Source organism: Neochlamydia sp. AcF84 (assembly GCF_011087585.1).
Lineage (GTDB): Bacteria > Chlamydiota > Chlamydiia > Chlamydiales > Parachlamydiaceae > Neochlamydia.
In genome coordinates this window covers 1-57,671 of the sequence record NZ_VJOT01000040.1, presented here as the reverse complement: position 1 = coordinate 57,671, position 57,671 = coordinate 1, and the positions used below count along the sequence as shown (strand labels likewise).

The following is a 57,671-nucleotide window of genomic DNA, read 5'->3' as shown; positions in this document are numbered from 1 at the left end:
CTATTTGGGTAAACTCTGGCTGGCGATCTGCACGTAGATCTTCATCACGAAAACAAGGGGCTATCTGAAAATAACGATCCATGCCAGCTACCATTAATAGCTGCTTAAATATCTGCGGAGACTGAGGAAGAGCAAAGAAGGACCCAGGGTAAATGCGAGAAGGGACTAAATAATCGCGGGCTCCTTCAGGGGTGGATTTTCCTAAAAGTGGGGTAGAAATTTCAAGGAATCCATTTTCATCCAGATAATGCCTTGTCGCTAACATCGCTTGATGCCTTTTAACAAGCCTGTTGGCGATCTCACCACGTCGAATATCAAGGTAGCGATATTTAAGACGTAATTCCTCATTCACTTCAATCTGTTCATCGCAGATAGAAAAAGGAGGTGTCTTGGCTTTAGAAAGCAATTCAATTGTAAGAACTTGCACTTCAATTTCCCCTGTGGAAAGCTTTAAATTTGCCATGCCTTCTTGCCGGGGGATAACTGTTCCTTGAATGGCGATAACATACTCTGAGCGTAGCTTTTCGCTATCCCTATGAGCTTGAGGATTTTTTTCAGGATCAAAAACCAGCTGGGTAAGGCCAAATCGATCACGCAAATCAATAAATATTAAGCCTCCATGATCCCGGCGACGATGAACCCATCCGGCCAAGGTAACCGCCTGCCCAATATTTTCTTTTCGTAAGCTGCCACAATTAAATGTGCGGCGATAAGTAACCATATAACTCCTCTAACAATCAGTAATTTTTTTCATTTTTAACATTGTCTCTTTAAGGCCCTCTACCATTTCTTGAGTGCTTTCTACTTTATGCTCTAGTTTCTGGATAAAAAATTCCACAGCGTGAGAATTTTTTAAAGATTGACTAATATCCATTATTAATTTCAAAAAATCCTCATTTTTAAAATCAAGCCTTAAGATTTTTGCTAGGTTGTTTAAAGGAATTTTTACGCTTTCTCCTGAATGCATATTTTTAAGGTTAACTTCTTGGTTTTTAAGCTCTTCTTCCCCTATAATGACCACATGTTTTGCCTGTAGCTGATTCGCATAGTGCATGACCTTGGCTAATTTTTTACCGCTCAAATCCATGTCACTAGGAATGCCATGGAGACGCAAGTCCTGCAAAAGAGAAAAACACACTTCTTTAGCTTGTTCTCCCAGAGGGATAAGAAAAACCTCTAAAGCCGGAGCAGGTGGGATCCAAGTTTGTTGCTTTAACATGGTTTGTAAAATTCTTTCAAGGCCCGTTCCAAATCCTATAGTAGGCAGATCGGGTCCACCCAAGGTTTTCATTAAACCATCATAGCGACCTCCTCCTCCTACACTATTTTGAGCGCCTAACTCGCCAGAAGTAATTTCAAATACAGTTTTATTATAGTAATCAAGGCCACGTACAAGCCTTGGGTTAATAGAATAAGGAATGTGGAGCTTATTGAGGAGGCGTTTAACTGCTGCAAAGTGTGTAGCACTCTCTTCGTCTAAAAAGTCTAATATATGAGGAGCATCTTTTATAATGGCTTGGTCTTGAGGCTCTTTAGAGTCAAAAATTCTTAACGGATTGAGGGTAAAACGCCGCTGACTATCCTTAGACAACTGCTCATAACGGCCCTTTAGATAAGCTTGCAAAGAAGCTTTAAATAATTTGCGGCTTTCTGGATTGCCTAAAGAATTAATATGAACCTGTAGATTCTTTAATCCCAATTTTTGATAGACATTATAAACTAAATCGATAAGTTCGGCATCTTGCTCTGCCGCTGAAATTCCTATTGCCTCAGCACCAAATTGATGATGCTGACGATAACGCCCAGCTTGAGAGCGCTCATAACGAAACATAGGCCCTATATAAAACATCTTATGGATAGGGGCTTGAGTATGAAGTTGATGCTCAATAAAAGCTCGAATGACAGGAGCTGTTCCTTCAGGGCGTAAGGTAAGAGATCTATCTCCTTTATCTTGAAAGGTATACATTTCTTTGGAGACGATATCACTTGATTCACCTACTCCTCGTATAAACAGTTCAGTTCTTTCAAAAATAGGAGTACGTATCTCTTTATAACCATACGAGGTAGCAGTCTCCCGTATAATATTTTCAATATAATTCCATAGGTAGGAATTACGCCAAGGCTCTTCTATACTTATAGGCAAAATATCAAACACGCCGGGTGCTGAGGGAATGGTCATGGTAAAAGATCTCCTGATTAAGTGGGCGAAGTATAGTAGATAGGAAATAAAGCGTAAAGAGAGAATGAATGACTCTTTTTTTCTTGATTACTTCAATTGTTTAATCTTCATTTGTTATCTAAAATTAATAAATTTTAATTAAAATATATGAATTATGTTATAATAAATTTAGATGGTTTAATTTTTATAAAATAATTTAATTAAGCTTTTATAAATGGTAATGTTTGGAGAGATTTATGAATGATTTTCGTATTCCTAGCTTTGATCCAAAAGCTGCGCTTTTAACTCAAGAAAAAGCTTCTTTCAAGGAAAAAAAAGATCCAGCTGTACATATTCCTTCTCACCGACAAGCAGCCATGAAAGGAAAAGAGAGTGATTTTATTAAGCGGATGAATAACCATGTGATTAAAATCATAAATCTTGTTAAATCCATCTTCACAAGAGCGGAAAACAAAGGAGAGATAAAAAATAGTTCCGTAATAAATGGAGGTTCAAGAAGCATAGAAAAGCTTGTTAGGCCTTGGATTTCTGGTCAAGTAGAGGTAAAGGAAGGCTCTATCTCTATTTTAATAGGTCTTCGGGCACAACCGGTGGCCTCGCCATTTCTAGCAAAAGAAATCACAGCTTCGCCCCCAGACGATGAAAAAACCAGGGGTATGCAAAAACAAGAAGAGCAAGCAAATATCTCTTTACCTCCTGAAATCCATTCAATAAAGGAGCCTACTGCCCAAGAATTAGCCTTCACTCCCTCACCATCTTCCCTGCGCGAAGAAAGTTTAGCTAGCAACGTTCCTTTAGCGCCACCTCCTCCTCCCTCTTTACCAACAAAAGATACCCTGCAGACTAGCATAGCTATTCCTACTGCTCCTCCCCCTCCATCTTTTTTGAAAACCACGGAGATTACTCAATCGGTGGCTCACCAGAAGCTTTCTTCCTCAGGATTAAGTAAGGAAACAGTAAAGAAGCAAGATTACGACATCGTAGAGCACCTCATGAAACGTCGATTAGCCATGCATGATTCTGACGAAGAGGAAGAAGAGGTAGAAGAAGACATGGGAAGCCCAAAAGATAGCAGCCAGCCAATAAACTTAGAGGATAGCCAGCCGACCTTTGCGGTTAAAAAAGAAAAAAATTATCCTCACGAGGCTACACAAGTTAAAAAAGGGAATAGCTCCCAAGGGCAACCCATCGATAGGGCAGCCCTTATGCAACAAATTATAGAAGGCAAAAAGCTTAACTCTATTAAACCCAATGAAAAGCCTAGCAAACCCCAGTCTAGTTCTCCTCTAATGGAAGCTCTTTTTAAAAAAACAGAACAGGTGAAAAGCTCTTCTTCCCATTCATCTTCTTCAGAAAATATGACTGAGGCGGAAGAGGAAGAGTGGAAGGTTTAAAAAGGAGGCCTAAATTCACTGCCTTTTTAAAAATTTAGGCCTATAAATTAAAAACAAAATTTAATTCTTTCCTAAGTAGGCTCTCTTAAGTAAAAACTTGCCTTTAAAGAAAAGATCAGCTTTTAAAGAGCTGATCTATTTTTAGAGGATAGAGACAGCGCTTCTGTAGAGGCTACTATAGGCCTATGGAAAAAGTTTTAAGATTTTTTTAACTTTTCAAGCTCATCCATATAATATTTTTCATCATCAGAGGTGTCTAAAGTACAAAATTTTAAAACTTTAAATAGTGCCGCTGCCTGTTCTTCATTATTTAGCAAAGACAAAGGCCGAGGATGGGAGGAAAAAAGCAGGAAATTTAGTTGAGAGATTAGGGTGTTTTTGATGATTTTTTGATCCATTTCTAACTCGTCAAGATCGCTAAAGTTTTTTATAACGAGCCAAGAGGTAACAGCATCGACTAAGGTAGCAAGTTCGTTCATGTTTTCCGCTTGTTTTATTTTTTCTCTATATTTTTGCAAAAGGGCTTGATGATCATGATGAATGGCATTAAGCTTTAAATGGCTTAAGCCCGCCTTTTCTAGATAGCTTTTGAATTCTTTAACGGGCATTAATGGATATTCTTCTGTCAATTGAAGGATGGATTGAATCAGATGATGTCTTTGTTCTAGCTCTAAGGTGTAATATTTTTGAAATAAATCTTTAGCTTTTTTTTCAAATTCTTCCGTGGGATGCTCACTATTTTCTTTTATAAGATTGATCATTTGATTTTTAAGAGGGGTAAGCACTTCCTCGCGTGATTGGCGCAAATATTTTAATTTTGCTAACAAAGGATGAATGTTTAAGGAAAGAGCATGGGGGTTGTTAGAGTCCAGCTCTACCAAAAATTCATGATCAGCAGGCAAGGTAGAGCTAGCAACTTTTGACGAATCGTTAAAAGTTTTAGGTGAGCTTTCATCATCAATGATAAGATGGCTACTTAGGATCATGCCCTCAGGATTAAATTTTAAGTAGGCCGTCAAAAAGCTCCCAGGAGAAGTAAAAGCTGCAATGGCTTTTTGAGCTTCCAAGGTAAGTTGAATCCCGTCCGAAAAATAAAGCACCATATTTGACATCTTTGATAGAAGGCTTATTTCTTGCTTTAAGCGGGATAATTCATGCACATTACCTGGTGTTTGCATCAATTGGATAGCACGCTTGATGATCGTTTCGCCTAATTGGTAATAGCGAGGTGCATTGTAAATATAATTTTCTGCCCCAGGACGAAGCAGGATGAGAGCTTTAGGGGGAGAGAAGTCTGGGGCTTTACGTTTTTGAGCCAGTGTGCTTAAAAGAATTAGCTTACCCTGTTTCACAAGATTTGTTACTTCCACCGCATTAGAATTATCTAAATTATTGGAATTTACCAATAAACGATTAAGAGTTTTCATGTCAGCAACTTTCCGCAATTGCATGAGCTTAGAATCGATGACAATAGCAGTTTTAGGAATTAATGATTGAAGGACACTAGGTGCTGGTTGCGCGATAACGAGAAATTGCGAAAAATCGGTACTCGTATAAATCCTTAAAGAGTAAGAGGTTTCATTCAAATGCCCATGCTGATCGATGTTTGTTAAGGAGGGGTAGTCATGAGGAATGACTTGAGCAAGGCTCTTCTTGATAAATTCTGGATCGGACCAATTCTTTTTTTGAGGCTTAATATAATGTATTTGAGCATATTTAAGCGCCATAGCTATATCAGCCACACCTTCTGCAGCTTTCATTTCTTCTATTTCATTTTTGGCACTGATATTAAAATAAAGAGCGCCAGCGACAAGTCCAAGGATAAATAAAAGAGTCATTACAAGAGTCGTAAGAAATTTCCAATCAATGAGATTTTTTGTCTCTTCAATTTTTACCCCTGTAACCGCTGCTTCTTCTTTTTCTGTATTCCAAGTTTCGCCCTCATCGTCAAATTCACCTACTTGATATTCAGGGCGGCTTTTTGGCGCAAGCATGGTGGGGAGAGTAGGAAAGTGATCGACTGTATCTTCTTGCAAAAAGAGGGAAGAGCTATCATTTTCACTAGCTAAATAGGTAGACAAGCTCTCTTCTTTAAAGTGTTTGATTCCAAATTGCTCAATTTCATGCATTAAATCTTCTAATTCCCTTTCTTCAAGCTGGCTCTTTGCCCATTTTTTCTGCTCCAACAAGCTAACCTCTTCTTGAAGAGGAAATTTGCTACTCTCCTGAGGGGACATAGGGGAAGGATTAGAGATAAAGTTTGAGCTTTTTAAAGAGTTTTCAGAGATAGAAGAAGGGGGAAGGGGGAGCTTTCTTTCCAAAGCTTGCCATTCAAGTAGCCCTTCTAGCGTAACATTTAAAGGCTCATTTATAGAAGAAAGTGTCTTATCATCCTCTTTTACAGATTCTACATACTTGAGTTCTATCTGAATAAGATGGCTCCCAACCTGTAAGATGCCACTATCTTTTATACTTTTTTTACCAAAAGGCACATCATTTAAAGTTGCAAAAGGGTCATTTGCATAATTGATCACTTGGCATTGCTGCCCTTTGTGTACAATTTTTATATGAATAGGTTGTATAGCCGCATCAGCTAGAATTAGATCAGCTTTCATAGATCCTGTACCTGAACCAATAATTATGGTTTCTTGGTCAAAAATGCTAACGATTGGGCTCTCATGCGGATTTAAGGTAATTTTTATCATTATTATTTATTCTTAAAAATTCTAGATGGTAGAATTTAATTTTATGAGCTGCATTTCTAGCATATCTGGCAGCTAAGGTCAACCTAATTTATTGTTAACTAAATTTTTAATTGGATTAATAGCGTAGCTGCTGATAAAATGTTGCGCTTGTGTAAAATTGATCCCCCCGTTATAAGAATCCTTATCTATCAAAACAGTGAAAATTTCAAAAAATCATTTAAATTTTTAGGAGCATTGCGTGAATTGGTTGCTTAGATTATTAAGGCCTGCACCCTATCTACCGGAAATTCAAGATCAAGAAAAAGTTAAGCATCTTTATAATTATTGGCGTATACGAATTTTATATTCCATGTTTATAGGCTATGCTTTTTATTATTTTACCCGTAAAAGCTTCACTTTTGCGATGCCTGGCATTATTGCTGAATTAGGATTCGACAAAAGCCAGCTAGGAATTTTAGCAAGTATTTTTTCCATTACCTATGGCTTTAGCAAATTTGCCAGTGGCATTATTTCCGATCGCTCAAATGCTCGTTACTTTATGGCTTTTGGCCTTATTATTACAGGCATAATTAATATTTTATTTGGTTTATCTTCTAACCTCTTCTTGTTTGCCATTTTTTGGGGGCTAAACGGATGGTTTCAAGGTTTTGGTTGGCCGCCATGTGCACGTTTTTTAACTCATTGGTATTCTCAATCAGAAAGAGGCTCATGGTGGTCGACCTGGAACGTTTCTCACAATGTAGGCGCTTTTTTAATCCCTTGGATTGTAGGATTTTGCGCATATTATTTTGGTGGTTGGCGAGCCGCCATGTATGTGCCAGGAATGATTTGTATTCTAGGAGGTTTTTATTTAATTAATCGCTTAAGGGATACTCCTCAATCTTTAGGGCTACCTCCTATAGAAAAATTTCGCAACGATTATTCCGGGAATGGTAGCCAAGCAGAGGATGAACAGCTCTCAGCGCGTGAAGTTTTAGTGGAGTATGTTTTAAAAAATAAATACATTTGGATGCTAGCTATTTCTTATTTTTTTGTCTATTTTGTTCGTACAGGGATTAATGATTGGACTGCCCTTTATTTGATAGAAACCAAAGGGTATAATCAGCTGAGTGCCAATGGCTGTGTCTCCTTATTCGAAGTGGGTGGTTTTTTTGGCAGCTTAGCAGCAGGGTGGGCCTCTGACTATTTTTTCTCTGCTAAGAGAGGACCTGTTAATGTGCTTTTTGCTGTACTTATGTTTATTGCCATTGCTTTCTTTTGGTTTGTCCCCGCAGGTTATCCTTTAGTAGATTCAGCAGCCATGTTTACAATAGGTTTTGCTATCTTTGGCCCGCAGATGTTGATTGGGGTAGCATGCGCTGAGCTTTCTCATAAGAAGGCTGCAGCTTCTTCTACCGGGTTTGCAGGCACATTTGCCTATATGGGAGCTGCTGTTGCAGGCTATCCTCTTGGCAAGGTTACTCAGGAAATGGGATGGGATGGCTTTTTTTGGTGCTTAGGAATTTCTTGTATAATAGCTGTTCTTTTACTTCTCCCTTTGTGGGCGATTAGTGAAAACAAAAAACTGGTGACAGCAAAAAGCCGTTCCTAACAGAAATTCTTCCCCTTTAAATTTCTTAAATGGAATTGTTTTTTTTTGGGTTATTAAAAGCGTGAAAATTTTATCCATGCGTGTTTTTGGAAGATCCTTCTCTTGGATAAGCTTCCTGCAAAGAGCAAGAAATTGAGCGAAAAAAAAACAACCTGAGGGCCAGAACATGGAAGTAGGATGCAAGAAGATCTAGCTGTTCATTTACCCGCATGGATTTTTGCTAAGATAAAGAGGCTTTTTTTATCATTAACCTTCCTACTTTAGAAGTAACCGTAAAAATTTGGGCTCTTTTAAGTAGGTTTTTATAAATTCATCAGCAAGCGCTTTGAAAAAGAACTCAGCCCCTCTTAGAGAATAAATTTTAGCTTTCAAAGGATTTTATTTCTCATTCTTCCTGCTTTTCTTCTTACAAGGAGTTTACGCCATCATCCTATTTAAAAGGCCAAGCAGCCAAAAAGGAATCGCTCCTTGCTAAATTTCTGATAGCCTTTTATTTGCTTGTTTACTCGATCTCATAAGATACGGTATACTTGAACCTAAATTCTTAAATAATGGCTATAGATTATATTTATGTGGGTTCCCTTACATGTCCATTCTCAATTTTCCATCTTAGATGCTGCTGCTGATGTGCATGCTATTGCCAAAAAAGCAGCTGCTTTTCATATGCCTGCAGTGGCTTTAACAGATCATGGTAACATGTTTGGGGCCATTGATTTTTATAAGGCTTGTAAAGATGTGGGTGTTAAACCCATCTTAGGCTGTGAGTTTTATGTTGCACCCGAATCGCGATTTGACAAAAAAAAAGAATATGGAGCACGTACTAATTTTCATTTAACTATTTTAGCTAAAAATAAAGCTGGTTATCATAACTTATGTAAGTTAACTTCCATCGGTTATCTAGAGGGATTTTACTACCATCCACGCATCGATCACGAAGTGCTTAAGCTTCATAGTGAAGGATTGATTTGCCTATCAGGTTGCCAAAGTAGCTTAATCGCTTATGAAGCTTTGAATGGCACAAAAGATAGCTTAATGAGCAAAATCCGTTGGTATCAAGAGCTCTTTGGAGACGATTATTATCTTGAATTACAGCGCCATCGGATGACAGATCAAGATATTCGCCAGGATGGCTTGCATCAAGAAACTTGGCTTCAGCAATATTACCAAGACTATATACAAAAACAAGAAAAAATTAACGCTACTCTTATAGAAATATCAAAAGAGCTTAATATAAAGGTCGTGGCTACAAATGATAGCCATTACATTGAACGCGCTGATTGGCGCGCGCATGAGATTTTACTTAATATTCAGTCTGGGGAGCCTACTGAAATGTGGGAAAAAGACTCGTACGGCAATCTAAAATTTCGCGTGCCTAATCCTAAACGTCGTACTTATCCCTCTCATGAATGCTATTTTAAATCTCCTCAGCAAATGGCTGAGCTTTTTAGCGATTTTCCAGAAGCTCTATCTAATAGCTTGGAAATTGCTGAGAAATGTAATGTATCGATTGATTTCAAAACCAAGCATTATCCCATCTACTTACCCCCTGCTCTTGAGGGAAAAAATTACACTAAAGAGGAACAAGCCGAGGCCGTTAAAAATTACCTATGGCAATTATGTGAGGAAGGTATCACCAAGCGGTATACACCTGAACGTTTAAATAAAATCAAAGAAATCTTTCCTGAAAAAGATCCCCTTGACATTGTACAAGAGCGCTTGAAATATGAGATGGACATTATTGTTCCCAAAGGGATGAGCGATTACTTGCTGATTGTATGGGATTTTATCAATTGGGCCAAACGTCAAGGGATCCCTGTAGGACCAGGCAGAGGATCGGGGGCTGGTTCTATTGTGCTTTACCTGATTGGAGTGACCGATATTGAACCTCTGCGTTTTCATCTGTTTTTTGAGCGTTTCATTAATCCTGAACGGCTTTCTTATCCTGATATTGACGTAGATATTTGTATGGATGGGCGCAGTGAGGTTATTAACTATACCCTTCAAAAATATGGTAAAGATAATATTGCGCAGATCATTACTTTTGGCACCATGAAAGCTAAAATGACCATTAAAGATGTAGGACGGGTATTAAGTGTTCCTTTAGCTAAGGTGAATGCGATTGCTAAACTTGTACCTGATGACCTCAATATTACCCTCCAGAAAGCTTTAGAAAAAGATCCAGATTTACGGGCCATGTATGAGCAGGACGAAGATGCTCAACGCATCATCGATATAGGTAAGACTTTAGAGGGATCTATTCGTAATACGGGTATTCATGCTGCAGGCATCATTATCAGTGGAGAACCGCTGACTAACTTTATACCCGTTTGCCTTTCTAAAGATTCTGATATGCCAGTGACGCAGCTTTCCATGAAACCTGTTGAATTAGTGGGAATGCTAAAGGTGGACTTTTTAGGCCTTAAAACACTGACCGCTATCCATATATGTGTAAAGGCAATTTATCAAAGGGTTGGTAAAGCCATTGATTGGATTAATCTTCCTTTAGATGATCAGCCTACCTTTAATCTTTTAAACCAAGGAAAAACTTTAGGCATTTTTCAGCTGGAATCTGCAGGCATGCAAGATTTGGCACGCCAGCTCCATTTGGATAAGTTTGAAGAAATTATTGCCGTAGGAGCTCTCTACCGACCAGGCCCTATGGACATGATTCCCTCTTTCATTAATAGAAAGCATGGCCGTGAACCTATTGAATATGATCATCCATGGATGAATGATATTCTTGCAGAAACCTATGGCATTATGGTTTATCAAGAGCAGGTGATGCAGATAGCTAGTAAGCTTGCTAAATTTTCGCTAGGTGAAGGAGATGTCTTGCGGCGTGCTATGGGTAAAAAAGATAGGGATCAAATGCTTCAGCAACGAGAAAAATTTCGTTTAGGTTCGTTGGAAAACGGGATTGATGAAGAAACCTCGATGCAAATTTTTGATAAAATGGAAAAATTTGCTGCCTATGGATTTAATAAATCCCATGCAGCTGCCTATGGCTATCTCTCCTATGTGACTGCCTATCTGAAAGCTAACTACCCTAATGAGTGGATGGCTGCTCTTATGACGTGTGATAGTGATGATTTAACAAAGGTAACTAAATTTATTGGAGAATGCCAAGAAATGGGTATTGCCATTTTACAGCCAGACGTTAATGAAGCGCATGCCACCTTTTTTGCTACTCCTCAAGGAATTCGTTTCGCCATGGCAGGTATTAAAGGAGTGGGAGAAGGAGTCGTGGAAGCTATTATTAAAGAAAGAAATAAAGGCGGCCCTTATACAAGCTTATATCAATTTATTAAAAGAATTGATAACACTAAAGTGGGCAAAAAGGTTATTGAAAACTTGGTGGATGCAGGATGTTTTGATTTTACTAGCTGGTCGAGAGATAGCTTAAGGCAAAGTATTGATCCTATCTATGAGACTGTGCTAAAAGAAAAGCAAGAAGCTTCAGCTGGCGTCTTATCCCTTTTTGCTTTGATGGGAGAGTCCTCCGAATCTCGTTTTATGCATCCTCCCGAAGTAAAAAAGAAGACCTCCCGCTTGGATATTCTTTTGCGGGAAAAAGAACTTTTGGGCTTTTTTTTAACGGGTCATCCCATGGATGCTTATCGTGAGATTATCACGCGCCTTTCTTGCATACCTTTAAGCCATGTTCAGAATTTAGAGCACAATGCTGTCTTCCGAGCAGCTTTGATTGTAGAGACAGCTGAAATACGAGTCTCTTCTAAAACGCAAAAAAAATTTGCCATCTTGATGGTTAGCGATGGCATGGATCGGTATGAGATGCCTATATGGTCTGATTTGTTTGAGCAGAAAAACTTATTGTTAAAAGAAAATCAACTTTTATATGCAGTCATCCAAGTAGATAAAAAGGAAGAATCCCTTCGACTTTCTTGTAAATGGATTGATGATTTAACTAAAGCTAATGAAGCGATGGTAGAAGAATGCGATCGGGCTTTTGATAAGGCTAAATTACAAGCCGCTCGTTTTGCAAAAGCTATAGGAGAGGGGAGGGATAAAAAAGTGGAAAAATCAAAAGTTGTGCTAGAAAAAAAGAGAGAGGTAATGAGAGAGTCTAAAACTTTATCTTTAAAAATAGATTTGGACAATGTGCGTTTAACACAAATTATGCAACTTAAAGGGTTATTCATAGAACATCGTGGAACCACGCCTATTCAATTGGAGTTCCATTGCCAGGAAGATGTGCATGCCATTTTACATATTGAAAGCCGTTGGGGAGTAACTTTAACGCCTGAATTGGAATCTAAGCTTAAAACACTTTCCTTTATTATGAAGCATTCTTTAAATTAAATCATTGCGCTATTCTTTTTGACATATAACTTATCATAGCTAATAAAAGAAAGGCTGGACTAGCGTTTGGCAGGGCTCCATAAGTTTTGCTTGTTTTACGGCATAGTCCCAACCAGGCTAGACAAGTATTCTTGGTATAATCCATCTTTTTGCTTACAGATCAATCCTATTGGCTCTAGCTTTTTAGCCCATAATCAATCTTTTTTTGCTCTATGCATTATAAAAGAGAGATTTTTTCCATACTTCAGAATAAAAGAATTTTTGGTAGGGAGGCCTTTAAGCTTCTTAAGGATAACTCTATAGTGTTCTTTCAAATAATTAAACCAATCAAGAGCAATAAAGCCGATGATTGAATAGCGAGCCAGATGATTCTTTAAGCTGCTAAAGAGTAGGAAAAAACCGTCCATGGAGATAGCACTTAGGATAGCCAGGCTTCTTGCCAATCATCTTATGGAGGGTATAGATCCTGTAGCATTTCCATGAAGAAGAGGAAGGCTAAGCCAAGAGAGGGGTACTCCTTGGATGAAAAAAGAAAGGATGCTTTAAAAGTCATTCAAGGCTTAGAAAGAGACGATAAAGCTAGGTAGCTTTATAAGAATTCTGGCAGCGATCATGAAAGATCGCTTGCCGAAATGGCGAGGTATCGCTTTAAAAGAAGCTTTGGAAAATTTTTGCTCTTAGAAAGTAGCCAACTAGCAAGCAAAGCTTTTCATCAAAATTTTGGTTATGAAGAAGCCTAAGATGTCCAAAGGACTATAAGCATTAACAGGTGATAAGCCTAGTATAAGGCTGTGTTTTAGACGAGCTATTAACTCACTTATGCAATCAAGCTTAAAAAAATTATAAAATTTAAGGAAAAGCTCCTTACCCCATTCAATCACTCATCCTATATTGCTAAATTTTTTGTGCTTTATTATTTTTCTAGTCTTCTCTTTGAGTCTACGGTAAATCGCCTTTACCTTTTATTTAACATGGTTTAAACTTTCTGTTTTGTTTAAGGAGAGTATAATGAAACATTTAAGCATCTACGTGCGTTTGGTATTTTTTACATTTTGCTACTTAAGTAGCCCTTATGTAGAAGCAGCTTATACAATTAAAAATGGACGAATTGTTGATGTAGATAAGCTAGCCACTTTGCAGCCAGACCAACATTTTTCTTTGGGACAAACGGCTATGGATAATGGAGATTGGCAGGAAGCTTCTCGTCAGTTTGCTATTGTTTCTAATAACTTCCCTAACAATCCATATGGACAGCAGTCTCTATATTATTTAGGAATAGCGGAATTTAATCTAAAAGAATATGATTTTGCTAATAAAGCTTTTTCTGCCTATCTTAAATGCCAAAACAATCCTCAACATTTCCTAGAGGCAATTAAGTATAAATATGCTATTGCAGAACAGTTACGCGGCGGCGCTAAACGACGTCTATTAGGTACAAAACAGCTTCCAAAATGGTCGACAGGCAAAAGCCTTGCTTTGTCTATTTACGATGAAGTGATTACCGCCATGCCGAGCCATGAAATGGCAGCTCAGGCTTTATATGCTAAGGGATGCCTTCTTTGGGAAAAGCGTGAATATCGCTGCAGTATCGAATCTTTTCAGCTTTTATGCTCACGTTTTCCTAAAAATGAATTAACGCCTACCAGCTATGTCAATATAAGCTATATTTACTACGATTTATGCCAAAATGAGCCGCAAAATCCTGATGTTTTAGCTTTTGCAGAGCTTAATGCTAAGAAATTCATCCACGAATTTCCTAAAGATGAGCGGATAGATGAAGCCAGACATAATGTTCAACGTATAAAAGAGTGTTATGCCACAGCCCTTTATGAAACAGCTAAATATTATGAGAAGATTAAGCAGCCACGCGCTTCACTTATTTATTATAGTAATGCGATTAAGAACTTTCCAGATACTCTAGTGGCTCAGCGTTGTAAAGATAGATTAAAGCAGATGGGCTTTACTCATGATTCCGGAGCTTTAGCTCCTCTTGTTCTATAGGCGCCTTCAGATAAAAAGATAAAAATAGCTAATCATTCATGACACGTTGCTATCTATGGATTTTTTTTTCTCCTTTTTTTCTTATAACTGCTTGTGGTTATCATGTCGGCCCGGAGGAGGTTTTATCTTCATACCAAACAATCTGTATTCCCTATGTTAAAAATGATGCCAAAGGTCATTTGACTGCTAATCTAATAAAATTAGTCTCCACGCAAACAGGTTTGCAATATCAAGAATGGGGAGGCGATCTTACCCTACTAGTGGAGTTATTACCTATCGAAAATGAAAATGTGGGCTACCATTATGAACGTAAAAATAGTGGGAAATTAAGACATTCTATTATCCCTACTGAAACGCGGTTAACAGCAATAGCTCAAGTAACCTTGGTAGATAATATAAAGGGAAAACCGCTAGCGGGGCCCGCTAAGGTGATGGCTACGATTGAGTTTGACCATGAATATGAAAAAACGCGTGATGGGATCAATGTCTTTTCTTTAGGCCAGCTAACGAATTATGATGAAGCTTACGAGGCTGCTCATTCCCCTTTATATGATCACTTGTCTCAAAAAATTATCGACTTTATCGTGAACAGTGAATAAAAAAAATTAAGAAGGTTTTTTACAAATTTTTGCTAGGCTGCAAGTGATTATATAAATTAAACTTGTAAATTTTTTCTATCATGAGGTTAATAGTCTGAAAAATTTGAGGAAAGGCTAATTACTGATTTAGCTAATCTTAGACAAATGATTGAAAAAAAGCTTTTTTTATCTTTTAGCCAACATTCCAACCTTGCTACGTAAGCGGTCACGGGATATAAAAGGTTTTTTAGATAACAGAAGGCATGGGTTGCTTGGTACGAGCGGCATATATAGCGTCTGCTAGAAAATCTAGAATAGATTTTCCTTGTCGATAAAGAGTTTCGATACAGCTATGTAGTACTTCCCTCCATCTTTTGCCATAGGTAGACTGGCTGCCTAGACATAACTTACGTACAATGACTAGATTTCTTAAAGATTCTTCGGCAGCATTATTGGTCATAGGAATAGTAGGATCTGTTAAGTAAGCACGGAAATGTTTGATCTGTTTTAAAAGCTTGTGACAAAACTTCCGTAATTTCTTAATGCTACCCCAGCGCTCCAGCTCTTGTAATTCTTCTTGTATATAACGCCAGCTAAGATACCCATACTGCTGCCAAGTAGACTGGCTGATTTGTCCTTTTTCTAGGCGATGCTTATCTTTAAAAAGCTCTTGCAAGGTATCATATAGGGCTCCTAAACGCTGGGTATCCTCTAAAGATATATTGGGCTGTTCTGCTTGCCCTTGTATATTACGGAGTAGATGAGCTAGACAATACTGTTTGATCTTCACCTTAATTTGATGGATAGCTAAACCTCGATCACTCACTAAGCAATGAATCTGCTGGCCGACTAATGCCTTTAGAGTAGCACCATTTTGATAAGGTCTTAATGCATAAGCAATCACATTTCCTACACGTAATACTAGCAAATGTTCGTTAGTGGCGGCGTGGCGCCAGTTCGTTGCATCTATATGCAAAGGTTGCTGGGTAGTAGTAGCTGCTTTAACAAGTGTTTCATAAGACGAAAAAAGTAAAGCAGCGGTGCGAGCTTTAACTTTAGAAATAAAACCTTGGCTTAAAGCCACGTGAGGCAGTAAGGCACTAATCATGGTGCGCACCGCACGATGGCCTTGACGATATTGTCCCATCAGCAGATTAATAAAGCCTTCCAGCCTAGGGCCAAGTAAGAATTGCTCATTTTCTGTAAGTTCAGGTCTTGTTTCTAGATGGCAGCAAGGGCATCTGCTCGTTACTAAATCTATTTGATGCACCAAAGGCTTAATTTCAGGAAGCTCGATCTGCTGCCAGGAAAAAACCTTATCAGTGGCATGCATAGCAGAGTGACAATGGGGGCAAGCTTTTACACTACGAACTTCATGCGAGGTAACTGCGCTAGCAGGTAGGAGTTGACGGCTAGCACCAGGATGATAAGGTCGTTTTTCTGTTTTTGGAGTAGTTGAACGATTAGCTTTTTGATCAGTAGATGGTGGCTTGGAGCTATTCTTGGAATTTTGATTAAGCTGTGCCTCTAGCTGGGCAATGCGTGCTTCAAGCTTGGTGATTACCTTTTCTAGTCTATTCACTAAAGCTTTTAGCTGCGTATTTTCAGCTCGAAGCTGGATAATCTCAGCCCTTAGCTCTGCGTTCTCTTTAAATAGTTGCTCGTATGAGAGTTGCATACTACTCAATATATGATTAAGTAAATATAAACTCTAGAAATTATTTTATTTATCACAAAGTAATTGATAACCCCCGTGACCGCTTACATTCTCTCTTAAAGTTGTCTTTTTACTTTGAAAAAGCTTTCTTTACGCAAAAGCACTGCTTATACTTATAAAATTAACCGCCTAACTATGAGAGATTTAATTCAAAAGAAGAAAGAAAAGGTTGCCATTAAAGATAAAAGGTTAGCACTTTTGTTTCTCTTTGCCTCTTACTTTATTGACAGGCTATAAACACAATATTCACAAAAAATGGTGCTAAAAGTAAAGCATTTATGTAAATTGGCGTACAAAGAACGTACTTAAAAATTTTAGCCTCCTTTCTGCTCTATCTTTCGCGCTCTAAAATCTTTTTAGCATTTGCTCGCAATTTTTTATAGAAGCTGTGAGATTGACTAATTTTAGACAGGTTCATATGATCAGCCTTCTGCTAGGAGATGTATGAATAGCCAATTATTTCTCGAAACAAAATATTTAGATTTAGTCACTCCGGATGGCATAATTACACATTTAGGGCCTATCCATGAAAACACTAGAATAGCAACAGTTTTTATTAGTCAAATACCTTCACTCTTTGTTGGATTTGAGATAGATTTAAATCATCTTTTCTTTAATATCAAAAGCACGCTGGCACAATTAGGAGTGAATGGCATAGGCATCGAATATCAATTAGATAAGCAAAATAGCTGTGCTGAAGTTAAAGTTCATCTTTCCGCCCTAGGAAGGGTAGGTGCGGAAATGCTTAAACACATTGAAGTGGGAGCAGCAATTGGTCGCCTTTTTGCTGCGGATGAGCGCCGTCGCGTGCGTGATCCTGATTATCTCTTTCGCATGTTTGGGCGCTCTGATCGATGGGGAAGGCCTCTACTTTCGCTAGGAGGATTACATGGAAGTGATAATTTAATCCTCGATAAAGTAGATGGGCGGACGGTAGCCTACCTATCCTTACTAAAAGGGCGAGGTGGATATGCCTCGACCATTCATGGTTTCCTTCCTACCGTCGCAAAAGCATTAACATCCTCGCTTAGTATGCGGGAAATCTTAAAACTTCACCAAGAATGGGAGCTAGATCAGCCCCGAGAGGTAAACAAAAATGAGCTTTTACTTGTTCGTACTTTACCCTTACATATTAGAACAGTTTTCGGCCATGTAGCCCAAGAACTTCTTTCTACGGAAGTCCAGCACACGACAGCTTCGGTTCTCCAACCTGATACCTATGCTTCAGGTGACATCTATGAGCTGTATGGCAGTAGCCAAAGAGAGATTACCGATATTCCTCTAGAATTTTATACTTTAGAACCTTATCGTGAGCATGTATATTTTTCTGATCGCGATCAATTACAGGCTTGTCTAGAAGATACTAGCGTGCTTTTTGAAGCTTTTAAAACAGCACCTGAACCTATAGAAAATCGTGCGGCAGTGTTTGTGGTAAAAGGAGAGCAATTTCTCAATCTAAAACCGGAAGCCTGGATTACGCGCACGTCACGTTTTCAAGAATTTCCCAAATGGGGCCATGGAACTAGGAAAGCACTCATGGTCGAACGTTTCATTAAGCAGCAGCCCTCTTATCCCTTTTTAAAAGCTATCGATGATTCTAACATTACGAGCCAAGGTATCCTCCTTACCCGTTATTTTCCCTCTCCTTTCATGAAGCGTATGCTATTAAGCGATCAAGTGCAAAGATGCCTTAAAGGGATATATTTTCAATATGCCTCCCAATCACATCTAGGCTTTTTCTCTGCAGAAGATCGTGCTCTTTTACATGACCTGGACAAGTTTGCCATCCCTGTGTTTTGGGTAGATGAAACTAGCCATAAGGTTCTACAATTCGTGCAAAAGCCTGGCTATGACTCGGGACTCTTCGTTCCTCTGGGAAAAATCGAAGCTTTTCTAAATTCTACAGTATTCGGCATTTATGGCTCTAACCTACTCGAAGGAAATTTTGAAACTGAGTTAAGAAAACTTCTAAAAGGCGTCATAGAGATGCGCCAAGAAATGAATCATCCTTTGCTAAAAAAAGATACACCTCTTGCTTTAATTACGGGCGGCGGGCCTGGGGCTATGGAGGTAGGAAATCGTGTCGCACAAGAATACCAGATGCTTTCTTGTGCTAATATAGTAGATTTTAGAGCAGGCCCTCTGGCAGTAGTCAATGAACAGCGGCAAAATCCTTATATAGACGCTAAAATGACTTATCGCTTAGATAAACTTGTGGAGCGCCAAGCAGAATTTAATCTCGATTTTCCTATCTTTTTAGAAGGTGGAATTGGCACAGATTTTGAATATTCCTTAGAGGAAGTGCGCCGAAAAGTCGGTTCAGTTCCTTCAAATCCTGTGTTGTTATTTGGAGAACCCGCTTATTGGAAGCAAAAAATCACCAGCCGCTTTCAATTAAATTACAACACCGGCACGATCAAGGGCTCTGAGTGGATTACTAATTGCTTTTACTGCATCCAAAATGCCCAACAAGGATTGAAAGTTTATCGCGAATTTTTTCAGAATAAATTAAAAATTGGCAAAACTGGCCCTATTTATGAAGAAGGCTTTTGTATCGTCGAATAAAGGCCTTTCCTCCCAACAATAATGGATTTCACTAGATTTTTTAAACAGCGTTGTTTTAGCTCATCTTCTCACTGGCTTAAAAAAGCAGCTTTAAAAAATTAAAACAAATTTTTTAAGAAAAACCAAAAGGAAATAAGAGGAGCAAACAACTTATTTTCCTGTTTTTACTCATAAGCTTGTGTAAGTTAGCTTTTTCTTTTTTTTATCTTTTAAACTTGAATGATTAAGTCTCTTTTTGTTCATCTGAAAAAATGGAAGGATAAAGGGCAATAAGCTCGTGAGGAGGCATTTTTAATAGGCCTTTTTGGCGTAAATTTTTGACTAGCTCCTCCGAAGGCTCAAGAATAATACGCATTTCTATCAGGCGTACTTCCAAGCATTCTTGGACAGTCATCTCAGGAAAACCTTTCATATATTCTTCTTTTTCTACCTCAGGCATATCAGCTATCACTTGATTTAAACAGCCTACAAAGGGTGTTAAAGAAAAATTAGCAGGCCATGAGAAAAAAAAGCTACTAGCAAAACGTCGCTGCCGCGCATATAGACCTCCTGGATTGATAACTTGATGACGAGAGGCGCGCATCAATCCAGCAGTTTTATAGTATAACTGTTCTCCCGTATTGATCAGGATATAACCTTTAGGAATATTCACATGCTTCCATTCTCCTTCTTGGGTCATGACTTGTAATCCAGGGACTTTAGAAGAAGGAAATAAAGTTAAGACATTCAGGTCTTTGTGCGCACTCGCCCACACTGCTTGAGGATCATCTTCAGCTTTGAGGGCAGGATAATGAACTAACCGCAATAAATGATTTCCACTCCTAGCAGGCGTAAGGATATTTTTTGATGGCTCATTTAAATACTCAGCTAGATATCCCATGAACAAAGTGGCCAACTTGGTAAATTGCTGATGGTAAAGAGACATTATCTCTTGAAATTTTGAGCGATTCGCAGGCCACTCCTTAAAATGGGGAGGGATAGAAAAGGTCTCTTTAAGATCGGGATGGCAAGCTCCTGCAGCTGTCTCTCGCCCTTGGGGAGAAAAGCCTATGGAAGGGTCTTCCTGGCAATCTCTCATTTTATCTTCTAGAGGCTGATTAAAGTATTTTTCCATCTCAAGGTAGGCAGCTTCAATTAAAGGCTGTAGGGCTTCCACCTTAAATGCCACAAACCCTATATTCTTAAGTCCATCGCCAAATTGCTTGATAAGCTCTTTTCTTTTCTCTCCCTGAGCCTGCTCAAAGATACACAGATCAAATAAAGGGATAGGGGCATCATCGATTAAAACTTCCGTATTTACCACTAATCGGGAATCTAAGAATTCGTCGGCTTCACTTTTTTTCGCTAATGAATCCGTAAGGCTACTTTCTTCAGCCACACTTTGCACAACTAAAGAAGGATGAGGTAGATCTACCGGTGGAATGGTAGAGGGATCGCCTTGAAGATGGATGGGAGAGCTCATATTGCCAGCCTTAATAGCTTAAAATTTAGGTTTGTAGTAAATTTTAATAAATAGGCTAATTATTTTTTTCGGTCCTTGTCAACTACTTTTTCTTAACAATCATGCTGATATCCCACATACAGATCCTATTAGTAAGCATCAGTTTTGGCACTTGAGGGTGAAATATGTTAGAATCTGTAAATTAGAAAAGCCGTTCTATTATCTGTCTGAGGCATTTCAAAAATTTTTTTATTTTTTAACCTTGTTTTTCAATAGCAAAATTGCCTAAAGATAAGTAAACCCTTACTTTCAAGTCTAAAACATGAACATGTTTGCTTATGTTACTTAGTTAATTTACAAGGAACACTAGACCTAGACGAGGGGTAAGCGACCACGAGGTAGACCCAGCTTAAGGGTTTCTGAGAACATCTGCAAAATAAAAAATGCTTGCAAATAGCTGTCTTTTCTATTTATTGGACTTTCTGATTAACATTATTTTCTTAGCATCAAGGCCTTAGTTAATCCTCCCCTTTTCGATCGCTTACGACGAAGGAGAGAAATTCATTGAAATTCACTTCTTCACTCATCTAATTTAAATATAGTCTTGTGACCAAAAAAGTCTATTCTCATATTTCTAAAAATAGCCCTATTGTTTATAATTTCTCCTATTCACTTTAGGAAAACTTATATGAAAAAAATTCCTGTAGGCATTTTAGGTGCAACAGGTATGGTTGGCCAGCAATATCTACAATTACTGTCTAAGCACCCCTGGTTTGAAGTGGTTTTCCTAGCTTCATCCAAGCAGTCGGCTGGTAAAAGCTATGCAGAAGCAGTTCAGAATCGCTGGCTTCCTAATACGCCTCTTAGCGAAACACACGGAAAGCTTCCCGTCTATTCTATAGAGAATATTGAGCAATGCAAACGCAATTGTAGCCTCGTTTTTTCAGCTGTTGCCTCTCCTATTGCTAAGCTATATGAAGAGAGTTATGCGGCGGCTGGCTTACCGGTTATGTCTAATGCTTCTTATCACCGTAACACTCCTGATGTTCCCATTCTAATCCCGGAAATCAATGCTCATCATCTAAGCATGATTAGAAAACAGCAAAAGAATCGAGGTTGGGGGCAAGGCTGCATTGTTGTCAAACCGAATTGCTCCCTTCAAAGCTATATGATTCCTTTACAACCTTTACATCAAAAGTTCCAGGTTAAAAAACTAATGGTGACTACCCTGCAAGCCGTAAGTGGAGCTGGATATCCAGGGGTCCCATCCTATGCTATCCAAGATAATATTATTCCTTATATTGAAGGCGAAGAACAAAAATCTGAAAGCGAGCCTTTAAAAATCTGGGGAAACATTCAAGAGGATAAGATTGTCAATGCTTTAGGTATTTCGCTCTCTATAACCTGTAATCGCGTTCCAGTATTAGATGGTCATATGGCATGCGTTGCAGTAGAATTTGCTACTAAACCCTCCTTAGAAGATATTTTACAAGCTTGGCAGGCTTTTAAAGGGGCCCCTCAGGAGCTTCATCTACCCTCTGCTCCCCTTTGTCCTCTTGTTTATCATGATGAGAAAGATCGGCCTCAGCCGCGTTTAGATAGACTTGAAGGCAATGGAATGTCTGTAGTAGCAGGACGCTTAAGAGAATGCCCTCTTTTCCATTACCGTTTTACAGCTCTTTCTCACAACACGATTCGAGGAGCAGCTGGCGGTGGAATCTTAACTGCCGAGCTAATCTATCAACAAGGTTATATAAGAAGCTGATGATATGATAAAAAGAAACGCTAATTTGGCAAAGCTTAGTAACGGATATTTATTTCCTGAAATCCAGAAACGTAAGCTTAAATTTATTTCTGATCATCCTCAAGCAGAGGTGATCAGCCTAGGAATTGGTGATACAACAGAGCCCATTCCTTCTTCTATTGCCCATGCCATGTCCCAAGAAGCTATAAAATTGGGAACCATTCAAGGTTATAGTGGCTATGGGCCTGAGCAAGGACTTAATGAGCTTCGCGAGCGTATTGCTTCCCAACTTTATTTTAATCGCATTTCCTCTTCGGAGGTATTTGTTTCTGATGGTGCCAAGTGCGATATAGGCCGCCTTCAGATGCTTTTAGGAAAACATGTATCGGTAGCTATTCAAGATCCAGCTTATCCTGTTTATGTAGATGGCAGTATTATCCAAGGAGTAAGTAATATTGTTTACATGCCTTGTGCTCCTGAGAATAATTTTTTTCCCGACTTAGAAAGAACGCCTCGCACAGACATCATTTACTTTTGTTCCCCCAATAACCCTACAGGAGCTGTAGCTACAAAAGATCAATTAACCAGATTAGTTGACTTTGCAAAAAGCAATCAAACGATTATCTTATTTGATTCTGCCTATGCCAACTTTATACAAGACTCTTCTTTACCCAAATCTATCTTTGAAATCCCAGGCGCAAAAGAAGTGGCCATCGAAGTAAGCTCTTTTTCTAAGCTTGCAGGCTTCACTGGGGTACGCCTTGGCTGGACCATCATTCCGCAAGCCTTAAAATATGAAGATGGGACCCCAGTAAATGTAGATTGGCAACGCCTGACTACTACTATTTTCAATGGAGCCTCTAATATAGCTCAGCGCGGTGGGATGGCCGTTCTTGAAGATAGAGGTCTCCAAGAAGTGAAGAAAACCTGCCAGCTTTACCTGGAAAATGCTCAGCTCATCAAAACAGCTCTTGAGCAGCAAGGGTGGGAAGTGTATGGCGGGACTAACGCCCCTTACCTGTGGGTACGGTTTAAAAATCGCAAATCTTGGGAGGTTTTTCAAGCTTTACTTGAAAACTATCATATCATTACCACACCTGGCTCAGGCTTTGGCCCCTCAGGAGAAGGATTTATACGTTTTACAGCTTTTGGAGCACGCAATAATATTATGTTAGCTATAGATAGATTAAAAAAGCCGTTTGTATGCTAAATGAGTCTCTTTTGTATCTTTAAAGTTAGCAAAACATTGCGCCTCTTTATTCATAGCGGGTTTGGACCAGCTTATTTAAGAGAATGGGTGGCAAGGCCGTATGCTAGCCTTTCTCTGCGATAGGAATAAAATACTTTTTATATTACTGCTCTCTTTGCCTTTAGCCTGGAGCAAGCTATACTTGCTTTTTTATTTAATATTTTTAGCAAATAAGTTATAGATAATATTTCATTTTTCCTTAAATTTCTCGCCATCCATGGGCTCAGGCTAGCCCTTCCTCCCAGTAGTTTCCTTCCAGCATTTGCACTCCTATCTGCTCTTACAGCAAGCTTAAGAGAATCATGCCTATATTTTACTCCTCTTTTATACGATCCTTTAAACAGCAACACTTTAGAAAAACAAAGATAATGAAAGAACATAAATATTGCTTGACTTAATAGCTTATTAACAACTATCCTTGCTTTTATGAAAAATCTTATCTTATCTTGTTTGGTTTCTACTGAACTATTTTTATCGAGTGTCTCAGCGGTGCGCTGCGCGCACATCTAACTTTTCTTATCTATCTTTATTGTCGATCGAAAAAAATAATAAAAAATCATATCCCTTTAATTTTTTCATAGAGGGACCATTTTATAGGGAGCTAAAACGGTGAGAATATCTCTTCATCTTAAAACTATAGCGACAGGCCTTGCGATGTTTTCCATGTTTTTCGGCGCAGGCAATGTGATCTTTCCGCTTGCTATCGGCCATTATGCTCAAGACAAAACATTTTTCGCTATTTTAGGTTTACTAATCACGGCTGTGCTTGTACCTTTTGGGGGATTATTCGCCATGCTCCTTTTCGAGGGAGATCATAAACGTTATTTTGCAGTTTTAGGAAAGTTTCCAGGGTTTTTAATAGCTTTGTTTATCATTACCTTATTAGGACCTTTAGGTTCACTGCCCCGTTGCATTGCTCTAGCCTCCTCTACAATAAAAATGTCTGTAGGAGATTTCTCTCCTGTAGCATTTAACGCGCTTGCCTGTGGGCTTATCTTTTTCTTTACTTATCAAAAAAGATATATCATGGAATGGTTAGGATGGGTTTTAACGCCTCTATTATTAGGGTCTTTAGCTTATATTATCATTAAAGGGCTGCTAACTGCTGAAATGTCTTCCTTATCCCCTCAAAAGCAGCACTCTTTAACAGTGTTTTTAGAAGGGCTAAAAGAAGGTTATAATACCATGGATTTGCTTGCAGCTTTGTTCTTTTCTTCCATCATTTTTAATTCCTTAAAAAACACACTTACCTTTTATCCTCAAGAAAATCTAGTGAAAATTGGCTTAAAATCTTGTACGCTAGGTGCTTTTCTCTTAGCCATTACTTATATAGGCTTTAGTTATATTGCCTCTTTTCATAGCGCCACACTAAAAGTAGAAAGCGTCGAGCAGCTATTGGGAGTCATTACGATGAAGATAATAGGCCCTTCGGCAGGCATTTGGGTATGCTCAACCATTGCGTTGGCTTGCCTAACTACCGCCATTGCTCTCTCGAATGCATTTGCAGACTTTATTAGCCATACAGTTTTTCAGAACAGAATTAGCTACAAAACAGCATTAATAGGTACCCTTCTTGCTACATTCATTGTAGCCAATCTGCAATTCGCAGGCATTTCTGCTTTTCTAATCCCTATTTTAAAGGTATGTTATCCTTTTCTTATGCTTTTAACCGTCTATAATATTGTAACGCAGATACTTGCAAGAAAGACGCTAAGTATAGCTCAGGCAAAAGATTAGCCTATATCAAAGGGAGTGATTGAAAAGGAGGACAACTTAATGCCACTTCACATCCTACTGTAAGCTTGCAAGTTAACTCATCAATTTTTTTGGGCGATTAAGCTAAGCAGAGGGCTTTCAGAAATCATAAGCACATGTTATTGTTTCATCGATTAAATTTAAAAAAATCTTAATGAATTGATCCCTTAAGCCTTCTGTGTAAAGCTTTATAAGCCATGAGTGTAATGAATAATCTTTAGAGGTTTTTTAAGTAAACAGTAAACAAGGAGCCACTCCCTTACATTTTATTCTGTTAACGTATGAGCAAAAATGCTTCATTTGTAATTAACCGTTGAGAAATTTAAATCTATAAGAGCATTTTATAAAGTTTTTTCCTTTAATGCTTTTTTAAATTCGATGAGATGGGATACAAAGGGCATGAGGTACTATGCATAAGATGCCATTTAAGCAACAATGTAAGCGGCCACAGGGCAAGCCGAGCTTCAGATGCGATTCTGCGGGCCTCTGCAAAGCCAAAAATGCTTGTAAATAGCTCTTTTTCCTATTTACTGCATTTCCTGATCTACATTATCTTCTGAGCATCAAGATTTTAAGCATTTTTATCCCCCTTGACCGCTTACGCAACAACGCCTTAAGGTAGGCCACTATTTTTTTATCTATTTAAAAGAAACAAATGTATCGTATATAAAAAATCATTTATTAATAAGTTTAACTATTATATCATTTATACAACAATAAGTTAACTATTAAGTAACAAGAGAATAATAAATGGCTAGCGTAACTTTAGCAAATTTTCAATTAATCAATAGTTGGAAACCAGCTTTTAACAGCGTACAATGGAGGGATGGGGGTCCAAAATATTTAATTGATGCAAGTACAGGCCAAAAATATTGGAATGAGCCTAAAAATTCTGTTAGATTTAAATGTTTTCTACTAATTCTGGGTACGCCTTATCGTTCATTCGCTTGCCTCTTTAGTAAATACAGCTTATCGAGTTGCGAAATTAGCTTCTTTTTCCACTTCTGGACAGGCAAACAAGCAGAAAACTCCTATTCCTTTCCAGGAAGATTGAAAGATGCTGGGCAAGATTTATTAAGAGTTGTAATGACCCCTGTTGCTTTGGTTGGCCTGGAATTAGCGGCCATATATGGAATATTTACTCCTTATAATGGTAGAAAACTATATGCAAGTATTGAAAGGGCGCGGTATGGAAAATTCACACTAGCTCCATGCTTTCAACCAGGGCCTACTTGCCATGCTTCTGGAGGAAATCTTCAAAAGCGAGATGCATTTTAAAATTATATAGAGAGATAGGCACACGCAGGAGCAATTGATTACATGCAGAGATGTAAGTTTGAATGCTTTAGTTAGCCAATCGACCCATTTTACCTTTTCTTTTAGGAAATAAAGCCTTGTTTGTTTTGACTAGCACCTCTATAGCTTTAGAAAACTTTATGTTCTGTTAGAAATGCTAATTTGAATTTAAGGGCTAGCATACAGCGTGTTTTGGCGCCCTCAATAATATGCTTAAAAGGCTACCTTACCTTCCCCTTATTTTATCTTACCAAGCTGTTTTATCATGCATCTAAAAAATTGGTATGAAACAAATTATTTAAGATAGCCAGAGAAGAAAAAGAGGGGTAAGTACGAGAGATAGCAGCTCTAGTCATTCATTAAGTTTTGAATAGAAAACTATAAAAGCTCGCGATGAAGTAGCTTACAGCAAAGGAGGCAATCCTTTTAGGTATAAAAAAACACACGATGGCAAGCAATTATTATAGCATTAAGGAAAGATTGTCAAAGGCACTATCCTTTACCCCAAGGCTTTCTTCCTTGGTAAGCATTTACAATTTATTTACTAGAGAAAATCTATCCCTTCGTTTGAGAAAATTACTCCTTATTTAAGAAGAAGCTTCAAGATGAGGCTACTCAGGAAAAGCCCTGATTCTACAGCTACCTGTAGAGATAACCTTTCCGTTAAAATAGTAGAAAATCGGGGGTTCAAAGGTTATGATGAACTCATCGGGAGCAAAGAACGTAATTATCAGGGATATTTTAAGATTCTCTTACGTAGAGGGCACTCTTCATTAATAGCTAATCCTTCAATATGGCGTGAATAAATCCATAGAATTATTAATCAAAAGGCTTATAAGTTAGAGGGGGAAGGGTAATTCCATAGGCAAGCTAGCTCTTGAGGAGCCTCCAAATGAACAGGTTGTTCAGGAATGGCAGGAGGAGTGGACATCATTAAATTTACTTTGTCTATAGCTGCTATGAATAAATTTTGAAGAAAAGCAAAAACTTTATCGGCCCAAGAAACTAATGTTTGGAATGCTTCAGGAAAGTATAAAGCGATGACGTAAAACAATAAACCAAAGAAAATAAAATATAAAATAAATTTCATGCACTCGCTCCCTACTTGATCCTATAAACGCTTTTCGAAAAACTGATTATAAAGTGACTTTTGATTATAAAACAACCTAAAAGCCTACCACCCTAACTATTATTTTAATGCAAACAGCAAGCTTAACGACCTGCATAGACAGTTTCTAATTAATTTTTTCTACCCCCCATTAAATTTTAGAGCCTCCCTCTACAACAATTAAAATTCATCGACTTTTAAAAAGAAATAAACTTAAATGGTCGGTAGCTCATTTGCTATTTACCATTCTATCTAAGGAGGCCACATGCTAAAAAAGCTAATCACCCTTCTATTTCTCTTTGTAGCTTTTAGCAAGCTAACCATTCAAGCTGAAGACATTCCTTCGCAGTTTTATATTAGACAACATTGGATTTCTCTTACCCATACCTTCGATATTCTCTCAAAAGATCAGCCGATGGGGGTTGTGCACCGCAAACATATGAAAGAAGGAGCTTCTCATTATTTGTTTTATGATGTCCATGATAAATTACAAGCAAAAGCTTATATGAGTTTTTTCAATTGGGGAGCCAGTCTTGACATTTATGATGGGGACGAACAATTATTAGGAAAAGTAGAGGAAAAAATTGTTCACTTTTTCCCTATTTTCGAGCTATATCGGGCAGATGGCTATCATGCGGCTACAGCAAAAATCAATCTTTGCGGCACTAAATATACAGTTATCGACCCTGCTACCCATCAAGTGTTTGCCTACCTATGGAGGCATTTTTTTAGCTTAAAAGATGATTGGACGGTGGAGATTCTAGATCCTACTTTGTTCCGCGAACAGGCTATCGATTATCGCCTGCTTATACTGATGCTAACTTTCCAAATTGATCATTATCATTGGCAAAACATGAATCCCAATAGGTCTCTATAATTTTTTTTACCTATTGATCTTCTTAAGTTTTTTTCTCCGCTTTTCTGTTTGATTAAGCCTGCCTTACAAATTATCAAACAGAAGGGGAGAAAAAAAGTATCAGATCCTCTACCCTAAAAGCTTAGTGTTAAAAAACACCTTCGGATAACCTTTAAAGGATTATATACGCGGCAAAAGAATATAGAGAGGGAAAATTTTGGCTAGCTTCTTTAATGAATTAGCAATTTAAATAGCTTTCATGTACGCCAAAGAGGAGTTTTTTGCTATTCTTTCTTTACTTATTGCCAGCTATTTCTTAATTTGAATATAAACGTCCGCCTTACCCCAGGTAAAAGGTGCTGAAAAACGTTTCATAATTTCGAAGATAGGCTCCTCGGTATAGTCAGTTAAAGGATAGCTGACCGTGATAATGCGTGTGCCTGAGGCTAGCTGTTTTAGCTGCTCAATTAACCTTTTGATGGTTTGATCCTCTAAGCAAGTACCATATAGATAGATGACAGAAGCTTTAGTGAGATCTGCTAATAAAAAATCTTCTTGCTTAAATTCTAAACGGGTAATTTTTAATTTATGCTGAATACGCTTAGCGCGAAGAATGAAATCAGGAACCATATCTAAACCTACCACACGGCACCCTGTAAACTTTTGTAGCCAAAAGCAGGTACGGCCACGCCCACACCCTAATTCAATGACAAGATCCTGGGAATGAATACGCGCTTCTTTAGAAATTTTTTCCAAGGTGGTTAGAGGAGTTTCTCCATAAATGTATTCCTCGCTATCTGAACGGCAAGAAAAATAGCGACGGCTGACTGTAAAGGGATTATCAAAAAGATACATAAGAAGAAGTGAGCTATCCACCAAAGCGTAGGAAAGCTTGCGATAATAGCGATAGATGACCTTTGAATATTCTCGAAGATTTTTTACCTTTACTATTAAATTGATGCTAAGCAAAGTAAAATACTCTTTCACATCTTTTCCTTCAATTTTAGGCATAATTTTTCTTCCCTAAGGCATCTTTAAGTTTGTAAATTTAGAAGCTGTGACCACTTATCAAAGTTTGTTTTTCCTTTAAGTAATGAAAGCATACACTAAGCGAGCAAAGAGAAAAAAGATTAAAGTGGATAACACATCATTGAAAGCTGTGACGATAGGTCCTGAAGCAACGGCAGGATCGATGCCAAACCGCACAAAGAAGAAGGGCGAAAAAGATCCTAGCATTGTGGCCGCTAAGCAGGCTCCAAACACCCCACAGGAGACTGTAATCCCTAACGATAAAGGATCAGCTTGAAGATGGTGCACGCCAAAATAATTAAGCAGATAGACTACAGTTCCACAAATTAAACCAAATACTAATCCAATCAGTAAGCCGATAGCAAGCTCGCGGCTAATAGCTTCACCTTTATACCCAGGAGAAATATCCCCTGTTGACAAACCCCTTACGAGGATCGTGCTACACTGAATTCCTACATTTCCCGACATACCCGTAATAAGAGGCACAAAAAAAGGTAGCAAAGCAAACCAAGAACGATCATAAAAGTGAGACATGACCCCGGTAGAGACTAGACCTGCACATAGGGTCACCATCAGCCAAGGAGCTCTTCCTAGAAACCTTTTTAAAATAGGTTCATATTCACTATAATCTTCGGCCGTACCAGCAATATTAGCAATCGTTTCATCAGCGATATCTTCCATCGCTTCTACTACACTTTCATAAGTAATCACCCCTCTTAAATGCTCATTTTCATCCACCACAGGCAAGGCAGGAATTTTATAGCGCTCGACGACATCTACCACTTCATCACGCGAAACATCTACAGTGACTTTCTGCAAAATTGGACGCATGATCTGGCGCAAAGGCAGATAATGAGGATTTACAATAAGATTTCGACCCGGTACATAAGCCACCAGCTGGCCCTCATCATTCAAAACAAAAATTCGGCGTGTCAACTCTATCCCGGGATTATCACGAATATAAGCGGACACTTCCCCTATAGTGGTATTCATATGGAAAGCAAAAAACTCGTCTGTCATTAAGCGACCTGCACTATGTCGGTCATGCTTTTGAAGCTCTTTAATGCGTTGCGCTTTTTTGGGTTCTAAAAGATCAAAGACTCTTCTCATTCTTCGATCAGACATATCGTCTAAGATCCAGACTGCTTCGTCAGGAGGCATCTTTTCTATCAAACTTTTGATTTCGCTATCATCAATCTGCCGAAAGATGGCAGAGCGTGTAGAGCTGCTCGTATTGATCATGAAGATGATCTTGGCATTCAAATCCGGAAGATTTTCATAGACAATTACACGCGCCTGAGGAGGCAAACGGGTTACGGCATGGGCCATATCAATGGGATCATGCTGACTAGCAATTTTAGCTACATCATGCAAAACAATATCAGAGGTATGCTGATGAAAAGCATCTTCAAGCTTTTCATTTAATACATCATCGAGATGGCTTCTTTTTGAGTCTAATAAGCTAAATGTATAGCCATGTTCTTCGTCATTATCTTCTTTTTTATTATGAATTGTAGCTTCCAAGACGCCTCCACATCGAATCTCCGAGAGAAGTTATTAGCTTTAGGGTTATTCAGTTTAAAGGCTAGATAGTAATTTAAACAACATAAAACGCTCACTAGTTTTGCAAAAAATACTTTAAGCATTGAAATCTATACTTAAAGCATGTTAGCATTAATAAGTTTCATATTAATAATTCACAAAAGTATACCTTTATGATGCCATCAAAGAATAAGATTCGTAATATAGCCATTATCGCTCACATCGACCATGGAAAAACCACTCTATTGGATGCCTTACTTAAGCAGTCCAATATTTTCCGAGATAATCAACAAGTACCAGAACGTATCATGGATTCCTATGATCAAGAGAAAGAGCGGGGAATTACAATCTTTGCTAAACACACTGCCGTTCAATTTGAAGATTTCAAAATTAATATTATCGACACCCCTGGACACGCAGATTTTTCTGGGGAAGTGGAACGAATTCTTGGGATGGTTAACTCGGTATTACTACTAGTCGATGCGCAAGAAGGCCCTATGCCACAAACGCGTTTCGTGTTATCTAAATCTCTTAAAATGGGTCTAAAACCTATCGTTGTTCTTAACAAGATCGACCGCCCACATGCCAATCCCGACAAAGTGTTAGATCTTACCTTTGATCTTTTTAATGAGCTAGGGGCCACTGATGAACAATTAGACTTCCGCTATTGCTATGCCTCAGGGCTATCGGGATTTGCTACCCAACATGTTAATGATCCTCGAGAAGATATGCGTCCACTTTTTGAATTGATTATCGATGCAGTTCCTGCCCCTAAAGGGGACCTTGAGAACCCCTTTCTTATGCAAGTTTCTACCATCTATTATGATGACTTCCTAGGCCGCCAAGCTTCTGGACGTATTTTAGAGGGCTCCCTTAAGAAAGGCCAACAGGTCATCCACATTGATGCCTCTGGCAAGCAGACAAAATCAACGATTTCCCGCATAGAAGGCTTTCGTGGCCTGGAAAGAATTGAACTCGAAGAAGCTTCTGTAGGTGATATTGTAATTTTATCCGGGATCCCCTCGATCATGATTGGCGATACCCTCACCGACCCAGGTAAAATTGTTCACCTTCCTCCTATCAAACTGGATGAGCCTACCGTTTCTATTGACTTTACGGTCAACAACAGCCCCTTTGTAGGTCGTAGTGGTAAGCATGTAACCATGAACAAACTCCGCGAGCGCCTAGAAAAAGAGAAAAAAGCAAATATCTCCTTACGTATCGACGCCACGGATGAAAAAGTTTCTGTCGCTGGAAGAGGTGAATTGCATTTGGCTGTACTTATTGAAGCAATGCGCCGAGAAAGCTTTGAATTTAGTATCTCTAAGCCTACAGTCGTGATTAAAGAAATTGAGGGTGAAAAGCATGAACCGATGGAACGTGTGCATATTGAAGTGCCCGAGGAATATGCAGGTACAGTGATCGAAGAGCTATCACGCCGTAAAGGGGAAATGCAGCATTTGGATACCGATGAGCATAAAATCACCCGCATGGAATTTTTAATGCCTACTCGGGGATTAATGGGCTATCGTAATGAATTTTTAACACAAACTCGTGGTTTAGGAATTCTTACCTCTATCTTTGAAAACTTTTCCCCATGGAAAGGTGTAATTCCTGGTCGTCTCCGTGGAGTATTAGTCTCTATGGCTCCAGGAAAAGCCACAGGATACTCGCTTTTCAACTTGCAAGATCGAGGCACCATGTTTGTCTCGCCAGGTGATGATATTTATGAGGGCATGATCGTCGGTGAAAATAGTCGCGATAATGACTTGATGGTTAACGTTTCTAAAGGCAAACAGCTAACGAATATGCGTGCCTCCGGCAGTGATGAGAACGTTATTCTAGTGCCTGCCCGTAGATTTACTCTCGAGCAAGCAATTGACTATATCCAAGACGATGAACTGATCGAAGTTACCCCTGATGCTATTCGCATGCGTAAACGTTTTCTTACCGAACAAGAACGTAAACGTAAGTAATATCTTTTAAAGAAACTACCGCTGCATGACCAAAAAAGAAATCAGCCTTTTTCCAAGCTGACTCTCTCAGTAAAAAATAAGCTTTTTATTAAGCATATGATTACATAGAGAGTTGCTCAAAAGCGTATAAACTTGTAAAAAGAAAGGCAGAGAAAGTATCTTATAGATACTCTCTCTGCCTATGCTAAGCAGGCGGTTTGTTGGCGCCTTTTCTTTTCCTAATTCCTTTTTACCTATTCTCCTGCATTTTAGCTTTGCCTAGCTTCTCTAAGCTGGCCTTTTTAGTAAATTAAAGCTAGGCTAGGTTTTTCTTTATAAAGATTATTGGTTCAATTGACATTTCATTATGCATCAGATGCAGCTAAACGCATTAGCTTTTCAATGCTCTTATTCTCAAGCATTCTATCTACAAGCTCATTTTTTAATAGCTTAGCTTTTTCAGCTTCTTTAGGAAGAATCCTCGTTAGTCCTTTTCCTAGTTTATTATAGAAATGAAGTGACTCAGTAATTGCTACAAGCGCTTGATCAAGATGGTTTTCTTTTAGATAAAGCTTAGCAAGATAATATTTAGATTTAGCACAAATTCCTTCATCGGTTTTAGAAAAATATAAAGCATTTTTAAAGCATTTTTGTGCTGTTAGAGGATCGTTAAAATTAAAATCTTTATTCGAATAAAGTCGACCTAAAGCAAAGTAAATCTCTCCAGCTTTAATATGGTCGCTTTGTATCATTTTGAGGGCTCCTTCAAAACCATCCTCCTTATTCCCTGTTTCCAGTCTCTCTCTAGCCTTTTGATAATATTTCCCTTTATCTACTTTTGGAGACATTCGTGCTAGCTTAAGATAAACTTTACCCAATTGAAGGTTGCAATACCATTCATTAAATTCATCACGTTGCCTTCCAGAAGGAGCAAATTCTTTATTATTAAATAATTCAAAGTAAAGATTTTCTGCTTTTAACAAATCTTCCTGACCTCCTTCTAAAAGCGCCCAGCCTATTCCCTGCCTTTGGAAAATTATTATATCAAAAGGGTTTGGATTTTCGTACAAGTTAGGATATATTGATATTTCTTTCTGAATAGCAAGGGCTATGTTAAAATATTCCTTTGCTTTACACAGGCTTCCTGCACGCAAATGAGCCCTCCCAAGGTAATGAAGAGCTTGAGCGCAAAGGGCAGGAAGTTCTTTGTGGTTTTTAGAAAGGTTGCAGATTTCATTAACTATTATATTTTTTCTTTTAGCTTCATTTTCTTTAGCAGCTACCTCTTTAAATTTAATTCCGGTAATCTCTAAGCTTTTCTTAAATGCTTGCCTAGCCTCAAAAAAATTATTGGATTGCAAATAATAATTACCTACAACGTTATAAAGATGGGTAAAGTAATGTTCTAAGTCGGCTTTTAATCCATAAAACTCTGCAAGCTTTAAAAGAGGTTCTATTTGATATGAAAGATCTTGTTTAGGATTGTATTCATCTATAAAACGCATATCCAATTTATATTCTTTTTTAAGAAGTTCTAGAAAATCTTTTAAAAATTGCCGAGGCGATTCCCCTCTTTTCTCTGCTATTTCCCTGAATACCTCTTGCAAAAAAGGATGGACTTTCCATCCATTTTGCTTATCTCTAACGATTAAAGAGTATTTCTCAAATTGATCTAAGATAGATCTACGCAACTCTGATTTTCCCTTCTTTTTAAACCATAGCTGAAGTAAAGATTGATTGACGAAATATAGGCTGAAGAAAGGGATTATGGATAATGAATCTCCCTCTGGGCATTTCATTGTCTCACATTCTTGTATATTCAAAGAAAATATAGCTTTTAATAGCTGCTTAGTTTCCATCCTATAAAGATTTTCTCCCGAGTATTGTGCAAATTTTTTTATATCCTTAACATAAGAATCTACTAAAATATCTAACGGCTCCGCCTGCTGTGCATATTTATATTTAAAATAGATAGCAGCTTGCTTGATAGCTAAAGGTAGATAAGAAAGCTGACGTAGTAGCTCACGTTTCGAGGTATTCGCTTGCTTGAAAGCCCAATGATCTTGCCCGAGATTGAGATGAAATATTTCCAAAGATTCTTCCTCACTAATAGAATTAGCTTGCATTTTAAAAGGTATTATCCCTATTAATTCCTCTTCAGTAATAAGAATAATTTTTCCTTTCGAACTTTTAGGAAAAAATTTTTGCAATTTTTCATAATTTTTCGAATCTACATTGTCAATAACAAAAAGCCAATTTGGCCTTTGGGCAATTTTTTTATTGACCTTTGCAATGACTTCCGATTGCTCAGCGTCAAGAGAAATGTTACCTATTAAATTTTCAGCAAATTTTCTATAAGAATAATAGAAATTTTCCATGTTTTTCATATCACCGAAAAATACAGTTCCTATACTATCCTGTTGTTCTTTCGTCTTTTTTTCATATTCTTCTACATATTGTTTAGCTAAAGTAGTTTTCCCCGAGCCTACTTCCCCTACAATTGCTATTTTCTGTATCGTAGTTTCTTGATCTTTGAGAGCCTCGTTTAATCCATCAAGACATTGGGTGTGAATTAAGCCTTTTAAAGAAGATAAAATTTCCTTGGGGAGACCGATTGGCTCCATTTCTTCTTTAGTAATGAAAGAGTAATATTGGTACAAAGCTAAGCAACTTGCACCAAAACCCGTAACGGAAGCAATATTTTTTATATTTTTCCAATTTATTTCAGATAAAAACATGTTTTTTAATTTTTCAGGTTTATCAGTACTTGTTGATGTTTGAGGCGCTTTTTGGGTGATTTCCTTAGTTTTTTCTAAACTTTTCCCACTTACTTCTTTTTGTACATTTATCAGCCTATATGCACCAATAGTTTTCTTTAAAATCTCCTCAATTCTTCTTTCCTGTATTTTAAATTGTCTATTAATCTTTTTGCTATAAAAAGCTCTCTTTTTAATTATTAGAGGATAAATAGGTCGGCAAGGAGAACTTTCTAATGTACTAACTTTAGTAACTCTAATATGCCTAAATGTACTGATTGATTGTTGGCTGATACAAGAGCCATGGAAAAGGGTAGATATTGAGTTAGGATATAAGAGAGAGGAAGAATTAGGTTTATGCCTTATATATATAGATGGAATTTTTTCAAGCTTAGGATACAAGCTTCTGCTTAAAGGGGAAGATGATTTTGCAGTCGAGAGTGACATATTGTTAAACCTAATTTAAGTTAAAAGAATTTTTAAATAAAAAGTTAAAATAAAAAAATATTTCCAGCTTAGCCTTTAACTTATTTTAGGCCTCTAGCTGGACGGACTGAATAGTGGCGAATTTTGGAATTTAAGTCAAAAATTTATAATTTTTTGACTAGCCCAGAAACCAAAATTTTAAAGCAGATTAAGCATTTTCATATTTACTTGAAAGATTCTATAATTCCTATAACCAGCAATGCTGCCGAAGCAGCTTAAAAAATCTAGCTATTGCACGTAAGCTGTGTGTTTAGGCACCCCCACTCTACATGTGACAAGGAATGAGGAAAAAGTTACCCAACTACATCCGACTCCTTTATCGCCAAGTAATATCTATCCTAGATCTCCTTGCAGATGCTATACAAGCAGCTCATAACAGACATTTGATATCTTCTGTTATCTAAAGAATCATCCATATCTAGTAACCATTTACGATTATTATAACTATCCAACATATAAAAAGATGGTACGCAGCCACAAGCATACAATTAATAAAATTGTGAGAAAAAAGCTTTTAAAATTTAATGATCCGTAGTCTATAGTATATATTTCCCTGTATTATTTGTACGCTAATCATAAGAGGTAAGTTTATATGAATGCATCTAGTCCTAGCAGCAATTTTTCAAAATTAGACGATAGTTCTTCTACACCTGATGCGAGTGGAATTAAAGTTGAAGAGGAAAAAGAAAAAGTTAACGGATCGAGTATCAAGATTATGTCATATAATGTTTGCAATTCTAATAATGTAGCAAGAGATTCTGCTCTTTGCTGGGAGGGCAGAAAAGTTCGCATATTTAAACTAATTTTAGATGAGTCTCCTGATATCATATGTTTTCAAGAAATTCGCAACGTAGACAAGGTCTGCGTTATGGCAGACTTATGGAATAATCTTGGCAATAAGGATTATGATATTATCTCTTTTAGAAATAATCCTACTCATGCTTCGTTTATTAATGTTATTGCTTATAAAATGTCAGTGTTATCTCTTGATAAAGTATTTAGATGGTGGCCTTCAAAGGAAACTCCATACCAACTTTCTGATGATTGGGGAGATGGATGGGGTCGAGTGACTTTAATGGCCAAGTTTTATCCTTTAGCTTATCAACAAGTAAATACAGCGAAAGTAATGTGGCCTGACTTTAATAAGGAGCCACTTTACGTGGTTAATTTACATAATGGCGTGGATTTTGAAAAAAGATGTCAAGCTAATAAGAACACAGTAGAGCGGATTGAACAAGCAGTTAAAGGTAAAAAAAAGGAAGAAGAAGTTAAAGGACATGTATTTGTGTGTGGAGATTATAATAATTTCCCGGATGATAAGGGAGAAGAGAAAAGAGACGAGCTAGAGGATTTTATAAAAGCTGAATATGAAGAAGTTTCAAGTCCCTTATACTTAAAAAATACGGAAATAACTACAGAGGAGAATAAGGCATCAGGCACATTTATTGGTTTCTCCACTGATTCATATACACCAAAAAACCCTGATACTTTTGGGGCTCAACTAGATCATATATTTTATAAACACTTTCATACGGATGTTATTGATAAAATTAGTTTTAAATGCTATGTAAACCCTAAAAAATATTTTGAGGAGAAGGAAAATGAACCATCCTCTGAAAAAGAAGCTTTAAGTACATCTACAGGGGAAAGCCTTCGAGATAAATTCCCTTCAGATCATCTACCTTTAATTGTATTGGCGCATAACGTTTGGTAAGGGATTTTCGTGTGACCTATCAAAGCTTTAAATGGCTAAATGCAACAGATAGGAAAGGTAAAATTATAGGAAAAGCTTTAGCTTAAGAGAGGACTCAAAATTTTATTAATAAACGGGGATTAGGTATCTAAAGAAGCATTTTAGATACAGGGAAATTGCATGAAGATTTAATTTGGACACAGCAAAGAGTACAATTATTTTTATCCCGTCCCTACAAAGGAGAGATGAATGAAAAATCATAAGCCGCATAGTGTTTTTGCTGTATTTAAGGAACTAGAAGATCCAGAGAAGCAAAGAAATGAAATTTATAGTTGGGTCTGTCAAAAAATCTGTGTAAATAAATAATAAGGAAAGTAGACTTTTATTATACTTTTAAAAGCAAACCAAGCTGCGAACGAAGCGAAGCGGAGTTTGCAGCTGCTAATCATTTATACAAATGGAGACAGACAATATGTCAATTCCTGAAAAATTTGATCTGTATGAAAAGCATCAGGTTAATTAGAGGCAAAACATCAGTAGAGGCGAAATACTACATTGCTAATGAAAAGGCTAATGCTCAAAAGCATGGGATAGAAATACGTTCACACTGGGATATAGAAAATAAGGTTCCTTGGTAATTAGAAGCTTCTTGTAAAGAAGATAAAAAAAAGTTCTTAAAGACCAAGGCTCTTAAAAATCTATCTGTTTTGAAAAACGTTATAATGAGTTTAGTAAAAGCTGGTATCAACACAATAGATAGATCAAGATTAAGAGAACAAAAGCCAGATAGAGTTGGGACTAAACAATGGAAACACTAAATGGTAAATAAAATCTTCAGGCAATTTCACTTGACATTTCTCAAATGTTTTCTTAATCAATAAATCGCATTATATAAAAGATAGTGTTTATTTTTTTCATATACCTAATAAAAAAACCAGAGAGTGGTAAGGAAAAAATTTAATATAACACACAGACTTTAAAAGAAGTAAATCTAAATTTAGATAAAAGGTGGTAAGCAAATGATTCCCGCTAATTCATATACTCATTCTTATATACTTCCTGTTTTTGAAAAGACAGAGGAAAATCCTCCCTATTTCTTATGCAATAGGATTCTCTATACTGAAATTATTTTAAAGATCTTTCAGGAATTGAGACTACCAGATTTATGCCAGGCGCAATTGGTTTGTAAAGATTGGAAGCGGCTTATTGAAGGTAGTCCTTTATCAGAAAAAGCTTATACTTTAGCTTTAAAACATGCTGTTCAAAAAGAAGATTTTATCCGAGAAGCTTTTTATATAGAAAAACTAGGTGATGTTTATGTGGACAAAGGAACAACTGACACGCTTCTACAAGCAGTGGGCTTTTACAATTATCTCCTACATCTATCCTCGGAAGGCAAACAGGAAAAAATTAAGGAAAAAATTTTCAATGTTCAAAGCCTAATTACTAAACTATGTGAAGGAAAGCCTTTATGTATTGAACAAATGATAAAGCAATTTGAAAGCAATCGTGAAGCATTAAAAAAATTTAGAAAAGAAATAGAAGAGAAAATTCAAGCTCTACCAGAAACTCCTTCATCTAAACAAGTAAGAGAACTCTACAAGGAAATTACCCAACAGATAAAATTTTTTTTTAAGTCACTTGTAAATCAAGTACAAGAGGTTTTAGGCTCTGCCCCATGTGATTACGCTATGCTAGGCTTTGGCTCGCTAGCTAGAGAAGAAATGACCCCTTATTCCGACCTAGAATTCGGCATTCTTATGCAAGAAGATACGGCCAAAAACAGAAATTACTTTAAGCGTCTGACTACTTTGATTCATTTGAGGGTTATCAATTTAGGAGAAACCATCCTTCCTGCTTTAAATATTCCTTGCTTAAAGGTCATAGATTTTTTTGATTGTATTACACCCCGTGGCTTTGCTTTTGATAATGAGGGAATGGGAAAAGCATGCAAAACTCCTTTTGGCAATCGACAGACATTTGAGCTGATTCAAACTCCTGAAAAGATGGCTCAATATATTGGTAAAGATGAAGAAGGGAAGTGGTGGCATGAGAAAGAGCCTCATCTTCCGTTGGAACTTTTAAACTTTACTCCTTTATTAGGTAATCTTGAATTAACTGAGCAATATAGTAAAGAAATACAAAAAAAGCTTGAAATTTCTTATCAGGGAAAGGGTAATCTGCGTCAGCACTTAGCTAAGCAACACCTAGTGCCAGCTGATATGGAAACTTTTGATCCACATCTGGGTGATGCAGATAGACAAGGTATGCTTTTTAAAGTTAAAAATGATTTTTATCGCTTTCCCCATATCGCTGTGAGCCGGTTAGCTCTTCTAAAAAAGATTCCAGCTTCCGATACTTTTACAAGAATTGATCAGCTAAGCGAGAAAGGAATTTTAACGGATAATGCATCTGAAAAATTAAAAGAATGGATGAGTATAGTGCTATTTATGCGCCTTAAGACCTATTCTTATTATCAAGCTCAACAAGAGATGATGAATCCACTAATTAAACCTTTTGGGTTTGATGAACCTGCACTTATTAAACAACACTTTGCTTTAGATCATGAAAGCTTAGAAAAAATAGAAAAAATTTATCGCATTTTTATTCCTTTTTATCAAACTATTCAAGAATTTTTAGCAGGCCATGAAGATAATCTCAAGCGTTCAGATTTAGAGGATAAATCCCCCCAGACACAAGGTGATATAGCTTTAAGGCTTTTTCAACATAAAAAAGCAGAAAAATGGTATATTCTAGCAAAAGAAAAAGATCCACACAATTCGGAGGTTTTAAATGCTCTTGGAATAATTTACCAAGAACAAGGTCACTTAGACAAGGCTGCAAAGTATGCCAAGAAAGCACTCGCTATCGCCCTTAAGCTTTTTAGCGAAAATCATCCCACTATGGCAATCCGCTATAATAGCCTAGGGATGATTTACCAAGAACAAGGCCACTTAGACAAGGCTGCAGAGTATATCAACAAAGCGCTCGCTATCGATCTTAAGCTTTTTGGCGAAAATCACCTCACTGTGGCAATCCGCTACAATAGCCTAGGAATGATTTACCAAGAACAAGGTCACTTAGACAAGGCTGCAGATTATATCAACAAAGCGCTCGCTATCGATCTTAAGCTTTTTGGCGAAAATCATCCTACAATGGCAATTCGCTATAATAATCTAGGAATAATTTATCAAAAACAAGGTCACTTAGGCAAGGCAGCAGAGTATATCAACAAAGCACTTGCCATTAATCTCAAACTTTTCGGTAAAAACCATCCTAAGGTAGCAAGCGATTATAACAACCTGGGATCAATTTATAAAGAGTTTGGGGATTTAAAGCAAGCGGCGGAGTATATCAACAAAGCGCTCGCTATCGATCTTAAGCTTTTTGGCGATAATCATCCTAATGTGGCAATTTACTATAGCAACCTAGGACTAATCTACCGAGACCAAGAAAATTTAGGTAAGGCAGCTAAATATATCAAGGAAGCGCTCGCTATCGATCTTAAGCTTTTTAGCGAAAATCATCCTACAATGGCAATCCACTATAATAATCTAGGAATAATTTACCAAAAACAAGGTCATTTAGACAAGGCAGCAGAGTATATCATGAGAGCAATTGCCATTAATCTTAAGCTTTTTGGTGAAAATTATCCCACCCTAGCAATTTGTTATAGAAATCTGGGAGCAATTTATAAAGAACAAGACCATTTAGATAAGGCAATAAAGTTTAGCACTAAGGCACTTATCATTGACCTTGAGCTTTTTGGTAAAAATCATCTCACAGTAGCTCGAGATTACAACAACTTAGGACAAATTTATCAATATAAAGGAGATTTAGAGCTTGCGGCTGATTATTTCAATAAAGCTTTAATCATTGATTTTGAACTTCTTGGTAAAAATCATCCACAAATTGCAAATCTTTATAATAACCTTGGAACGATTTATCAACAACAAGGCCATTTAGAAAAAGCCGCTAAATATGTCAAAAAGGCACTATCCATTGATCTTAAGCTGTTTGGTAAAAATCATCCCCCCATGGCAGTTAACTACATTAATTTGGGAGCAGTTTACATTAAACAAGGAGATTTAAAACAAGCAGCTAAATATACCGAGCAAGCCCTCGATATTGCTCTTAAGTTTTTTGGTGAAAATCATCCTACTACAGCAACAATTTACAATAACCTTGGAATAATCTACAGTAAACAAGGAAATTCAAAACTAGCGGCTGATTATGCCAAGAAAGCCCTAGCAATCAACCATAAGCTTTTTGGCAAAAATCATCCAAAACTAGCATCTGATTATGACAACCTGGGAAGAATCTATCTACATCAAAGAAATTTAGAAAAAGCTACTAAACACTTCAATAAAGCTCTCAATATTAATAGATCTAATAAAAATCTTGCAAAGGAAGGAGTTTCTTACCTTAATCTAGGACAAGTCTTGTTAGCACAAGGCAAATTAAAGGAAGCCTCTAAGCTTAACAAGAAAGGGCTTAAAATCACTCTTGATTGGCATGGAGAATTTAATCTCAATGTGGCAGGAGCTTACAATAACCGAGCAAAAATCTATTACGATCAAGGAAAGCTAGAAAAAGCTGCTAAGTTGGTTGAGAAGTCAATCGAAATTAGTATTAAACTTTCGGGCGAAAATCATTTTAATGTGGCAATCAATTACAACAATTTAAGTAGAATTTGTTTAGCTCAAGAGGATCTAGACAAAGCAATGACATATGCTAAAAAAGCACTAGCCATTTTCCTTAGGCATTATAATACAGACAATTTCTACTCGATAGAAAGCTATAATATCCTAGGAGCAATTTACCAACGCCAAGGAAATATTGAGCAAGCCAACAAATGTTTCAAGCTAGCACGCAGAAATGAACTTAAGCTTGTATGACTAAGCAACCTTAATGTCTTTTTCAAATTACCAAACTTTGACGATAAGCTCTACCCTGCTCTCACGAAAAGTAAAAAGAGCGAATGAATATACCGATAAACTGCCCTCTCAGATAAAAATCTAACGCGAAGCTCAAAAAAATAAGGCTCCATGCTAAAACAGCCTGGGAGTATAAGCTTGCATATCTTATATTTCGACCACCTTTTTACCTGCCAGTGCAAAGATGCGATTGTCTGCATTTTTAGTGACAGGAGAGCCTCCTACAAAATCGCTAAAGGCTGGCAACACCCCTAAAGAGTCAGAAATTTGGAAGCAACGCAAATTGAGTTGATCGTGCCTGCTTTTGAGCAAAATTTGAGGGTGAAGATGTCCTGACCAAACAAAGTGGTTTTCTATGGTTACAGGAAAGTGGTTAAAGTAAAAAGGCTTGATTGCCAAGTATTCTTGATGAACCTGTAATTTCCAGCTTGCCGGCATATAATTCTTTAACGCTTGATCGTGGTTGCCCAAGATAAGATCTACTGAGCAATTGATGGTAGAAAGCCACTCGCCAAATTTTGATTGCACACCTTCTGAGAGGCCATTTTGCGCATGGATAAGATCGCCTACCACGATACAGCGTTGAGCGCCTGTATGCTCGATTATATTTTTAAGGTTAATCAAGTCTTGATCCATGGCCCCTTCAGGTACAGCAATTCCCGCTCTTTGCATGGTGGCTGCTTTTCCGAGGTGAATATCCGCGACTATCAAAGCCTTATTCTCTTCCCAATAAGCAGCTCTTTGCGGTAACAATTGAATAGTCTGCTCGCAGATTTTGATCGCTATCATTTTCTTTTCCAGCTATTTTTAATTTTCTCAATACGCTCTTCTAAAGTTTCATTGGTGAGATGACCACTCACTCTTTCTATATAGAGAGGCAGAGCCAATGGACTTAATTTGGGGGGGTGCGTAAGAATGATAAGGGAGGTAGACAATCTTTTCAACACTTGCAAAATTCTATTTAACTCAAATTGCTGATGGATTACCTCACTTTTTGCCTGTTGTATCAACAAATTCGAGGGGTCATATTTACTAAAAACTTCATAGAGCAAGCTGCTGCTCACCTGCACTTGACGATGGGTTTTATGTTTGCCTGGATAGCCTTGAAAAATAAGCCCTGAAATGCGGGCGATGTCTCGAAAAGAAGAGCGCGCTAACTCATGAAGATTGATCAGCGAGGTAATCTCTTCTTCCAGTTTATCGAAAGCAAATAAAGCATTATTTAAGCTCTCTTCATTGAAAGGCGCGCAGCTAAGAATTTCAAGGCCGTAATCGTTAGAACTCAAGGTAAACGTACCGGGGTTACATTTAGATAAGCGGGAAGCAATAATATAAGCGAGCCCCTGATGGACAGCTTTGCCTTCAAACGGATAGAAAAAAAGATGCCATCCCTCTCGTGATTTTAAACTCTCGATAAGCATCTCATTTTCATGGGGAATAGAGGAGAACTTTTTTTGTATGGCAAGAATTTGCTCTAAAAAAGCATTTTCCGGGTAGATCTCTGAAGATGGATTTAAAGATTCCCTTAACATTTTTCCTAAAGGAGCTGAGAAGGGAAGCCTGCCGCCGCGCCATACAGCGGCAGTCTTAGGCACCCCTTTACTGAGGCGCACATAAGCTGTTAGGTCACGAAATTGAATAAGTTCTAAGAGACGGCCTCCAAATAAAAAACGATCGCCTTTTTTCAAGCTGGATAAAAAATTTTCTTCAATGATCCCTAAGGATTTTCCATTGCTCATTTTAACAGGGATATGAGGTTCTGAAGTGATCGTACCGATATTCAAGCGATGAAACTGTATAATTTTCCTATCGACAACCTTATAAAGATCTTTTTCTATAATAAGTTTTTTATATTCAGGATAAGCCGTTAAAGCTTTTCCTCCATGAATTAAAAATTCTAGGCAGCTATCCAACTCTTCTAAGGTTAGATCTTTAAAGGCATAGGTCGTTTTAATCTCTTTAAACATTTCATTTTTATTAAATCCTCCACCAATCGCACAAGTCACTAAGTGCTGGATAAGAACATCGAATGTATGCGTCAAGGGTAGACGATTTTCAATCAATTGCTGCTGTAAAGCTTTACGATAGCTTTTCAATTCAGCAATCTCTAAAGCATGAGTAGGAACAATCAACAAGCGGCAAGGAGTAAGAGGACGGTGAGAGGAACGACCTGCCCTTTGCAAGAGACGAGCAATACTTTTAGGCGATCCTACTTGAATCACTTGCTCGACAGGAGAAAAATCAATTCCTAAATCCAACGAAGAAGTACACACTACGCATTTCAGGATCCCCTCTTTCAGACGTTGTTCGATCAGTTCTCTTTCTTTTTTATCGATCGAGCTGTGATGCAGGCCTATTAAATTTTTCCAGTCTGGCTTAGCCTCTTCTATTGCTTGATACCAGCGCTCGGCTTGCGAGCGAGTATTGGTAAATATCAAGGTCGATTGGTGAGGAGAAAGCTTTGTAAGGACATAGGGAAGCATACCTAGACCCGATTTTCCTGCCCACGGCAGCTTTTCTACGCTACTCGGTAATAAAGTCTCTAGGATAACTTCCCTTGGCATCTTAGCCACAATCAAAGAAGCTTTACGATCTATGCCTACACAAACCTGCGCAGCTTGCTCCAGATTGCCAAGCGTGGCTGTCAGTCCCCATATCCTTACACTTTTACTCCAGCTTTTTAAACGCGCTATACAAAGTTCTAGTAAAACGCCACGTTTTGTTCCCAAAAGTTCATGCCACTCATCGATAATAATGGCCTGCAAGTGGGCAAACTGTTGTTTGGCTTCTGCATTGCTTATCACCAGAGCCAAGCTTTCGGGGGTAATCAGTAGAATCTCCGGAGGATTCTTAGCTTGCTTAGCTCTTCGGCTTGTCGTGGTGTCTCCTGTTCTTTTTTCTACTCGATAGGGAAGCTTAAGATCAAGAATAGGCTGTTGAAGAGCTAGTTGAATATCGCTAGCTAAGGCTCTTAAAGGGGTAACATAGAGGATTTGCACCCCTTTAGCACGATGATGATGGAGGTGAGATAAAGCGGCAAGGTAAGCGGCATAGGTCTTACCTGCCCCCGTAGGGACCGAAATTAACCCATCCTTTGCTTCAAAAAAGGCTTTCCAAGCTTCTTGCTGGAAGGCAAGAGGGCTCCATTCTTTTATTTTTAACCAATCTAGAATAAAAGCTAATTCTTTATTGCTCATTCAAAAATTCTAGCTTAATTTGTTGCAGGGTGTCGCATTCTGTAAAAGGCTTATCAGTTCTCCAGCGTGCAATGCGAGGGAAACGTAAAGCGATCCCCGATTTATGCCTTTTAGAACTCTGAATCCCTTCGAAGGCTATCTCAAAAACTTGTTCAGCTTTCACTTTACGCACAGGGCCAAATTTTTCTTCGGTATTGCGCCTAATCCATCGATCGAGCTTATCAATTTCTTGCTGAGATAATCCCGAATAAGCTTTAGTAATAGGGATTAATTCCTGTTGATGCCATACGCCAAAAGTATAATCTGTATATAAATTTGCTCTTCTACCCGTACCTGCTTGAGCATAAAGAAGGACAGCATCAATTGTCATAGGATCTATTTTATATTTCCACCAATTTCCTCTTTGCCTCCCTGTACCATAGGGGGAGTTCAAGCGCTTAAGCATAATCCCTTCGGTTAAAGTATGCTTAGCCATTAAGCGTTTTTCATGGATCTGTTCCCATACGTTAAAAGCGATGAGAGGAGAGATTAAAAATTTTGGATGAATTTCTGCTAATTCTTCTAAAATCTTACGTCGATTGATTAAAGCTTCTTTTCGGAGGTCTACACCGTTATATTCTAAAAGATCATAAATCATAAATACGACGGGAGCTTCTTTTTGGATAGCTTTGGAAGGCGCTTTTCTTCCTAGCCTTTTTTGCAAGACCCCAAAGGATAAAGGGGTTTCATTCTCATAAGCAAGGATTTCGCCATCTAACACTGTTCCATGGGGAAATTTTTGTATTCCTTCTAAGATCTCAGGAAATTGATCGGAGATAAGCTCATTACCGCGCGACCAAATAGCTGCTGCTTTTTCTCTAAAAACAACTTGCGCACGGATACCATCCCACTTCCATTCTGCCTGCCATTCATGGGGGTGGGATAAAGCTTCCAAGTTTCCTTCCAAAGGCGAAGCTAGGTAAAAAGGATAAGGATTTAAATAGTTATTTTTCTCTTCGACAACTCTTAAGCTATCAAAAAAATTGGCAGTAGGCTGCCAATGACCCATGACACGTTGACTTAGCACCTCTTTGGGTACCTCAAGAGCTTGGCTTACAGCTTTAATAGCCGATAGCTGAGAAACGCCGATGCGAAAGCCCCCGGTAAGAATTTTATTAAAGATAAAAATCTCTTTTTTACTTAAGCTCTTCCAGATTTCTACAACCGTACTTTTTTGCTCTTCCTCTTTCTTGGACTTTAAAGGTAGAATAAGGTTTGCCATCCAGGCAGACAAAGACAAATCAATCAAATGATTTTTACTGGAAGATTGCTCTAGCAATAAAGATATTGTTTCGGCGGTATCTCCTACTGAGGCATAGGATTCTTCAATCAGCCAAGCTGGCAATTGGGTAATCTCTCCACACCAGGTGAGTAAAGTCTTAGAGCCTATTAACCTTTTTAACCTATGCCCGCTTAAGAAAAATAATGCCCAGGCGCCATCTTCGGAAGGAACCTTTTTAAAGTATTCTTCCATGTAACGTAGCTTTTCATTAGTCGATGAAGTTTGATCAATCAGATCAAATAATTCCGTAAAATTTTTCAATCGATCTCTTCCTCTAGAACATCTAATCCTTTTAATTCCCTAGCATCAATATGCAGCTGCTCGCGCAAATATCTTGCTAACCCATCGGTGTTGCCATGGGTAGTTAGCACAACTTTAGCTTGGCTCTGCTTAATCGTTTGTATTAATCCTTCCCAATCCGCATGATCGGATAGCACAAATCCTTGGTCCATGCCTTTTCTTTTACGGGCGCCCCTTACTAGCATCCATCCAGAAGCTGCAGCTGCACGAAAGTGAGGAAAACGTTTTAACCAAGGTGAGCCTGCGGCAGAAGGAGGCGCTAAAATCAGATCTTGTGAAAATGTATAGCTTTTTGGCTGTTCACTACAGGCCATAAAGGGCAACATCTCAATCCCCTTTTCTGCATAGATTTTCGTTAAGGGCATCATGGCTCCATGCAAGTAGGCGGGTTGGCCTGTGAAAGACTTTAATAAAGAGAGGATACGTTGAGCTTTTCCTAATGAATAAGAATAAATAATGGAAGGATGATTGTCGGCTTTGTTTTCTTCCCACCACTCAAACATCTCCTTAGCTATTTCCAAACTATCTTGCCAGCGATAGATAGGTAAACCAAAGGTAGATTCGGTGACAAATATATCGCATTCTAATGTTTCAAAAGGCTGGCAAGTGGGATCTAAAGCTCTTTTATAATCGCCGGAGATAACGGTAACGGTGCTATTGGTTTCAATACGTATTTGCGAAGAGCCCAAAATATGACCTGCCGGATGAAGGGATACCCAACAATCTTTTATTTTCAACTTTTCACCATAGGAAAGCACCTGTAACGAAATATTACTTCCTAATCTATGGAGCAGTAAATCTTTTGAATCTTTTGAAGCGATATAATGCTGATGGCCGCGATAGGCGTGATCTCCGTGAGCATGGGTAATGATAGATAAGGGCACGGGCTTCCATGCATCAATATAAAATTGCCCCGGGCAACAATATAATCCCTCCCGTCTCACTTCTAAGGGAATTTTCATTTGGACCTTTGCCGGTAGATAAGTTTAACGTGCAAAAGCTTTTTTGCTGGCATTTACGGTTTTCTTATCTAATCCACGATCCTTAACAAGAATTAAATAAATTAGCCCACCGCAAATCCCTTGCTAAAGCTGTCTTTTTTTTGTCCTTAAAGGGGCCCATAGTTAAGCAATAGCAAAGCAAAGGAAAATATTTGGAATTTGCTTAAGTAAAATCCTAAATTAGGCAGCCCTTCGGCTAGCTAGCCTCCTAATTTTATTCATCTTGCAGCTTACTTTTTAGTTTCCTTATCTCTTGGGTGTCTTCAATCTTCTAAATGGTTGTGCTTAGAGGCAAGGTGAGAGATAAATTGTCTAAAGGCAGGCGTGCCAATTAGGTTTTCTAACCACTCATCATTAAGCATATCCTCTAAGGCTGGCAGCGTTCCTGCCTGCTCGGCTCGCTCTAAATAGTGCATAGCCGAAGGATAGTTCTGCAATAAAGAATGCATACAGGCTAAATTATAAAAAGTATGGGCACAGCCTAAAGACAACGCATGCATGAATTTTTGCTCGGCTTCCTGATAATAAGTTTTACTGCGCTCTGGACGAATTTCTTCATGCACCAATTCTGCTATATTTAAAAAAGCTAATCCACAATCATTCCAAGCCATCTCATCCTCGATGTCTATATTCAAGACCACTCGAAAATGTTCAATAGCGCTATGCAAAATATCTACATCCGAGGTTGCTTCTCCTAGATGTGATAAAGTTACCGCTAAATTATAGCGAGCATTCGTAAAATTGGGATCAATTTCTAATGCTTTATTTAAAACAGTAATGGCTTTTTCATAATGAGAAACCTCTTCTGAAAAGTCCCCTAGAAAATCAAGGGCACAGCCATAATTATAGAGCCATTCAGGTTCATAGTGTCGATGATAAAAAGCTTCTTCCTGTAGGTTAATTATCTTCTCAAATTTTTGGATGGCTGCTTCCAAATAATTTTTATCATTTGTAAGCTCGGAAAGCTTCATTAGAGCTAAGCCCCAATCGTTCCAAAACTGAAATGAAGATTGTCCTCCTAAATCGCAAGCTTTTTGAAAGCAATTAACAGCATTTTCCACTTGCTGGGAATCATTCCAATATTCACCAATATAAAAATACGAGGTGGCAAGGCCATACCATAATGCAGAATCTTGCTTATGAAGGGTAAGCCCATGCTGGAATTTATCGGCAGCTTGCACGTAATAGCTTTCCTCACCAAAGTAGCGCCCGAGCTCATTTAAGCAAGCACCGTATAAAGCCCAAATGTGTGGATTTCTAGGAATTAACTTAAGGCTACGCGTAATCTTGTGCTCGGCTGAATGCAAAAGAGCAAGAGACTCTGTATGTATGCCGAAAATCATTTCAGCCTCTCCCCCAAAAGCAAGAAGCAAGGGATGATCTGGATCAATTTGGGTAGCTTTAGTAAATTTCTCAATGCAAGCAACATTATAAGTGGGGTTTTTTTGTAACTTACAGGCGTTTAAATAGAGTTTCCCCCAACGTAGCCATAAGAAAAAGTTAGCTTCCTGCCCTTTGGCAGCCTCTTCAAAAGCAGTTTGAGCAAGTTCAAAATGCTGCAGATCCCCTTTAAGATCATAGAGCTTTTCATAGCAAAGAGCAAGCTTAAGCCATCGATCGGAGCATTCAGGCTCTTCACAAACAGCTAGATGATAATACTCTATCGCCTCTTCGCAATATTTATGCTGTTTAATAAGCTCGCTTAGCTCCACTAATGCCTCTGCCATATCTTGCCAAAAATCTGCACATTGGTGGCCTAATTGCTGGGCTTGTCGATATCTTTGGATAGCTTGATGAAAATCCACCGGCTCTTCAGAAGAAAGGCCAATAAGGTAGCAACTTAATCCCCATTTCCAAAAAAAACGGGATTTAACTTCTACCGGCTGATTTTCTAACAGAGCATACCCTGCCTGAAATTTATACTGAGCTTTTTGAAAATAATAGGGATTTTGATGAAATAAGCCACTTAAGATTAAAGTTTCTGCCCCCATTAAATAGGCTTCAAAAAAGTTAGCATCCCGAGCAATAGCTTGGGCAAAAGCTTCTATGGCAGCAGCAAGACAGCGAGCATTTTCTTTTTGGGAAGCAAACACTTTTCCTTTAAGGAAATAAATAATAGCATGAGAAGGAGCCAGGCTTTCAGCCAAGGCAAAACTCTCTTGGAAGTTCACACTTCCTCTTTTAAGTTCTAACTCACCTTTTTTAATGAATAACTTAGCTAAAAGAATTTTTTCCTCATTCCCTAAAGAATGGAGGTTATAGGAAGCGGTGAAGCTATCTAATAAATCGAAAGCTTCTTTTTCTATAATTTCTTGCAGCTTTTTAGAAATTGAAATGTCATTATCCATAAACGACCATCTTATTATTCATAAAATGTTATACTTTTTTAAGATAATTTACAATCTTTACCTAGATGAGCCTTCTTTAAGCTCATCTTATTGATATACAAGATCCTTTATTATGTCTACCTCAACTTTTTTGTATACAGCTCTCGCTGCTTATCTCACCTTCTAAAAGCTGTTAGCAGCATCCCTAAATTCACCTTGCTATCAAGCACTTAAAAACACTAAAACCATTAAATTATTATCGGAAATTATTCACAATTTTTAATCAATGGCTTTTTGGTAAAAAATTTTCGCCAGCCTCTTATGCTATCCCCAACATACAAGCTATTTTACCTCTAGAAGCAACTTATCCCCGAGAAAAAATGAAATAAATTTTATGACTTATTCACTCTTGCTGGATAACCAATCAGTAGGTTGAGAAGAAATATATGACTACCTACCCAAAGATTCATCGGCCTACCTTAGGGATAATGCTTTTTATCATTTAAAGCTAGCCTTATCATAAGAGCTTTAGGGCAAGTATGATAAGCGCTTTTATTCTGCGCTTAAGGAACTATAAAAAAATGATTGAGCACACATTTTTCAAGAAAACTATTTTGGTACTTTAAACAATTTTCTTGCTCGGTAAGCTTAAGAGGATTTATATCGCGAGATAATAAAAAATTTTTACTCCTTATTTAGCAAATTTCTGTTATGGAATGATAGGCGTGGTGCAAGCAAATGAATGAAAGGTAGCCAGCTTTCCCGTAATATGAAGCAGTTACTTTTATTTTTAAAACTTAAGATAGATTCAGCATTTATCGAGAAAACATATCGTAGCCATCATGGGTAAAAATCTAAAGTTATTTTTTTTAATTAATCCTTTCTTAAAAGGCATATTTTCTTCATGAATAACAGCTTATTTAAAGTTCTCTCTTAATAATTTTCAAGCAAGTTGCTCACTCAACCTAAGCAGATAAAAGATAAAAGAAGCTCTTAACTAAACATTTTCGCAAGCTGTTCTCATCCTTTCGATGACGTTTGTCACATACTCTTTAGAAGGAGGCTCTAATCCTTCGGCTGTGTAGTAAGCAAAGGCTGCTACGCCTGCACCAATAAATACAATAGGCGCCCAAGTAATCGTAAAAAAGGCTGTTACGATACCCGCTATAAGCGCCACAGATGCTATCTTTGCTATCAATATGTCTCGAATCTCCGCGGTGTTATTAAAGCGAAAATTATCGAGGCAGTCTCCATTGATCAGCCGAGTACTATAAAACTGAATTTGATCGATTAATCCCATACATCCTCTTTTATTAAATTATAATTGAAAAAAAAACAAGTATAAAAAATGTTATAAACAGGGGTAATATTTATTATTAAGTTATTAAAAATTCACTTAGAAGGCAAATCATTTATTAAGCTCTCCAATTTACCCAAATTGAAGCAAAAAGAACAAGAAAAATACTAGTCTTCTAAATGTAAAGGGGTATATTCATCAATTAATAAAGAATGACAAAGCGTAAAATGGATTTCTTTAGGATCCACCACTTGAGGCATTTGAAATCCTTCTGTAATTTTTTTAGAATCCCATTTCCAAAGATAATAATTAGACAAAAGAATAATCCAATAATCTTGACTACCCTCCCATAGCTTGGCCCTTTTTTGCTTAAGCTGAGAGGCAGCTGTAACTTCATCTAGAGAAAATCCATCTCTACATATAATTTTTATCTGCTGGAGCGCCAAGTTTAAAGTAGAATCAATCTGTTTATCATCCACATGAAATTGCACAGTTATCCACGGATATTCTAAAGAAGGGTATAAAGGTAGCTCATACCTTACATCCATTCCCCTGCTTTCAGAAAAATGAGTTTCTATATGATTTCTTAAGCGAGTCTCTATCATCTGACAAGCAAGCTCCAGATGTTCTAAGTTAGTAGGATTCAAGCAGAGATGAAGAGGCAGAGATAAATAAACTAAACTTTCTTGGCTATGGGGAAGATGGTGAATTTTAGTTAACCTGACTTTAGGAGCTCTCTTATAATGAGGAAGGATAAATTTCTGATCTATCTTTTGGACATCCAGGGTGGAGAAACTATCCATACAAAGTTTTTTTATTTTTTCGATATTAAATTTACCTACAATGATGCAAACAAAGTCCGCAGGGTTAGAAAAAGCTGCACGAAAAAACCTTTCAGACTGACCCACGTTAGCTTTTTTAAGATCCTTAAAACTTAAAGGATTTAAAGCATGCTGTTCATGCACCGCAATAACCCTTAAAAGTTTATCGCTGTCTACTTCTCTACCTCTTCGTATCAATTCATCCTTTTTACTTTTCAATACCTGATTGAAAGCTTCAGGAGTACATCTGGGCTGCTGAAAGATCTTTTTAACTAACGTAAAAAATGTCTCCAGACTCTCGGGGGGGAAAGAAGCATCAATGGATCGAACGAAAGGCTCTATTTTAATATTCAATTCTATGGATTGATCATATAGGAGCGCCGCTAGCTTATCAGGACACCATTCCCCTATCCCAGATTCCATCGCAACACTTGCTGCCAATTCAGCTGAAGCGCGATCTTCAGGTTCCACAGATCCATAACCACCTAGGGCCACCAAACGCACGGAGATCTCATTCTCTTCATCATTTGTTTGCTTCAATATGACTCTCATGCCATTTTTCAAGCGACATTCACTTATAGAAAGGGTAAAGAAATCTTTTTCATCCAAAACTACCTCTTGGGCAAGATCCTCAGGGTTAAAAGATAAAGATTTAGCGTTTTCTAAGCTCTCAAGAGAAAAAAAAGGCCAGATGCACAGGAAAAAAAGATAAATCTTATCAAGCATAAACCGTCATTTTTAAAAAATTAAATATTATTCCGGAGTATAACAAGGGATTGTTAAGAAATATTAAAGAAACTTTTTCTCCTTTTGCTGATTTTAAGTAATACACATTGACAAGAAGGGTGGAAATTGCTTAACCTAGCCGCATATTTATAATATTTAAGCCCAAGTGGTGAAATTGGTAGACACGCCAGATTTAGGTTCTGGTGCCGTAAGGTGTGTAGGTTCGAGTCCTATCTTGGGCAAATTTCCAGAAATAGTAATATTTCTGGTTTTTCATTTTATAAGTAGTTGGTTTTTTTGTAGGGCAAGCCTTAGAACTAGCTTTATTTTTGCGACTCAATATTTTCCACCCTATAAAACTAATTTTCCAGGCTACATAAAAAACAAACATTTTCCGTTTCACATCCAAAGGCACCATTTGGAAGTAAACATCCCTATGTGTCAAAAGGTTAATGCCCTACCTGCTCTATTTTTCAAAGGCTGGATCATTAAACCTTAGGGCTTCCCTATCAAGCTTTAATTTCTCTATCTGAGTCTGACTATGAGGTTTAAGACGGTTATAAAAGTCAGTTTCCAGCTGGCCTGTTACAAATCCTTGCTGATCAAACTTACGTAGGTTAGCTTCATGGTTAGTTAGCTGGCTCTTGAATTTGCTGAGCTGCTCTCTCTCTCTCTCTCTATCACCTTCTTTAGCTTCAAAAGCAGCTTCCATCATGGCTAAATAGAGTTCTACCTCTTCTGGATTAGGACAAAGGTTTTTCAAGTAAATATCAAACTTATCATTAATCCCTAAGGCACTCACGTCCCCTCTACATCTTCTAGGACATTGGATAACAAACCTATTTGCTGTCATGGCCAAAAGAGTGACTTTCGGTCAATTTTCGACCGCAATCCGAGCTCTTTAGATGACAGCTTATGGGATATACCCCACAATTTTCCTCTCGATTTCGCCCACCAAGAACCTCATTCGCGGGTAAACAATAATGTTACATGTGATATATGGCTCAGAAAGAGCTTATCTAGGAAAAGCTTCAGCATATGTCCGAAAACCCCTGAAATATTCTCAAAACTCATATCTTTAATTTGTAAATCATCTAGGGTTTAAGCCATTCCTTTTATTTTCCTAAGGCAGCAAGGGGTGTATTCGAATGGGATTCACTCAGCCGGGTGTAACCGCGTAATGCGGATTTGGCAGGACTAATCATAATATTAACATCTTGGCCTAATTCATTGAGGAAGCGGATAAGTCGCTCAAGTGAAAAGCTACGCAATCTTCCGCGAATTAAAGCAGAGATTTTTGGTTGGTCTATTCCTAAAATTTCGGCAGCTTGCTTTTGATTGAGTTTTTTCTTTTTAATAAGTTTAGCAATCTGGCGAATAAGTTCAGCTTTAGCTAAAGCTTCCTCAGGATTTTCAATGCTTAGATCAGCCAATACATTCCCGGAACTTTCTTCGTACTTAATCACTTTTTTCATAACTGTCTTCCTTTCTCTTTTAATTCCTTATACAGAAATTCTGCTTCTTTTAAGCAAAGTCTAGCTGGCTTTTCAATCTTTTTTTAAGCTGTTGCTTTCTCTCTTTTTTAGATTTAAAAGTAGTTATTAAGGTAGATGAATAGAAATCTTCCGCTTATATTTGATAAGGAAAGCCTTTCAAATACTCCTCCTATTTTATCGGAAACTCAAAAATGGAAATGTTTGCTCGTTCTTTCCATCCTCTTTTAGGATAAAATTTTTTTTTCATAAATAGGATTATCCTTACTATTTTCTAAGAACAATCTCATACAATTTCGCTTTTTTGCTTCCTCTACAACAGCTTCTAATAACTGTGTCCCAACGCCTTTTTGCCTAGCAATACGCCTCACATAAAAGCTTGAAACAAAAGCTTCGGGAAAATCCGTCCAAAGTTCCTTTAACCCTTGAATAAGAATATAACCAATAATTGTGCCATTTTGATCCATAGCTATTAAGAAGAGTTAATTGTTTTGCTTCTTCCATGGCTTGCAAACAAGAAAGAACTCTTTCTCTCAGCTTATCCTCATTCTCTTTCTTCCATCCATTATCTTCACACTGTTCGTTAAGAAAAGAAACGAATGCTTTGCTGTCGTTTTCCTGAAATTTTTTAATTAAATACATTTACAAACCCATTAATCTGTTAGCCCATGAGCATTGGCATAAGAGCCTAGCTGGCACTTCATACACCCATGGCCCTAAGAAGTCATTCTTGCATTTAAGAGAAGAGGTTTTTAAATCGCTGACGGCTATTCGATTGAATATCGAAGGAACATTAAAATTAAAAACCTACGACTTTTAGTGCAGGTATTCGAGGAATCGGCTGATGGTTTTGCCTTGCAAACCAAAGATCATATCCATTTTGAAGATTAAGCCAAAATTCAGGCGAGGTTCCTAAGGCATCCGCAAAATCTAGAGCTATTGCCTCCGTTACGCCTCGTTTTTTGTTGATGATTTCACTAATTTTAGGTTGAGTCCAAGTCCCACCCAGGTAACTAGCAAATTGCGCTTGTGAAAGTTTAAGGGGCTTAAGAAATTCTTCTAGCAATACCTCTCCAGGATGTATGGGTGATCTATTTTTTGGAAGCATGATTTCCTCTTTTCTTGCCTAATGATAATCTATAATTTCAACTTGCTCTGGTCCTCGGATGCCCTAAGAGAATACAACTCGATATTGAGCATTAATACGAATGCTGTATTTACCTTTAAAGTTTCCTTTTAAGACCTCCAGTATATTTGCTGGTGGCACTTTAAGGTCACTTAAGTTAATGGAGGCATTTAACATATCTAACTTTCTACAAGCAATTGAGTATAATGAGGGATCTAATCTTTTTCTCATACGCTTAGAGTTTACCCCGTGGAAATGTCTAAGGTGGACTTCAGCAAGCAATTGAATTAAGCTTTTTATCTCATTTTTATTCCATTATATCGAATATCGATATAGTGTAGGATAGAAAATCCAGTTACCTTAAAACAGAGCAGGCCTCTTGCGAGGCCTACATATTTAGTTCGACCTGAATTAACCTTAAAAATTTATTCATTGCATCCATATTAGAAAGAAAAATTATGAATTTTCTTTTAGACCTAAGTGAAAAAACTGCAAATCCAAGAATTTTTGTTAGTGAGTATGAAAATTGGCTAAAAATTAAGAGTTTTAGAGCAGGAGGTAGCCTTCAAGATAGAGCATTAAAGCAATTTAAAGAAGAAAACGAGTTTTTTTAGCCTGAATAAAGACGCTTGGGAGAATTTTGAGCGATTAGCCAGTTGTAAATTAAACGCATGTTATGGCCAATTCCACATAGAAGGGCGTTAAAACAATCTCCCAAACGGCCTTTAAGGTAATTGCGTCCCAGTTTGCCATCATTCTTCATATGGCCGATATGAGGTTCTATGGCTTGGCGCCTTTTAAGTTGGGACTTAATCCATTGTGTAAGGCCTTTTCTTTGCCCAGAAATAAATATGCTTTTGCCTTCTACCGTATGACCTCGATAACCTTTATCTACAAAAGCTACTTCGATGTTCTTGCCGCTATTATGTTGAGCTTTCTTAATAGCTTCTTCAAGCGTATGCCCATCGTACGGATTGCCATGAATGGCTCTAACATCTAAAGCTAACCCTTCTTGATGAGTGATGACTAGCGAAGTTTTGCAGCCAAATTCATATCTTTTTTCTACTTTACCTTTAGCAATACATTCCACATGGGGCTCATGCAAGCTATACACCTTAGGCGAATCGTTTCTTTTTTGGTTAAAAATACGTTTAATAGTGTCTAA

General features: G+C 37.8%; 37 protein-coding genes and 1 tRNA gene (1 of these 38 running past the window's edge). 16 read left to right on the top strand and 22 right to left on the bottom strand.

The window, feature by feature from the left end; genetic code table 11:
• On the bottom strand, positions 1-721 hold the beginning of the coding sequence (gene aspS / locus NEOC84_RS03995; RefSeq protein WP_166155517.1) for an aspartate--tRNA ligase. The gene continues 1,067 nt to the left of window position 1, outside the view; the window shows 721 of its 1,788 coding nt (coding positions 1-721); it begins with the start codon at positions 719-721; its stop codon lies beyond the left edge, outside the window.
• Positions 722-730: 9 nt separating this feature from the next.
• Positions 731-2,179 (bottom strand): histidine--tRNA ligase, encoded by a 1,449-nt coding sequence (gene hisS, locus NEOC84_RS03990; RefSeq protein ID WP_166155514.1) that lies wholly within the window; start codon positions 2,177-2,179, stop codon positions 731-733.
• A gap of 236 nt (positions 2,180-2,415) precedes the next feature.
• On the opposite strand from hisS, the gene NEOC84_RS03985 reads away from it, so the two are divergent.
• Complete coding sequence (locus NEOC84_RS03985; RefSeq protein ID WP_166155511.1) at positions 2,416-3,573, top strand: hypothetical protein; 1,158 nt, start codon at positions 2,416-2,418, stop codon at positions 3,571-3,573.
• A gap of 197 nt (positions 3,574-3,770) precedes the next feature.
• Here NEOC84_RS03985 and NEOC84_RS03980 read toward each other — a convergent pair whose 3' ends face one another.
• Positions 3,771-6,278 (bottom strand): hypothetical protein, encoded by a 2,508-nt coding sequence (locus NEOC84_RS03980; protein ID WP_166155508.1) that lies wholly within the window; start codon positions 6,276-6,278, stop codon positions 3,771-3,773.
• Positions 6,279-6,516: 238 nt separating this feature from the next.
• Between NEOC84_RS03980 and uhpC the strand changes: the two genes are divergently transcribed.
• From uhpC to lptE, 4 genes are all read left to right on the top strand, one after another.
• Positions 6,517-7,869 (top strand): MFS transporter family glucose-6-phosphate receptor UhpC, encoded by a 1,353-nt coding sequence (uhpC, locus tag NEOC84_RS03975; RefSeq protein ID WP_166155506.1) that lies wholly within the window; start codon positions 6,517-6,519, stop codon positions 7,867-7,869.
• Between the two features lie 570 nt (positions 7,870-8,439).
• On the top strand, positions 8,440-12,189 hold the full coding sequence (gene dnaE / locus NEOC84_RS03970) for a DNA polymerase III subunit alpha (RefSeq protein ID WP_166155504.1): 3,750 nt from the start codon (positions 8,440-8,442) through the stop codon (positions 12,187-12,189).
• Positions 12,190-13,197: 1,008 nt separating this feature from the next.
• Complete coding sequence (bamD, locus tag NEOC84_RS03965; RefSeq protein WP_166155502.1) at positions 13,198-14,190, top strand: outer membrane protein assembly factor BamD; 993 nt, start codon at positions 13,198-13,200, stop codon at positions 14,188-14,190.
• 38 nt (positions 14,191-14,228) lie between these two features.
• Complete coding sequence (gene lptE / locus NEOC84_RS03960) at positions 14,229-14,789, top strand: LPS assembly lipoprotein LptE (RefSeq protein WP_166155499.1); 561 nt, start codon at positions 14,229-14,231, stop codon at positions 14,787-14,789.
• Positions 14,790-15,015: 226 nt separating this feature from the next.
• Here the strand turns inward: lptE and NEOC84_RS03955 are convergent, their stop codons facing one another.
• Positions 15,016-16,446: a transposase gene (locus NEOC84_RS03955; protein WP_166155497.1), complete on the bottom strand. Its 1,431-nt coding sequence runs from the start codon at positions 16,444-16,446 to the stop codon at positions 15,016-15,018.
• A 483-nt stretch (positions 16,447-16,929) separates the two neighbouring features.
• On the opposite strand from NEOC84_RS03955, the gene NEOC84_RS03950 reads away from it, so the two are divergent.
• Positions 16,930-19,050, top strand: coding sequence for a hypothetical protein (locus NEOC84_RS03950; protein WP_166155495.1), 2,121 nt, complete (start codon positions 16,930-16,932; stop codon positions 19,048-19,050).
• A 223-nt stretch (positions 19,051-19,273) separates the two neighbouring features.
• Here the strand turns inward: NEOC84_RS03950 and NEOC84_RS03945 are convergent, their stop codons facing one another.
• The gene (locus NEOC84_RS03945; protein WP_166155493.1) at positions 19,274-20,512 is read right to left on the bottom strand and encodes an isopenicillin N synthase family oxygenase; all 1,239 of its coding nucleotides are present in this window, start codon (positions 20,510-20,512) and stop codon (positions 19,274-19,276) included.
• Between the two features lie 667 nt (positions 20,513-21,179).
• Between NEOC84_RS03945 and asd the strand changes: the two genes are divergently transcribed.
• From asd to NEOC84_RS03925, 4 genes are all read left to right on the top strand, one after another.
• Positions 21,180-22,256: an aspartate-semialdehyde dehydrogenase gene (gene asd / locus NEOC84_RS03940; RefSeq protein WP_166155491.1), complete on the top strand. Its 1,077-nt coding sequence runs from the start codon at positions 21,180-21,182 to the stop codon at positions 22,254-22,256.
• 4 nt (positions 22,257-22,260) lie between these two features.
• Positions 22,261-23,445, top strand: a complete 1,185-nt coding sequence (locus NEOC84_RS03935) for an LL-diaminopimelate aminotransferase (protein ID WP_166155489.1) — start codon at positions 22,261-22,263, stop codon at positions 23,443-23,445.
• A gap of 648 nt (positions 23,446-24,093) precedes the next feature.
• Positions 24,094-25,221, top strand: coding sequence for a branched-chain amino acid transport system II carrier protein (locus tag NEOC84_RS03930; protein ID WP_166155487.1), 1,128 nt, complete (start codon positions 24,094-24,096; stop codon positions 25,219-25,221).
• 768 nt (positions 25,222-25,989) lie between these two features.
• Entirely contained in the window at positions 25,990-26,517 is a 528-nt protein-coding gene (locus NEOC84_RS03925; RefSeq protein WP_166155485.1) for a hypothetical protein, read from the top strand.
• Positions 26,518-27,367: 850 nt separating this feature from the next.
• Here NEOC84_RS03925 and NEOC84_RS03920 read toward each other — a convergent pair.
• Positions 27,368-27,625 (bottom strand): hypothetical protein, encoded by a 258-nt coding sequence (locus tag NEOC84_RS03920; protein ID WP_166155483.1) that lies wholly within the window; start codon positions 27,623-27,625, stop codon positions 27,368-27,370.
• A 283-nt stretch (positions 27,626-27,908) separates the two neighbouring features.
• Here NEOC84_RS03920 and NEOC84_RS03915 point away from each other — a divergent pair, with 283 nt between their 5' ends.
• The gene (locus tag NEOC84_RS03915; RefSeq protein ID WP_166155481.1) at positions 27,909-28,520 is read left to right on the top strand and encodes a hypothetical protein; all 612 of its coding nucleotides are present in this window, start codon (positions 27,909-27,911) and stop codon (positions 28,518-28,520) included.
• Positions 28,521-28,808: 288 nt separating this feature from the next.
• On the opposite strand, the gene NEOC84_RS03910 is transcribed toward NEOC84_RS03915, so the two are convergent.
• Both NEOC84_RS03910 and NEOC84_RS03905 read right to left on the bottom strand, forming a co-directional pair.
• Positions 28,809-29,510, bottom strand: coding sequence for a class I SAM-dependent methyltransferase (locus tag NEOC84_RS03910; RefSeq protein ID WP_166155479.1), 702 nt, complete (start codon positions 29,508-29,510; stop codon positions 28,809-28,811).
• A 75-nt stretch (positions 29,511-29,585) separates the two neighbouring features.
• Positions 29,586-31,040: a magnesium transporter gene (locus NEOC84_RS03905; RefSeq protein ID WP_166155550.1), complete on the bottom strand. Its 1,455-nt coding sequence runs from the start codon at positions 31,038-31,040 to the stop codon at positions 29,586-29,588.
• A 206-nt stretch (positions 31,041-31,246) separates the two neighbouring features.
• On the opposite strand from NEOC84_RS03905, the gene typA reads away from it, so the two are divergent.
• On the top strand, positions 31,247-33,046 hold the full coding sequence (typA, locus tag NEOC84_RS03900; protein WP_166155547.1) for a translational GTPase TypA: 1,800 nt from the start codon (positions 31,247-31,249) through the stop codon (positions 33,044-33,046).
• 344 nt (positions 33,047-33,390) lie between these two features.
• Here typA and NEOC84_RS03895 read toward each other — a convergent pair whose 3' ends face one another.
• Complete coding sequence (locus tag NEOC84_RS03895; protein ID WP_166155477.1) at positions 33,391-36,228, bottom strand: AAA family ATPase; 2,838 nt, start codon at positions 36,226-36,228, stop codon at positions 33,391-33,393.
• Positions 36,229-36,859: 631 nt separating this feature from the next.
• Between NEOC84_RS03895 and NEOC84_RS03890 the strand changes: the two genes are divergently transcribed.
• The gene (locus NEOC84_RS03890; RefSeq protein WP_166155475.1) at positions 36,860-37,981 is read left to right on the top strand and encodes an endonuclease/exonuclease/phosphatase family protein; all 1,122 of its coding nucleotides are present in this window, start codon (positions 36,860-36,862) and stop codon (positions 37,979-37,981) included.
• A 998-nt stretch (positions 37,982-38,979) separates the two neighbouring features.
• Positions 38,980-42,858: a tetratricopeptide repeat protein gene (locus NEOC84_RS03885; RefSeq protein ID WP_166155473.1), complete on the top strand. Its 3,879-nt coding sequence runs from the start codon at positions 38,980-38,982 to the stop codon at positions 42,856-42,858.
• Positions 42,859-43,044: 186 nt separating this feature from the next.
• Here the strand turns inward: NEOC84_RS03885 and pdeM are convergent, their stop codons facing one another.
• The 7 genes from pdeM to NEOC84_RS03850 form a co-directional block, all read right to left on the bottom strand.
• Positions 43,045-43,686, bottom strand: a complete 642-nt coding sequence (gene pdeM, locus NEOC84_RS03880) for a ligase-associated DNA damage response endonuclease PdeM (protein ID WP_166155471.1) — start codon at positions 43,684-43,686, stop codon at positions 43,045-43,047.
• Positions 43,683-46,094 carry a ligase-associated DNA damage response DEXH box helicase gene (locus NEOC84_RS03875; RefSeq protein ID WP_166155469.1) on the bottom strand — a complete coding sequence of 804 codons (2,412 nt, stop codon included), beginning with the start codon at positions 46,092-46,094 and terminating at the stop codon, positions 43,683-43,685. Before NEOC84_RS03875 ends, pdeM begins: the two co-directional genes overlap by 4 nt.
• Complete coding sequence (locus NEOC84_RS03870) at positions 46,084-47,676, bottom strand: ATP-dependent DNA ligase (RefSeq protein ID WP_166155467.1); 1,593 nt, start codon at positions 47,674-47,676, stop codon at positions 46,084-46,086. The genes NEOC84_RS03875 and NEOC84_RS03870 overlap by 11 nt, the downstream gene beginning before the upstream one ends.
• On the bottom strand, positions 47,673-48,677 hold the full coding sequence (locus tag NEOC84_RS03865; protein WP_166155465.1) for a ligase-associated DNA damage response exonuclease: 1,005 nt from the start codon (positions 48,675-48,677) through the stop codon (positions 47,673-47,675). Before NEOC84_RS03865 ends, NEOC84_RS03870 begins: the two co-directional genes overlap by 4 nt.
• A 302-nt stretch (positions 48,678-48,979) precedes the next feature.
• On the bottom strand, positions 48,980-51,064 hold the full coding sequence (locus NEOC84_RS03860) for a tetratricopeptide repeat protein (protein WP_166155463.1): 2,085 nt from the start codon (positions 51,062-51,064) through the stop codon (positions 48,980-48,982).
• A gap of 976 nt (positions 51,065-52,040) precedes the next feature.
• Positions 52,041-52,343, bottom strand: coding sequence for a hypothetical protein (locus NEOC84_RS03855; RefSeq protein WP_166155461.1), 303 nt, complete (start codon positions 52,341-52,343; stop codon positions 52,041-52,043).
• Positions 52,344-52,507: 164 nt separating this feature from the next.
• Positions 52,508-53,770 (bottom strand): insulinase family protein, encoded by a 1,263-nt coding sequence (locus NEOC84_RS03850; RefSeq protein WP_166155459.1) that lies wholly within the window; start codon positions 53,768-53,770, stop codon positions 52,508-52,510.
• 277 nt (positions 53,771-54,047) lie between these two features.
• Between NEOC84_RS03850 and NEOC84_RS03845 the strand changes: the two genes are divergently transcribed.
• Positions 54,048-54,129 (top strand) — tRNA-Leu (locus NEOC84_RS03845).
• 224 nt (positions 54,130-54,353) lie between these two features.
• Here NEOC84_RS03845 and NEOC84_RS03840 read toward each other — a convergent pair.
• The 5 genes from NEOC84_RS03840 to NEOC84_RS10145 form a co-directional block, all read right to left on the bottom strand.
• Entirely contained in the window at positions 54,354-54,689 is a 336-nt protein-coding gene (locus NEOC84_RS03840) for a hypothetical protein (RefSeq protein WP_166155457.1), read from the bottom strand.
• A gap of 313 nt (positions 54,690-55,002) precedes the next feature.
• Positions 55,003-55,362: a helix-turn-helix transcriptional regulator gene (locus NEOC84_RS03835; protein WP_166155455.1), complete on the bottom strand. Its 360-nt coding sequence runs from the start codon at positions 55,360-55,362 to the stop codon at positions 55,003-55,005.
• Positions 55,363-55,607: 245 nt separating this feature from the next.
• Complete coding sequence (locus NEOC84_RS03830) at positions 55,608-55,847, bottom strand: GNAT family N-acetyltransferase (RefSeq protein WP_166155453.1); 240 nt, start codon at positions 55,845-55,847, stop codon at positions 55,608-55,610.
• Between the two features lie 332 nt (positions 55,848-56,179).
• Entirely contained in the window at positions 56,180-56,488 is a 309-nt protein-coding gene (locus NEOC84_RS03825) for a HigA family addiction module antitoxin (protein WP_166155451.1), read from the bottom strand.
• Positions 56,489-56,551: 63 nt separating this feature from the next.
• Positions 56,552-56,737, bottom strand: coding sequence for a type II toxin-antitoxin system RelE/ParE family toxin (locus NEOC84_RS10145; RefSeq protein WP_166155449.1), 186 nt, complete (start codon positions 56,735-56,737; stop codon positions 56,552-56,554).
• Positions 56,738-56,964: 227 nt separating this feature from the next.
• Here NEOC84_RS10145 and NEOC84_RS03815 point away from each other — a divergent pair, with 227 nt between their 5' ends.
• Positions 56,965-57,120 carry a hypothetical protein gene (locus NEOC84_RS03815; protein WP_166155447.1) on the top strand — a complete coding sequence of 52 codons (156 nt, stop codon included), beginning with the start codon at positions 56,965-56,967 and terminating at the stop codon, positions 57,118-57,120.
• Here the strand turns inward: NEOC84_RS03815 and NEOC84_RS03810 are convergent.
• Positions 57,117-57,671, bottom strand: a 555-nt coding sequence (locus tag NEOC84_RS03810; RefSeq protein ID WP_207391792.1) for a transposase, incomplete at its 5' end; no start/stop codon positions are given. The genes NEOC84_RS03815 and NEOC84_RS03810 overlap by 4 nt on opposite strands.

Excerpts from the sequence above, each read along its gene's own strand:
- NEOC84_RS03950 (WP_166155495.1), top strand. The coding sequence starts at position 16,930 with ATGAATAGCCAATTATTTCTCGAAACAAAATATTTAGATTTAGTCACT.
- typA (WP_166155547.1), top strand. The coding sequence starts at position 31,247 with ATGCCATCAAAGAATAAGATTCGTAATATAGCCATTATCGCTCACATC.
- NEOC84_RS03885 (WP_166155473.1), top strand. The coding sequence starts at position 38,980 with ATGATTCCCGCTAATTCATATACTCATTCTTATATACTTCCTGTTTTT.
- NEOC84_RS03835 (WP_166155455.1), bottom strand. The coding sequence starts at position 55,362 with ATGAAAAAAGTGATTAAGTACGAAGAAAGTTCCGGGAATGTATTGGCT.
- NEOC84_RS03895 (WP_166155477.1), bottom strand. The coding sequence starts at position 36,228 with ATGTCACTCTCGACTGCAAAATCATCTTCCCCTTTAAGCAGAAGCTTG.
- NEOC84_RS03825 (WP_166155451.1), bottom strand. The coding sequence starts at position 56,488 with ATGCTTCCAAAAAATAGATCACCCATACATCCTGGAGAGGTATTGCTA.
- bamD (WP_166155502.1), top strand. The coding sequence starts at position 13,198 with ATGAAACATTTAAGCATCTACGTGCGTTTGGTATTTTTTACATTTTGC.
- pdeM (WP_166155471.1), bottom strand. The coding sequence starts at position 43,686 with ATGATAGCGATCAAAATCTGCGAGCAGACTATTCAATTGTTACCGCAA.
- NEOC84_RS03890 (WP_166155475.1), top strand. The coding sequence starts at position 36,860 with ATGAATGCATCTAGTCCTAGCAGCAATTTTTCAAAATTAGACGATAGT.
- NEOC84_RS03865 (WP_166155465.1), bottom strand. The coding sequence starts at position 48,677 with ATGAAAATTCCCTTAGAAGTGAGACGGGAGGGATTATATTGTTGCCCG.
- NEOC84_RS03830 (WP_166155453.1), bottom strand. The coding sequence starts at position 55,847 with ATGGATCAAAATGGCACAATTATTGGTTATATTCTTATTCAAGGGTTA.
- NEOC84_RS03915 (WP_166155481.1), top strand. The coding sequence starts at position 27,909 with ATGCTAAAAAAGCTAATCACCCTTCTATTTCTCTTTGTAGCTTTTAGC.
- NEOC84_RS03855 (WP_166155461.1), bottom strand. The coding sequence starts at position 52,343 with ATGGGATTAATCGATCAAATTCAGTTTTATAGTACTCGGCTGATCAAT.
- NEOC84_RS03875 (WP_166155469.1), bottom strand. The coding sequence starts at position 46,094 with ATGAGCAATAAAGAATTAGCTTTTATTCTAGATTGGTTAAAAATAAAA.
- asd (WP_166155491.1), top strand. The coding sequence starts at position 21,180 with ATGAAAAAAATTCCTGTAGGCATTTTAGGTGCAACAGGTATGGTTGGC.
- dnaE (WP_166155504.1), top strand. The coding sequence starts at position 8,440 with ATGTGGGTTCCCTTACATGTCCATTCTCAATTTTCCATCTTAGATGCT.
- NEOC84_RS03815 (WP_166155447.1), top strand. The coding sequence starts at position 56,965 with ATGAATTTTCTTTTAGACCTAAGTGAAAAAACTGCAAATCCAAGAATT.
- NEOC84_RS03925 (WP_166155485.1), top strand. The coding sequence starts at position 25,990 with ATGGCTAGCGTAACTTTAGCAAATTTTCAATTAATCAATAGTTGGAAA.
- NEOC84_RS03985 (WP_166155511.1), top strand. The coding sequence starts at position 2,416 with ATGAATGATTTTCGTATTCCTAGCTTTGATCCAAAAGCTGCGCTTTTA.
- hisS (WP_166155514.1), bottom strand. The coding sequence starts at position 2,179 with ATGACCATTCCCTCAGCACCCGGCGTGTTTGATATTTTGCCTATAAGT.
- NEOC84_RS03920 (WP_166155483.1), bottom strand. The coding sequence starts at position 27,625 with ATGAAATTTATTTTATATTTTATTTTCTTTGGTTTATTGTTTTACGTC.
- NEOC84_RS03980 (WP_166155508.1), bottom strand. The coding sequence starts at position 6,278 with ATGATAAAAATTACCTTAAATCCGCATGAGAGCCCAATCGTTAGCATT.
- lptE (WP_166155499.1), top strand. The coding sequence starts at position 14,229 with ATGACACGTTGCTATCTATGGATTTTTTTTTCTCCTTTTTTTCTTATA.
- NEOC84_RS03860 (WP_166155463.1), bottom strand. The coding sequence starts at position 51,064 with ATGGATAATGACATTTCAATTTCTAAAAAGCTGCAAGAAATTATAGAA.
- NEOC84_RS10145 (WP_166155449.1), bottom strand. The coding sequence starts at position 56,737 with ATGAGAAAAAGATTAGATCCCTCATTATACTCAATTGCTTGTAGAAAG.
- NEOC84_RS03910 (WP_166155479.1), bottom strand. The coding sequence starts at position 29,510 with ATGCCTAAAATTGAAGGAAAAGATGTGAAAGAGTATTTTACTTTGCTT.
- NEOC84_RS03955 (WP_166155497.1), bottom strand. The coding sequence starts at position 16,446 with ATGCAACTCTCATACGAGCAACTATTTAAAGAGAACGCAGAGCTAAGG.
- NEOC84_RS03945 (WP_166155493.1), bottom strand. The coding sequence starts at position 20,512 with ATGAGCTCTCCCATCCATCTTCAAGGCGATCCCTCTACCATTCCACCG.
- NEOC84_RS03935 (WP_166155489.1), top strand. The coding sequence starts at position 22,261 with ATGATAAAAAGAAACGCTAATTTGGCAAAGCTTAGTAACGGATATTTA.